Consider the following 54,014-nt stretch of genomic DNA (forward strand, 5'->3'; position numbering starts at 1 on the left):
GCGGCTGGCCCGCGTCGCTACGCGTACGGATATCGATGGTGAGCGGGATGCGGCCGAGGAAGGGATAACCCATCGACCGTGCCGCAGCCTCTGCCCCGCCGCTGCCGAAAGGATCGCTTTCCTCTCCGCAATGCGGACAGACATAGCCCGCCATGTTCTCCACCACGCCGACCACCGGCACGTCCGCCTTGTCGAACAGGCCGATGGCGCGTGTCGCGTCCATCAGGGCAAGATCCTGCGGGGTGGAGACGATGACCGCGCCTTCGGGCTTGAACCGCTGTATCATCGTAAGCTGAACATCGCCGGTGCCGGGCGGCAGGTCCACAATCAGTGTGTCGATGTCGCCCCACTCCGCATCGATTAGCTGCGCCAGTGCATTGCCCGCCATCGGGCCGCGCCATGCAATCGCCTGACCCGGCTCTGCCAGATGGCCCATTGAAAGCATCGGCACGCCATAGCGCGTGGCGACGGGAATCAGTTTCTTGTCGCGCGCCTGCGGCCGCTCCCCCTCACTTGCCATCAGGCGCGGCTGGGACGGACCATAGATATCGGCATCGACCAGCCCGACCTTGCGCCCGGCCCGTGCCAAGGCGATCGCGAGGTTCGCCGACACGGTCGATTTACCCACACCGCCCTTGCCCGAACCGACGGCGATGATATGCGGCCCGCGGCGCAGTTCCGGGGCCGCCGCGGACGCCGATTCTTCGGCCCGTTCGGCCATCTGCGCCACGCGCAGTGGCGGCATATCGCCAAGGCCCTTGCTCAATGCGGAATAGGCACCGCGCAGCGCGATTTCCAACCTGTCACGCCCCAGCGTATCGAGGCCGCCGACTTCCAGCACCACCGTCACCGCGTCGCGCCCGATGCGCAGGCTGGCCAGCCGGTCCCCGACTGCGGCAGCCAGCGCTTTGCGGATCGCGGCTTCGTCTTGCGTGCTGTCGGCGGTCATCGGATTGTCTTCGCGTTGCAGGGGGCGTTTCGTATTCGCATGAAGCGCCTCTCGCACCAATGAAGTGAGATTCCAATGGCGAACGCCCTGTTTTTGCCAAACCCCCTCTGTTTTTGCACGCGACGATACCTATAAGGAGGGCATGACGAAAAAGGGTGGGTCCATAAAGGACGGCATTTTGGCCATGGCAGGAAAGAATCCCTGGGGTTCGACGCCGGGCGGCAATGACGGGGATGATGCAGGTCGCAGCTCGGGTGATATCGGGGGCAGCGATGACGCCCCGGTTTCCGAAGGCGGCGACAAGCCGCGCAATCCCTGGCTTCCGGGCGGTTCGGACGATGGCCCGCGCAAGGCCGCGAATATCGAGGATCTTTTCCGGCACCGGCAGGCCCGCCGCGGCTCCGGCGGTGGTGGCGGGAATTTCCCGCGTATTCCGCAGGCACCTGGCGGCAAGAGCTGGGCACCGCTGATCGCGGTCGGCTTCGTCGCGCTATGGCTGTTGCTGACATCGATCCACCAGATCGGCCCGAAGGAAGAAGGCATTGTCACGACCGCCGGGCAATATTCCCGCACGATGAGCCCCGGCCTCAAGTTCACGCTGCCCTGGCCGATCCAGGAAGTGGAGATCGAGGATGTGACCTCGATCCGCACCGACACGATTCCTGAAGGCGAGGCCGAGAAGCTGATGCTGACCGGCGACCAGAACCTCGTCGACCTGTCCTATATCGTGCGCTGGAACATCAAGGACCTGCAACTCTACACCTTCCAGCTCGCCAATCCGGACGAGACGGTGGAGGAAGTGGCAGAGGCCGCAATGCGTGCCTCCATCGCCGAAGTCACGCTGGACGATGCCCTGTCCGGTTCGGGCCGCGCGCAGATCGAACAGGCCGTGCGCACCCGCATGCAGGCCCTGCTCGATGCCTATCGCGCCGGCGTTGCCGTGCAGGGTGTGGAGATCAAGAAGGCCGACCCGCCGTCGTCGGTGGTCGATGCCTTCCGCGAAGTGCTTGCCGCGCAGCAGGACGCGCAGTCCGACATCAACCGCGCCCGCGCATGGGCCGAACAGGTAACCGCCCGCGCAGAGGGTGAGGCAGAGGCCTTCGACAAGGTCTATGCCGAATACCGCCTTGCCCCCGAAGTCACCCGCAGGCGCATGTATTACGAGACAATGGAACGCGTGCTGAGCCAGACCGACAAGACCATCGTGGAAACCGATTCCGGCGTTGTGCCCTACCTGCCCCTTCCCGAAGTGAAGCGCAGGTCTTCGTCCTCCTCTTCCTCTACTGCGGAAGGAGGCGAGTGATGGAACAGATCTGGCAGAGCTATAAGGCGTGGATCATTGCAGGCATCGTCGCCGCGGTTGCCGTGCTGTCGTCGATCTTCGTTGTACCCGAAACCGAACAGGCCGTGATTCTGCGGAACGGCAAGCCCGTCACCGTGGTCAACAAGTTCCACGCGAACGAGGATTTCGGGCAGACCGGTGCCGGCATCTGGTATCGCGTGCCGGTGATCGATCGGGTCGTATGGGTTTCCAAGCAAGTGCTGGCCGTCGACATGCAGCGGCAGGAAGTGCTGAGCCGCGACCAGCGCCGTCTGGAAGTCGATGCCTATGCCCGCTTCCGCATCATCGATCCGGTGCTGATGGTCCAGACCGCCGGTTCCACGACACGTGTCGAGGAACAGCTGCGCCCGATCCTGAACTCGGTGCTGCGCCAGCGGCTCGGCACCCGCAGTTTTCAGGCACTGCTGACCGCCGAACGCGGCGCGGCGATGGACGAGATCCGCTCCGGCCTCGACAAGGAAGCGCGCGAATATGGCGCGCAGGTCATCGACGTGCGCATCAAGCGCGCCGACCTTCCCGCCGGACGCCCGCTCGAAACCGCGTTCACCCGCATGCAGACCGCTCGTAAGCAGGAATCGGACACGATCCGCGCGCAGGGTGCAAAGCAGGCGCAGATCATCCGGGCAGAGGCCGAAGCCGAAGCGGCGAAGACTTATGCCGACGCCTTCAACAAGGACCCGGCATTCTACGATTTCTATCGCGCGATGCAGAGCTACGACACGGTCTTCTCTGGCCAGTCGAAGAAGGAAAGCTCGATCATCATGTCGCCGGACAACGAATACCTGCGCCAGTTCAGGGGTTCGGGCCGCTGATCGTCGGGAGAGCATGAGGGACATTCGCCGGGTCATTCAATCCGCGTTCAGCCGCACAGGTCTGGAATGCGGCCCGGTACCTGCAGGGTCGTCGTCGGGACCGGCGAGCTTGCGCAAGACCGATTGAGACGAAGAGGAATACGAAACGTGCGTTACGCCTATACGCTCACGACTGCCCTGCTGCTCGGCGGAGCAGCCGTATCGCTGGCCACCGGCTATCCGCTCGTGGCACAGGTTGCCCAGAACGACGGCCCCACCATGGCCCGCGTGGTTCCGCGCGGCGGCGCTCCCGCCAGCTTTGCAGACCTGACCGAACAGCTGCAGCCGGCGGTCGTCAACATCTCGACCCGCCAGCGCGTGCAAGTACAGGGCGGCGGCAACCCGTTTGCGGGCACCCCGTTCGAAGGCCTGTTCGGCGGCCCCGGCGGACAGCCCACCACGCGTGAGGCGCAGTCGCTGGGTTCGGGCTTCATCATGAGCGCGGACGGCTATGTCGTCACGAACAACCACGTCGTTGCAGCACAAGGGCGCGGCGGTTCGATCGAGGCGATTACCGTCACCACGACAGACGGCACCGAATACGATGCCGAACTGATCGGCACCGACGCGCAGTCCGACCTTGCGGTGCTGAAGATCAAAAGCTCCAGGCCCTTCCCCTTCGTGAACTTCGGCGACAGCCGGCAGGCCCGCGTGGGTGACTGGATCATCGCTATCGGTAACCCCTTCGGCCTTGGCGGCACGGTAACGAGCGGGATCATTTCCGCCGTCTATCGCGCAACCGGCGGCGGCGGCGCGTACGACCGCTACCTGCAGACCGACGCGGCGATCAACCGTGGCAACTCCGGCGGTCCGATGTTCGACATGGCTGGCAATGTCATCGGCATCAACAACGCGATCTTCTCGCCCACGGGCGGCAGTGTCGGTATCGGCTTTGCCATTCCGGCAGAAACCGCCGAACCCATCGTCCGCAAGCTGATTTCGGGTGAGGCGATCGAGCGTGGCTATCTGGGCATCCAGATCCAGCCGGTTAGCGAGGATCTCGCCAATTCGCTGGGAATCCCGCACAACCGTGGCGAATTCGTCCAGTCCGTCGTGCCCGATGGCGCTGCGGCCAAGGCGGGCCTGCGCGCAGGCGACGTCGTCGTGAAGGTGGCCGGCAAGGACGTGACGCCCGAACAGACGCTCTCCTACATCGTCGCCAACACCAAGCCCGGCACCCGCATTCCGGTGGAGGTGATCCGCGAAGGCAAGCGCATGACGATCAACGCCACGGTCGCCACGCGGCCGAGCGAGGACGAGCTGGCCCAGAACTTCGCCCCGCAGGACGAGGATCAGGACGGCTTCGCCAACCCGCGCACCGATGGCGACCAGAGCTTCGTTGCCGAAACGCTGGGCCTGTCCGTGACGCCGCTGACCGCCAATATCGCGCGTCAGCTTGGCGTGCCGGACGATACCAAGGGCCTTGTGATCGCGGCTGTCGACGGATCGTCGGACGCGGCGGGCAAGGGCCTGCGGCGCGGCGATATCGTGCTTTCGGCTAATTACCGCGACGTTGCTTCGCTGGCGGAGCTGGAAAGCATCGTTCGCGACGCCAAGAACGATGATCGCAATGCCGTCCTGCTGCGCGTGCAACGTCGCGGGCAGCCCGCACTTTACGTCCCGCTGCGCATGCGCTGACACGGCACGAGATACGGACACAAGAAAGGGCCGCTCCGGATTTGCCGGGGCGGCCCTTTGCTTTTGGCTTTGGCCGCTAGCGGTTGTTCAGTGACTGCTGGATATCGACGACACGCATTCCGCTAGGGCCGGTACGGCGGGCAGGATCGGCTGACGCGCCCTGCTGACGGCCTTGGGGCTGGCGCTGGAGTGCAGGGTCTTCGCGGCCCGTCGCGCGGTCGAGGAAATCCTCGTCAACGGCAGAGGGCGGGGAGGACGGGACAAGGCCATCAGTGCCGACCGTGCCGCGATAATCCTCCACCCGCACGCCCGATCCATCGCGCGGAGGATCGCCGGGACGCCAGCCGTCATCGGGCGGCGGCAGGTATTCGCCGTCGGGGCCGCCGCCATAAGGCTCGATCCGGTTGCCGTTCTCGTCGACGAAGTAGTAGTCGCCGGGTTCGCCGAACCATGCCTCGTCATCCGGCTCAAGCTGCCATGCGGGCAATTTCACTTCCGTGTCGAATTCCTCGACAGGCCGCTTGGCGGTCGCGAACTTCATGTAATCGGCGAACGCGCGGGCGGGCGCGGTGCCGCCTTGCAGGCCCGGCACGCGCTTGGCATCGTCACGCCCCATCCACACGCCGGTCGTCACGCCGCTGGAAAAGCCGAGGAACCAGCCATCCTTGTTGGAAGACGTGGTGCCGGTCTTGCCCGCGACAGGGCGACCGATCTGTGCCGCACGGCCGGTGCCGGTGCTGACTGCGGTCTGCAACAGGTCGGTCATCTGCGCCGCAACATAAGGGGCGACCAGCAGCTGCTCGCGCTTGGCCCGCCGTTCGTACAGCAGTTCGCCGCTTGCCGTGGTGACGCGAGTGATGCCGTATGGCTCTACCGATGTGCCCTTGGCCTGCACGGCGGCAAACGCGCGCGTCAGGTCGATCACGCGCACTTCCGAAGCGCCCAGCACCATCGATGGATAGGTAGAGATCGGCGAAGTGATGCCGAAACGCTGCGCCATGCTGGCGACAGTGCCGAAGCCGACTTCGTCGCCAAGCTGCGCGGCGACGGTGTTCTTGGAATAGGCAAAGGCCGCGCGCACGTCGATCTCGCCCGCATAGCCACCGCCGGAATTGCGCGGGCTCCACCCCTCGATCTCCACCGGCTCGTCAACCACCTTGCTGTCGGGTGTGAACCCGGCTTCCAGCGCGGCGAGATAGACGAACAGCTTCCACGCCGAACCCGGCTGGCGCAGGGCATCGGTCGCGCGGTTGAAATTGCTTTCGACATAGTCCGTGCCGCCCACCATGGCGAGGATCGCGCCATCGCGGTCAAGACTGACGAGCGCGCCCTGCGCCCCCTTGGGCACGTTGTTCTGCACAGCAGTCGTCGCCGCGCGCTGCATGCCAAGGTCGAGCGTGGTCCAGACCTCGATCGGCTCGAACGTTTCGGGCAGGATGAAGTCGAGCTGCGGCAGGACCCAGTCGGTGAAATAACGCACCGAGTTCTGGCCATATTCCGGCTTCAGCTCGATCGTATCCAGATCGACCTTCGCCGCCTCTCCCGCCGAAATGAAGCCCTGCTGCTGCATCAGTGCCAGCACCGTATGCGCGCGGCTGACCGCGGCTTCGGCATCGGCCGTCGGGGAATAGCGCGAAGGCGCCTTCACCAGCCCCGCGATGATCGCCGCCTCGCCCGTCGAAAGCTCTGTCGCGGGGTGGGAGAAGAACAGGCGGCTAGCGGAATCGATGCCGTATGCACCGCCGCCGAAATAGACCTTGTTCAGATAGAGTTCGAGGATCTGCTGCTTCGTGAACTTGCGCTCCAGCGCCAAGGCCAGGATCGCCTCGCGCACCTTGCGGTCGAAGGTCTTGTTGTTGTTGAGGAAGATATTGCGCGCCAGCTGCTGCGTGATGGTGGACCCGCCCTGACGAAACGCGCCCGTTTCCACCCGCACCTTCACTGAACGCAGCACGCCGATCGGATCAACGCCGTAATGGTCGTAGAAGCGCCGGTCTTCCACCGCGACCATCGCGTTGCGCATCGATTCCGGGATCTGGTCGTATTTCAGCCAGCGGCCATAACTCGGCCCGATCGAAACGATCTCGCGCCCGTCGCGGGCATGGACGACGATCGTCTGGCCATGTTCGCTCGCCTTCAGAGAGGAGTAGCTGGGCAGCGAATTCTTCGTCGTCCACACGGCCATGGCCAGCCCGCCCACGGCGAGCAGGCCAAGGAATACGAAAAAGAGAATGATCCGCCTGAGCCAGCGAAAACGCCCCGGCTGCCTTTCGGCCCGCCGCGCGCTTCGCCCACTACCGTTCGACCGTCTGTTCCGGGTCATCGCTGCCTGTCGTTCAGCCCCGGGAGGACGGGGATCGGGTTAAACATGGCCAAAACATGGCCAAGCCAGCCGTAACGCTTGCTGAACGATGGCGATGCGGTCAATCCGCCTACCCGTCCTTTTCCGCTTCGAAATCCAGCGAAGCGCTGTTGATGCAGTAACGCATCCCGCCCGCGGCAGGCGGCCCGTCGGGAAAAACGTGCCCCAGATGGCCGTCGCAATTGGCGCAGCGCACTTCGGTGCGGATCATGCCGTGGGACATGTCGCGATACTCGGTAACGCTGTCGCCCTCGCTCGGCGCGGTGAACGCCGGCCAGCCGCAGCCCGAATTATATTTCGCATCGCTGTCGAACAGCTTCTGCCCGCATCCGGCGCAGTAGTATTCGCCCTCGTCGTAAAACTTGTCGTACTTGCCGGTGAAGGCCCGTTCGGTCCCGGCCTCCCGCAGGATATGGTACTGTTCCGGCGAAAGCTTTTCGCGCCATTCGGCATCGGTCAGCGTAGGCTTGTCAGACATGGTCAATCCTGTGTCAGCGTGTTCTGGTTGCCCGCGATATGGTTAGCGGGCGCCGGTCCGACAAGCAGGATGGACCCTTCGTGGCCGATGACGACAAGCCGCGTGCCGACCGGCGCATCCGCACCGCGTGCCAGCCATTCGCTGTCGCCCAGCCGGACGCGGCCTTCGCCACCCTCGAAAGCCTGCGTGACCACAACGCCCGTTCCCACCAGCCGCGCACCGCGATCGTTGAGAAGGGGGTCCGTCGTTTCGGAGCCGGCATAATCCAGCCATTCGCGCGCGGCGTAGACCGATGCGGCGGCAAAGGCGATGAACGTCACGAGCTGTATCGAGACCGAGATATCGGCAACCGCGGCGACAAGCCCCGTGACGAAAGCCGCCACTGCCAGCCAGATCAGGAAGTAGCCGGGCACGATCATCTCGATCCCGGCCATAACCACCCCGGCAATCAGCCAGAGCCACGATGAGTCGAGATCGGAAAGCCAGTCCATCGCGCGCCGCCCGCCCTCAATCGCCGTAAGTGCGCGGCACGCTGGGCGTGGCAGATCGTTTCGCCGTCACGTTCGCGCCGCCCGGCTGCGCCGCGCCCGCCGGCGGGGTCACCGCATCGCGCACCAGTTCGCCGATCCCGCCAAGCGAGCCGATAAGCTGCGTCGCTTCAACCGGGAAAAGGATGGTCTTGGCATTGGGCGAAGTCGCGAAACCTTCCACCGCCTCGACATATTTTTGCGCGACGAAATAGTTGAGCGCCTGCGTACCCGAAGAGGCGATGGCTTCGGAAACGACGCGGGTCGCCTCTGCTTCTGCCTGCGCTTCGCGTTCGCGCGCCTCGGCATCGCGGAAGGCCGATTCCTTCCGGCCCTCGGCCTCAAGGATGCGGGCCTGCTTCTGCCCTTCGGCACGCAGGATTTCGGATGCACGGCTGCCTTCGGCCTCAAGGATCTGGGCGCGCTTCTCGCGCTCCGCCTTCATCTGGCGGGCCATGGCGTCGGAAATGTCGCGCGGCGGGCGGATGTCCATGATTTCCACACGCGTGACTTTTACGCCCCACGGCGAAGTCGCATGGTCCACCACGGAAAGCAGGCGCGCGTTGATGTCGTCGCGCTTGGACAATGTCTCGTCGAGATCCATCGACCCCATCACCGTGCGCAGGTTCGTGGTCGTAAGCGCCTGGATCGCACCGCGCAGGCCCGACACCTCGTAAGCCGCCTTGCCCGCGTCCAGCACCTGGAAAAACACGACCGCGTCGACCCCGACCATCGCGTTGTCCTTGGTAATGATCTCCTGCCCCGGAATGTCGAGCAGCTGTTCCATCATGTTGATCTTGTGCCCCACCCGGTCGATCAGCGGTACGATGATGTGCAGCCCCGGATTGGCCGGCTTCACGAAACGGCCCATGCGTTCGATCGTGTAGACGTAGCCCTGCCGCACGACACGCACGCTGGAAAACAGGAAAATGCCCAGCAGGACAATCAAGGCATACAGAAAGATATCCATCACGACCCCCGATTACGCATTCAAACCGGGCACCCCCTGCGCCCGCTGCGGCCGTCTTTTGCCGCGACGCGGTTAATAATGCGTCTTTTCTTCCGGTTTGGCCAGTTCGAAGCAGGTGCCGATGTCATAACGCTGCACCCCGCCGAGCAGCGCGGCGACCTTGGCGACGCTGTCGGCCTCCATCGCCAGCACGGCATCGGCGTCGGCCTGCGTGCGGCCCTGTTCGGTTGCCTCGCGACGGGTGCGGGCCTCAAGCACTGTCGCCAAAGTCAGCAGGTCCTTGGCACGGTCGGTCAGTCCCTCCGCCCCGTGCACCTCTTCGTAGGACAGGCGCAGGATCGCGGCGCACTGCGGCAGGTTCGGCTGCTGTAGCGGCGGTACTTCGGCGTCGAGCAGCGCAAGACACGGCCCCATCACTGCGGCCAGAACGCCGTCGGCATCGCCGTCGGCCACAGCTTGCGTCTGCAACGTGGTGGCCGCATCCCGCATCGCCGTGGCGACATCCGCCTCGCTCCACCCAGCATCGATCAGGCTGCTGCCGGTCTGCACCATGTATTCCCGCCCGCGCCAGCCCAGTGGCGGATAGTCAACCGCCCTGCCGCGCTGCTGTTCGCCGGCGACGATGGCAAAGGCGGCAGAGCACCTGACGGCAGCGCGATCGGCGGCGGAAATCGCCCGATCTGCAGATGCAGGCGGCGTTTGCGCTGCCCCGGCAAGCAACGCGGCAGCAATGATGGTGTGCGGTAAGAGACTGAACATTGAAAGCTTTCTGCATCGTGAACACATGCAGGTCAAACCCGCCCACCTACTGACACATGTGTTATATCCCGATCGTAAATATGAGGCTATCAAGACCGCATCATGGCTTATGGAAACAGGGACAATCGCGGCGGCGTCGGGGATCCGGTCTTGCTGCACGACAAACGGCTCGAAGCGCTCGCCGAATACGAAGTCCTGGACAGCGAGGCGGAGCGCAGCTTCGACGATATCGCCTTCATCGCCAAAAGCGTGTGCCAGACACCGGTCGCCCTCGTCAGCCTGGTCGAGGAAGACCGGCAGTGGTTCAAGGCGCGCATCGGGTTCGAGGCATGCGAAACCCCGATCGAGCAGTCGGTCTGCCGCCACGGCCTTGTCAGCCGCGATTTACTGGTCATCCCCGACCTGACAGCCGATCCGCGCACCCGCGACAATCCGCTCGTGCTGACCGATCCCAATATCCGCTTCTATGCCGGCGCACCGTTGGTCACGCCGATAGGAACGGCGATCGGCATGCTTTGCGTGATCGATGTTGCGCCCCGCCCCGAAGGCCTGACACCGGAGCAGCAGAGAGCGCTTTCCGGGCTCGCCAACCAGGTCATTACGCAACTGGAACTGCGCAAAGCCTTGCGCGAAAAAGAAGCGCGCCTACGCGAAGAGCAGGAGGAAGCCACGATCCTGCGCCGCGCGATGGACCGGCTGCAGATGGCGGAAGAGGCAGGTGAAATCGGTGCCTACGAAGCGGATTTCGCAAGCCGGACGATAACGGTCAGCCGCGAATTCTGCCGCATTTACGGAATCGAGCCGCGTCAGGCCATCGCCATCGAGGAACTGAATTCCCGCGTACCCGGGACCGCCGAAATCGACGCGGTGATAACAGGAGCCACGGATTTCGGACGCGGCGAATTCAAAATCGAACGCGCCAACGACGGATGCGAACGCTGGATCGATATACGCGCACGGTACCTCCGCGACGATGCCGGCAATCGTACCGGCGTGACGGGCGTCGTCAGCGACGTGACCGACCAGCGCGCCATCAACGAGGAAATCTCGCACCGGCTGAAGAACACGATGGCGCTGGTGCAGGCGATCGCGGGACACACGCTGCGCCACATCGCCGATCCGGAACCGGTGCAGGAATTCAACCGGCGGGTTTCCGCGCTTGCCACCGCGCACGACATTCTGCTTTCCCGCACCAGCGCGGTCGCCTTTTTCCACGAAGTGGCCGATGGCGTGCTGGCGCGGCTGTCGGTGGACGACAGGGTCGAAATTGCCGGACGCAACGTGGAATTGTCGTCGCGTGCCGTGCTGGTCCTTTCCATGCTGCTGCACGAACTTGGCACCAATGCCATGAAGTACGGCTCGCTCTCAGCCGATGGCGGCAAGGTCACACTCGACACGACGATCGAAACGCGCGAGGATGGCGAGTGGCTGATGATCGAGTGGCGCGAAACCGGCGGGCCAGCGGCGCAACCGCCTGAAAAACTCGGCCTTGGCACCCGCCTCATCCAGCGCGGACTTGCGCCCGATGGCCAGACCGACCTCAGCTACGATGCCGCAGGGTTCTGTGCGGTGATTGCCTCGCCGGTCTCGCAAATCCGCGCCTGATCGCAACCGGTGCCCGGTCAGGCGCGGGGCGCTTGCCGGCGGTAACTGAGCGCTTCGGCAATGTGGATACGGCCCACGTTGTTCGCACCGGCCAGATCCGCAATCGTGCGCGCAACACGCAATATCCGCACATAGCCGCGCGCGGACAAGCGCATCGCATCTGCCGCCTGCATCAGCAGCTTGCGCCCCTCTTCATCCGGCTGCGCGTGGGTATCCAGCAGATCGCCGTCGAGATCGGCATTCGTTCGCGCCTGCGTCCCTTCCAGCCGCCGGGTCTGCAAGTCGCGGGCACGGGCGACACGAACGGCGACGGCTTCGCTCCCCTCGGCAGGGGGCGGTAGGGCAAGATCGCGTGCCGATACCGGATCGACTTCCACATGCAGGTCGATGCGGTCGGGTATTGGAGGGAAATCAAGCGATGATCTGCAGTTTCGCACTGATGGCGGGCGGTTCGTTTTGAGTGGCGTGAAGTGACTCGACGGGGCGTGGTAGCGGAGGTGCGAGTTCATCAAGCTCCCTGACGCGGCGATTGCCGTTCAGGATCGCTGCTATCGGGTGATCGTAGCCGAGGAGGGCTTCGCTCGATCCCCCCGACAGGTGCTCCCGTTATCAGGCTGTTCACCTTAAACGAAGTTTAAGCGATGAAAAATATGATGAAAATGTAAGGCAGGTCTTTTTTCTTGCTTCAAAGGCGGCCATGCTCTGAATCGCTGGTTCTCACACCGACAGAGTATGCGTATCACCGACACAGGGGGCAAGACGCGCGATGAGTTTCTTAAAGGCATTATTCTCAAGGAAGTTCCAAGACGAGTCTTACATCGAACACTGGATCGAAAAACTTGCTCACCGTGAGGACCCATGCGAATATCTGCGTGAGGTTAGCTTCGACTCCGTCGCCCAGTTTATGACCGATAGGCGCGCTCGTGTTCTGTCCACCGGTGAACCGTATCCGGATGAAAGCAACTTATACCGACTATCACTCCGTGGTCGATATTACGATGTGATGGCAACCCGTTCATTCGACCGGGCTGGCGTTTTGCTCACCTCGGAGTTTAGTGAGACCCTATAGGCTTTGCTCAATGGCGGTTGAGCGCGATGAATGATGGTGCAGCCTTCGAGCTTACGGCACACCGTCGGAAGCCGGAATCCAGTCGCCAGTCTGGTTGTCGAAATCAAGGGTCATCACAGGCCCGCCGCCGACGGGAAAAACTTCCACAAAGATTCGGCCCGTTTTATCAGAGGATGCGTCTGCTCGGGCCTTTGCATCCGCGAGGCTTGAGCATCGAATGACCTCTCGATTTCCGAGCGTTAATAAAACCAATTCCGACACGATGAGAGCCTCAATCACTCAACACTAATAAATCCAAATCGGCTATGCGGCGCAAGCAGGCAGCAGAGTGTCAATTATTGTGATGCCAGCGCTCGATAGACACTTGTCCTGCCAATGCCCAACAGCCCGGCGATCTCCGTGGGCCTCAAACCTTGCCCATGCAGTCGCCTGACCGTAGAGTAGTCGATGCTGGGCGAGCGCCCTTTATACCGCCCTTCTTGCTTGGCGCGGGCGATGCCTTCCGCCTGCCGTTCAGCCCGCAAATCGGTTTCAAAGGCGGCAACCGCACCGAGGATCGATAGCGTGAGCTTTCCGGTCGGCGTCGTGGTATCGACGCCACTCTGGGCAAGGCATCGAAAGCCGACGCCCTTCGCTTCCAAAGTAGCGAGCAGGTTGTGGAGGTCTTGTGTCGAACGCGCGAAGCGGTCGAGGCGCGATACAACGACGATGTCACCAGCGCGCGCGGCCTTGATGGCGTCGCGAAGAGCTTCGCGATCCGTCGCCTGCCGACCGGACTTCTTCTCGCTGTAGATTTGATCGCAACCAGCCGCACGGAGCGCTCCCTCCTGAACAGTGAGGTCCTGCCCCGTACTGCTAACCCTCGCATAGCCGATCAACATCAATCTGTTCCGTATAAGCTTAAGACTCTACTGGGATGTTCCGAAAGGATCGCTATGTCAAGCCATTCGGAACAAATTAGAATGCAGAAGCTCCTTCCATTTAGGTATACCCTTTCAAGTCATCCTCTTATTTGGGTATAAGAAGCCATTGCCCTGTGATGAGGGCTTCGGCGGCTGGTGGTGAACCGAGAGCATCCCTTCCCGCGTTGGCGCAACAACGGATCGGAATGCGCGGTGCGCCGCTCGATCAGGCGTCGAACGGCAGGAACATGATGCGGTCTGCGCTATCGATGTCCGTGAAATACTTGGTCGAGTAAGACAGCCATCCTTCGGCATCGGTGATCCTTTCGACGACGCTGGTGCCGCCAACGATCCGCGCCGCCCAAGGATTGAGCCGCTTCGGATTGATGGTGATGTCGGCGGTCAGGGGGCGAAACAGCCCCTCGAAGTCTGTCCAGCGGTTAGGCGCAACGCGGAATACTGCATGGATGTGCCCGACCAGCGGGAGCCCCTCCATGATGCCCGCTGCTTCTGTGCGCAAATGGCGCTTTGATGCGGTGTTATAACGCGGACCTAACAATGCCTGATCGACATCGCGATGGAAGCGGGTGAAGGCGCTGCGCAAGAACTCCGCCGTCGTCCGCTCGGTGCGATGATTGGGCTTGAGGGTTACGGCGTGCGTGTAACCCTGATCACCAAGAAACTCGACCCACGCCTGTCGAGTGTCAGCCGTAGATAGCGGCATCATGACGGCTTAATGTTAGCCAGCGCGTTGTTGGCGCTCTGAATCGCATTGTTGGCGCTGCGCACCGTGTCCTGATACTTGTAAGCGGCGCTCGTCTTGCGTTTCTGCGCAGCGTTGCGCTTTTCATGCGCAGCGCGCCGTTTTTCGGCGGCTCGGCGGTGACGCTCGGCGGGGGTGAGTTCTTCGATAAGTTCATAATATCGCATGTCTGTATTTATACTATTTGGGTAATATTATCAACATCCATTGATCATCTCACACCCTCGACTTCGTTCGCAATATTCATTTGCGCAATCCCAGAAATTCTTTTGGTTCTATATGGAGAAACGACCTTCTATTTTCGAGTGAAAAGAGATTTCTGTGTCGGCCATTTAGCCTGTTTGGGGCGTGGTCTATGCCGCCTTTTGATTTCGCCTGATGAAGCGGTCGATCACTTCCTGTTGTTCACTGGACGCCCCGACACTTTTCCGTTGCGGATGGACGAGATCAAGATAGCCCACGCGACCATTGCGCCAAATGTGAATGACTGCCATCTCGCCGAGCAGTCTCACTGTGACGATGCCGCGCCGGTCGTCGAAATCCGCCCGTTCAACAATATCCTGTAAAGCAGCCTTGGCCCGCGAACGGGCCTGATACCGTTCTTCCGGGTCGTCGTTTTCCATCATCCCGCGAATTTCGCTGACACGGCGCACATGCTCTGCGGGTGATACCTTGCCCCGTGCCGTCGCCAGATTTTCTTCTGCTTGCTCCAACGCGGCTTTTGCCGCGGTGCTTTCCTTTCCCCGCTCGCCGACTATCACCGCTTGCGCTTCGGCAGCTTCCTCATCATCGATGTTGTTCGCCACCATGAGCGCGCGCTTCAATCTTGCTGCCGCGTCTTTCGCATCGCGTCGAGCCGCGAACACCGCCATCTCAAGCTCTGCGCAACCGTCATCAACTGCAAAGTGCTGATCGTCCATCGCTCGCTCAAGCAAAGCATCGAGTAGCGGGGTTTCAATTCGTTGATAGGACCAGCCCAAGGAATGATCGCAAGTCTTCGTCCGCTTGTTGCCCGAGCAATAGAGAAAGTAGTGTTGGTGCTTCTCGCCCTTCTTGTTGATCCGAACCCGTGCGCTGCCCATCGCATCCATCTTCGCCCCGCACCGCCCGCACCGAGCTTTCGGACCAAACAAGTTGCTTACCGCACGCCCCTTGCCCTGCGCCCGCATCTGCGCATCGAGACGGCCATCGTTAGCTTTGTCGAAGGTCGCACGGTCGATGAGTTGCGGATAGATCATGACGGGTTCACCGATTGGCTTGCGCTCACCGCCGCGCGGATGCGTGTGCGGTTGCCAATAGCCCATGACAGCCGGGTTGTTCAGAATGCGTCCGACATAAGTGCCGGTCCAATATTTCGCCTTCCGTTTGCCCCGCCCCCAAGTATTGAAAGCGGGATCGGTCTTCATCAGTTCGTTAAACTGCCGAGCAGTGGTTTCCTTGCCGATACCTTTTAGCCGGTTCGCGAAAATCATTTTCACGAGCCGTTCGCGCTCTTTAAGCACGACGAACGCACCATTTTCGATTTCCAGCCAGTGGGGGCAATGGTGCTTCGCCGGAAGCACCTCACCCGCCGCGAGCTTGTCGCGCTTCTGTTGCCACGCCGCGCCGACCCGTTCGGCCTTTTTCTTTGATTCATGGTGTGACCCGAAGGCGGTGATGAGCACGGTCATCAATCCCGCTATGTTGTTGGTCATCATGTCATGGTCGATGATCTGTCCCGACTTCGCCACTTCGATGGTGAGGCCAAGGCCAAGAACAGGACCGAGCCAGCCCAACATCGTCACCGCGTCTTGGCGCGATAGGCGGTCCAGTTCCTCAACCGTCAAAATCGTTTCGGCGGGATCGATCTCACCCGTGCGAAGCTCGGCAACGAATTTCGCGAGATTTCCAGATTTGATGTTCGCGCCCGTGTAAGCGGACTTGCCGGAATCGACGATTGGCTTGGTTGAAATTACCCGTCCAAGTCGTTCATTGTAACTGACGCAATTGGTTATTTGTCGTTCGAGAGTGCTTCCAGTGGCCTGTTCGTGAGTTGACCATCGCGCATAGATGTAAACTAATTTCGTCTTCATGAGACCACTCTACCAACTGGGTTGAATGGTCCGCAATATTGTCGAGCAGCGGACCTGAAACACGGCTCTGATAATCGGCCGCGCACTTCGGCGCGCGGGAGCAAGCGAGCGCCGGATCGCCCAGATGCCCGCAGCGGCACGGATTCATTGCCGCCACCAGCTGCACATTGGCTGGGAATGTTACGTGCGCATTGGCCCGCGCCACACTGACCTCGCGCGTTTCGAGCGGCTGGCGCAGCGAATCGAGTACGGCACGCTGGAACTCCGGCAGTTCGTCGAGGAAGAGGACGCCGAGATGGGCAAGGCTGACCTCCCCCGGCTTCACCTTCAGCCCGCCCCCCGTCAGCGCCGCCATCGATGCGGAATGATGCGGGCTGCGGAAAGGGCGCGCGCGGCTGATGCGCCCGTCCTCCAGCAGTCCGGCCACGGATTGCACCATGCTCGCCTCCAGGGCCTCGGCACTGGTCAGGGGCGGCAGGATGCCCGGCAGGCAGGACGCGAGCAGCGACTTACCGGCACCGGGTGGCCCGATCATCAGCAGGTTATGCCCGCCCGCCGCCGCGATCTCCAGCGCGCGCTTTGCGGTTTCCTGTCCCTTCACCTGTTTCAGGTCGGCAGACGGCGGAGGAGTATCCACGCCCCCGGGGCCGGGCGCAGGCAATTGCTGCGTGCCTTTCAGGTGGTTGAGCAGACTGATCAGGTCAGGCGCAGCCACCACGGCATCGCCGCCCGCCCACGCCGCTTCCGCCCCTTGCGCCGCCGGACAGATCAGGCGCTTACCCTCGTTAGCGGCGTGCATCGCGGCCAGCAGGGCGCCCGGCGTCGCCGCGATCCGCCCGTCGAGCGCAAGTTCGCCCACGACGACGCATTCGCCCAGTTGCTCGGCATCGGTCACGCCCATTGCCGCCAGCAACGACAGCGCGACCGGCAGGTCGTAGTGGGAACCTTCCTTGGGCAGGTCGGCGGGGGAGAGGTTGACGGTAATCCGCTTGGGCGGCAGCGCCAGCCCCATAGCGGCCAGCGCGGCGCGCACGCGTTCGCGGCTTTCCCCGACCGCCTTGTCGGCAAGTCCGACGACGTTGAATGCGGGCAGTCCCGGTGCCAACTGGCACTGGACTTCCACGCTGCGCGCCTCCAGCCCGAGATAGGCCACGGTGCGGACCAATGCGACCATGTCTTTGATACGACCCCAGAATTTTCTGCAATGCCGTCATGCCCATCGGGGATCACCCTGTCGAGAGGGACTATGCGCACGATGCACAGCCGCTTGACTCGCGGCCTGCTTGCCCGTAACGGCACGCCCACACAGGCGGTCGCCCATGTTCGGCGGCCCTTTTTCGTTAGTTTCTTGAGGAATTCGCCATGAAGCGCACTTTCCAGCCGAGCAACCTCGTGCGCAAGCGTCGCCACGGTTTCCGCGCCCGCCTCGCCACCCCCGGTGGTCGCAAGGTCCTGCGCGCCCGTCGTGCACGCGGCCGCAAGAAGTTGAGCGCCTGATTGTTTGAGGGTCGAACGACGTTCGACCCGCTCAATCGCCGGTGCAATCCTTCGGATTGTCGGGCTCTCCACGCCAATAAGGCGCGACGGCCATTCGGCCTTGCGGGCTGCCCTCACGGGCAGCCCGAAGTCGTTTCCTGCCTGTATCGATAGTGGCGCGGGGCGCGTAGCGACTCCCGCAAGGCCGAACGGCCACCGCCGCTTATTGCGACGGAGCCAAGCGGTCCGGATGGACCGCGCCCGGCGTTTGAGGGACTCAAACAAAAACCCTAACATATCGCCATGACGCACCCGCTCGCCTCGAAACCTCAAGTCATCCGCAAGCGGGCGGACTTTCTTGCCGCGAACAAGGGCCTGCGGGTCGCGCGGCCCGGTTTCGTGCTGCTTGCCCGCCCCAACGGGCTGGAGGGCGATCCGATGCGTTACGGCATTACCGTCACCAAGCGAATCGGCAACGCAGTCGTGCGCAACCGGATGAAGCGGCGTTTTCGCGAACTGCTCTGGTCCGCACTGCCCGAACACGGTCTTCCCGGACACGATCATATCCTGATCGGACGCGAAGGCGGGATCGAGCGGGACTTTGCCAGGCTGGGCGAGGAACTGGCGATGGCGCTGACCCGCGCGCGGGAGGGCAAGGGCGATCCGCCGCGCGCCCGCCGGCCCCGCTCCGGCCAGCCCCGCGAAAGGAAACCGCGCGCATGAAGTGGATCCTGATCGCCATCGCGCGCCTGTGGCAGATCGGCCCGTCGGCAATCCTGCCCCCGTCATGCCGCTACAGCCCGTCATGTTCGCAATACGCGATAGAGGCGCTGAAGAAGTACGGCGCGATTAAGGGTGGCTGGCTTGCGACCAAGCGGCTATTGCGCTGCCACCCTTGGGGAGGGCATGGGCACGATCCGGTGCCCTGACCGGCATCGGCCGGCCGACTTGGACTTGAAATTACCAAAGGTTTCTAGGTGGAAAACAGTCAGCGCAACATGATTACGGCAGTGGTGCTGATCGCACTGCTGATGCTCGGCTGGGAGCTGGGCCTGAACTATTTCTACCCGCAGCCCGAACAGCCGGTCGCCGCCGCGACCGAAGCGGCCCCCGCAAGCGAGGAGCAGGCGAAGGTCAAGCATACCCGCGAAGGCGGCCTGACCGATCCGGCGGCCATCGCCGAGGAAGAGGCGGATCTGGACCAATCGCTGGGCAGCAAGGACCGCATCGCCATCGATTCGCCCGAAGTGCTCGGCTCGATCAATCCCGTCGGCGCGAAGATCGACGATCTGACACTGAAGACCCATCGCCAGACGGTCGAGAAGGATTCCGGCCCTGTCCGCCTGTTCTCGCCCGCCGGTACGCCCGCGCAGCAGTTCGCGCAGTTCGGCTTCGTCGGCGACAACGTCCGCCTCCCCGGCCTCGACACCGCATGGCAGACAGAAGGCGGCCCGCTCGCTCCCGGCAAGCCGGTTACGCTGAAGTGGAGCAACGGTGAGGGGCTGACTTTCTCGATCCTGTTCGAGATCGACGAACATTACATGATCACGGCGACCCAGACGGTCGCGAACACCGGCGACAGCTCTGTTGCGGTAAAGCCGTTCGCGCTGGTCAACCGCACCAGCAACACCGCCAGTGTCGATACGTGGACCGTGCATTCAGGGCCCATCGGCGCCTTCGACGGTTCGGTCAGCTTCGGCAACGACTATGACGACGTTGCAGAAAAGGGCACGATCGGCGGACTGGGCGCGGCAGAATGGATCGGGTTCACCGACATCTACTGGCTCTCCGCCCTCATCCCGCAGGAAGGTGCGAAGACGACCACCGACTTCCGCTCGCTGGGCGATGCCAGGTTCCGCGCCGACGTCATCTATGACGCGATGACCGTCCCTGCAGGCAAGCAGGTTTCGCGCACCACGCAACTTTTCGCCGGTGCGAAGGAAAGCCGTGTGCTCGACATGTACGAGGATGGCGGCATCACCCACTTCGGCCTCGCCATCGACTGGGGCTGGTTTCGCTGGTTCGAAAAGCCGATCTTCTGGCTGCTGACCCGCCTGTTCGAGATCGTCGGCAACTTCGGCGTCGCGATCATCCTGCTGACCGTCATCGTGCGCGGAGTCATGTTCCCCATCGCCCAGCGCCAGTTCGCGTCCATGGCCGCGATGAAGGCGGTGCAGCCCAAGATGAAGGCGCTGCAGGAGCGGTACAAGGACGACAAGCAGATGCTCCAATCCAAGATGATGGAGCTCTACCGCGAGGAAAAGGTGAACCCGCTGGCCGGCTGCCTGCCGATGTTCCTGCAGATTCCAGTGTTCTTTGCACTGTATAAGGTACTGATGCTGGCGATCGAAATGCGCCACCAGCCCTTCATCCTGTGGATCAGGGACCTTTCCGCCCCCGATCCGCTGCACATCCTGAACCTGTTCGGCCTGCTGGATTTCAACCCGCCCGGCTTCCTTGCCATCGGCGTGCTCGCGATTCTGCTGGGCATCACGATGTGGCTGCAGTTCAAGCTGAACCCGGCGCAGATGGATCCGGCCCAGCAGCAGATCTTCATGCTGATGCCGTGGTTCATGATGTTCATCATGGCGCCGTTCGCGGCCGGCCTGCTGATCTACTGGATCACGTCCAACCTGCTGACCATCGGCCAGCAAAAGCTGCTCTATTCGCGCCACCCGCAGTTGAAAGCATCTGCGGCGGAGGACATGAAGGAAAAGCTGAAGACCGACCTCGCCAGGGAAAAGGCCGAGAAGAACGGCAAGGCAAAGGGCTGACGTGGAAGAGACACTTCCCGAAGACCCCGGTCAGGCCCTCTACGAGGAACGTGCGCGCAAGCTCTTTTCCGGGCCGGTGACGTTCCTGCTATCGGCCCCGCAGCTGAAGTTCCTTCCCGATCCGATCGTGCCGGAAATCGCGTTCGCGGGCCGGTCAAACGTCGGCAAGTCATCGCTGCTGAATGCGTTGACGGGGCGCAAGGCGATTGCGCGCACCTCCGTCACGCCGGGGCGCACGCAAGAACTGAACTACTTCAACGTCGGCGGTTCGGAGGATGGCGAAACCCCGCCGGAATTCCGGCTGGTCGACATGCCCGGCTACGGCTTTGCCAAGGCACCGCCCGCCGTCGTGAAGAAGTGGCGCTTCCTCGTGAACGACTTCCTGCGCGGGCGTCAGGTGCTGAAGCGCTGCCTGCTGCTGATCGACGCGCGCCACGGGATCAAGCCGGTGGATGCCGAGATCATGGAAATGATGGACATGGCCGGCGTGTCATACCGCGTCGTCCTGACGAAAGCGGACAAGGTCAAGGCGAGCGAACTTGCCGCGACACTGGCGAAGACCGAGGCCGCCGCCCGCAAGCACGCGGGCGCCTATCCGGAGATTTCGGTCACAAGCTCCGAAAAGGGCATGGGCATAGACGAACTGCGCGGCTTCGTGCTGCAAAGCGCGGAAAGCTGAGCCGAGCGCCCACCGTTACCCCGCGATGATCAGCAGTTCCTCGTCGTACTCGACCAGTCCGGCATTCGGCGTGATGGCTGCAATCGTTCCGTCCCGGTCCGCCGTTACGTAAGTCGTTCGGTCGAGCACGGAAAGTTCGGCAATGCGATCACCGCAAGCGACCATGTCGCCAACGGCAGCGATCGCATGGAACAGGGCGAGATGCGGCGCACGCACCACGCTTTCGGCGGCCGGAACCGCCGCTTCCGCCACCTCGCCCACTCCGCGCATCGGGCTGGTGCTGCCGGCACGACGCGTCAGGAAATACTCGAACCCGTCGCCCGCAACGTGAACTTCGCTCAGTGGCGAGTTCCTGAATTCGCGCAGGAACGCCCTTATCGAATGGCTGACATCGTTCACGACACGCCCTCCTCTGAATAGATCGCAAGAGCCACGGGCAGGATCGTCGGCGCGTAGAACCGCTCTACTCCGGCCGAGAGCGCGGTCCTGACAACCTCCGGATTGGCCAGCGCATTGCCCCGGACAGAGGTGGCACCTTGCAACGATTGCTTAAGACCGTCGGCATCGGCCGCCAGCAGCGGATCGAGATCGAGCGCATCGTCGGCCCCGTCCGCACCCGGTGCGCTGACACGCGCGCGGACACCTTCGGGCAGCCAGTCGAGAACACAGCCAAGATAGCGATCATCGCGTTCCGACGGGATTTCGGTGGGCAGTTCGCCCGCGAAGACCAATCCGGCCTCTCCATCGATCGTCACCGTTTCTCCTGCGCGTGCGACAAGCCCGTCGCCCGTGCCGACGACACAGGGGCGGCCCAGCGCACGGCTGACGACAGCGGCGTGCGAGGTCGATCCGCCCTGTTCGGTCACGATGCCGCGTGCGGCGATCATGCCGTGAATATCGTCCGGGCTGGTCGTCTTGCGCACAAGGATGACCGCTTTGCCCTCTGCGGCAAGCCGTTCGGCTTCATCGGAATCGGCGACGAGCACGCCCGATGCCGCGCCGGGGCAAGCACCCTCGCCCTTGGCGATGACGGGCTGATCGTCGCCGCCCGATGTCAGTCGCGGCAGGAGCATCGCGCTCGCCTGTTCGGCAGTCACGCGCGAAAGTGCGGTGGCGATATCGATCGCGCCTTCTTCCACCATGTCGACCGCAAACCGCATCGCCGCCTGCGGCGCGCGTTTGGCAGACCGGCTCTGCAACAAGTAGAGTTCGCCGGTCTGGACCGTGAATTCGATGTCCTGAACGTCGCGGTTCTCGCTCTCCAGCCGGGCCGACGCCTCCAGCAGGCGGGCATGGGCGTCCGGTTCGCGTTCCCGCATCACATCAAGCGGCAGCGGGGTGAACTTGCCGGAAACGACATCCTCGCCCTGCGCACGCGGCAGGTATTCGCCATAGGGCGCCTTGTCGCCAGTCAGCGGATTGCGGCTGAAAAGCACGCCGGTCCCGCTTCGATCGTCGAGGTTGCCGAAGATCATCGACTGGACGGTAACCGCCGTACCCAGATCGTCGGGAATATTGTTGTGCTTGCGATAGCGCTTGGCCCGGCGCGTGTTCCAACTGTCGAACACGGCGCGGATAGCGCCGGTCAGCTGCTCGCGCGGGGTGGCGGGCATCGGCGTTCCGAAGCCGGCAAGCTGCTCGCGCCAGTCGGCAGGAGCGCCGCTGCCTTCAGCCTCGAAAGGTTGCTTGAGCACGATGCCGGCATAGAGTTCGACGAAGCGGCGATGCGTATCGCGGGCAAAGTCGGCCATGCCGGTCTCTGCCGCCAGTGCCGCCTCGCTATCGTCGTCGATGCCAAGGTTCAGCACCGTGTCCATCATGCCCGGCATGGAGATGGCCGCACCGGACCGGACGGAAACCAGCAGTCGCTTGTCGCCTCTGCCGAACGTGCGGCCCATCTGCTCTTCCAGCCATGCCATCGCACTGTCGACCTCGTCCTCCAGCCCCGGCGGCATCGCGCCCGCTTCCTGATACGCGAGGCACGCTTTCGTGGTGATCGCAAAGGCAGGCGGAACCGGCAGGCCAAGCGCCTTCATGTCCGCGATCGACTTCGCCTTGCCGCCCACGAGTTCGCGGGTGACCGCCCCCTCTCCGTCGAGAAGGACAATCCATTCGTAGCTCATCGGCTTACTCCTCCCGCTCGCGGCCCATGATGCGCAGCAGGTCCTCGTGCAGTTCGAACCACACGGTGTGATAGCTCTCGCGCCGGATATCGCTGACCCATTCGTGATCGCCGTCCTCGGCCTTCTCCAGCGCTTCCAGCAGCTTGTCGGAGTAAACCTTGAGGCGCGGCAGCCGCGCGGCCAGACGGGTAAGGATCGGCTCGACTTGTTCGTGCACAGCGCCCAGCCGGTCGATGACATCGGCGTCGTAGTCTTCGTCGGAATGGTCGTTGGCGACAGCCTTGCCGCCCACTGTCATCGTCTGCCAATCGGTGATGACCTGCTTGAGGGTGACGTTCACCCGCTCGAACGCTTCGTAAGGCTGAACGAAGGCGCTGTCCTCTCGCAATGCGCCGAACACCAGCGGATAGCGGGCGCGGAGCGTAACGTCGGTCAGCGGCGCGACCATGTAACGATCGCCATTTGCCATCACCCGCCCGCCGGCGACTGCGGCGGCAAGCTGTGCCTCCACTTCGGCAACCGGCATCGCGATGATTCCCGCGATTTCCGGCGCGGTCGAATTGCGTTTCAGCGCGGTGCCGTGCAGCACGGTTTCCCGCGTGTTCATGCCCGCGCTCATGCCGCGCCTCCTTCATGCCGCCAGACCTTGCCGGTCCGGTCGATCTTTTCCTGGTAATCCTCTGCCGTCTTGGCATCGGCGCTGGCCTCGATCGTCACCGTGTCGCCGTCGCGGATGCCGGTGACCTTGGCGTTCATCAGGCAGGGAATGTTGTATTCGCGCGAAAGTATGCCGAGGTGCGATCGCACCGTGCCGCCGGCACAGATGACCCCTGCAAACTGGTCGATGATCGGCGCGGTCAGCGTGCCGCCCGAATCGTCGATTACCGCGATGGTGCCCGGCGGCACACCGTCGGTCAGGTATTGCAGCACCCGCTCGTTCGACCGGATGTAGCGTGCCGTGCCGGTCACGTTGCGGGCATGGCGAACCACGTTGTCGCCCACGCCGCACAGGGCCATGCCATTCTCGTCCAGCTCTCCGACAGGGGCGTCGGGATGCTCGAACATGAAGCTGTCGCCCTTGCCGTCGGCATCGGGACCGGGTTTGTAGATCGCGGGATTTTCGCCAACCGAAACGGCGGCGGACCAGTCGAAGCGATAGCCGCTTGCCAGCACGCTCCGCTCCACATCCTGCATCATGCCCGCATCGACCAGCGCCGTGTTGCCGGACATTGCAAAAAGCGCCCAGTCCTGCCCCGAAGCGGCATAGGCATCGCGCACTTTCCCGCGCACCAGCGCCAGAATAGCCTCGGCCAGCGGAGTCGCCTCCGGCCCGGCGTGGCGCAATTCGTCTATCGGCAGGTTCTTCAAGCCATCGACTCCCGTGTTTCCTCTTGCTTCGCATCCTGCGCGGTGCTGACGCAACCACCATATCGGCGAAATCGTTTGACGATATTGATCGATAATGCGATCAGCATCAAGCTAGAAAATGCACGAATGTGAAAGAGAGAGGCGACATTTCCATGGGCAAGCGCATCCTGATCGTGAATGACGACGGAATCGACGGAGAGGGGATCATTCTCCTCGAAAAGATCGCGCGCACGTTTTCCGACGACGTCTGGGTCGTCGCGCCGGACGAGGAGCGTTCGGGCGCGGGGCATTCGATGTCGATTTCCCACCCGATCCGCATCCGCCAGCGCGACGAACGGCACTTTGCCGTACGCGGCACGCCGACCGATTGTGCGCTGCTGGGCATTCACGAGCTGATCCCCGACAGGAAGCCGGACGTAATCCTTTCCGGCATCAACCGCGGCCCGAACCTGGGCGAGGACATGACTTATTCCGGCACCTGTTCGGCGGCGATGGAAGGGGCCGTGCTGGGCATTCCCGGCATCGCGCTCAGCCAGATCATCCGGTACAAGAGCACGATCCACTGGCCGACGGCGGAAAAGTACGCGCCCGTCGTGCTCGAAAGGCTGCTGGCGATGGACTGGACGCCCGGCCAGTTCATGAACGTCAACTTCCCCAACTGCGCCCCCGAAGACGTGAAGGGCATCCGCGTGACGAAAATGGGCCAGCGGCCCGACGGCGCGTTCCGCCCGGTTGGCCGCGTCGACGAACGGCATGTCCCCTACTGGTGGATCAAGATCAACTTCCCCAACGGCGGGAACGAGCCGGGCAACGACCTGCAGGCCGCGCTCGACAACGAGGTATCGATCACCCCGCTGCAACTCGACATGACCGATCATGCCGCCCATGCGCGAATGCAGGCCATGTTCTGATCAGAGCAGCATGATCGCCATACCCGCGTCCATCACGACATGTGGAAGCGCCGAACGCCTGAGTTCGGCCTTCTGCGCGGCATAATCCGCAGCCGAACTCTCGAGAAGCCGAGCGGGCATGGCGAATGCGAGGACGAGCGTGGCAATGGCGTCCACGGTGAAGACCAGCCCGATGACAGTGGCGGCCAGTGGCGTTGCGGCCACGTCGGCGTGGTGCATTCCGGCGTGGTGAGACGGAGCGTTTCCGGCAGGCATCAGGACGATGGCATAGATCATCGCGACCGTGGCCAGCGCGTGATAGGCAGAGCCGCCGGCCTCCCCCCCCTTCCCGCCGCGCACGGCGAATGCGAACCGGCAGACGAGCACAACCGCTGCCACCGCAAGGATCCAGAACGCGACCCGTTCGGCCAGCGTGCCCCAGAGCGGCGCGAACATCGCGGCCATCACGCCATTCATCACGACATGCGCGGCATGGGCTTCGGCATTGGACAGCCATGACCGCCCGTTCGCGCCGGGGCCGACAAGTTCGTAAAGGCTGAACGCCGCAGCGACGGCAAAGAGAAGCAGGAACGGCAACGAGCCGGTCACGCCTTCTCCAGAATGGTGACCGCGGACATGCCGTCCTCCACCCCGTAGAAACCGCCGGAATTCTCGGCCACGGCGATGCGCGCGCCGTCCACCTGCCGAACGCCAGCTTCGCCGCGCAGCTGGGTCACCAGTTCGTGGATCTGGCCGGTGCCTGTAGCGCCAAGCGGATGTCCCTTGGAAACGAGGCCGCCCGACACATTGACCGGAATGCGCCCGCCCAGCGACAGTTCGCCGCGTTCGGCGGCCGGCCCCGCCTCGCCCGGCAAGCAAAGGCCCAGCCCCTCCACCTGAAGAATCTCGCCGATGGAACTGGCGTCGTGCACTTCGGCAAGGTCGCAGTCGGCGGGCGACAATCCGGCCCGCTCGAAGGTCTCTGCAGCCGCCAGCCGCGTCACGTGGTTGGCATAATCGTCAGGCGCGCGATCCTGCCCCGTGCGCGAATTCCATGCCCGCACCTGCACGGCCCGACCGGTACCGACGCGCCGCGCGAACGCCTCGGATACGACGATGGCCGCGCTCGCCCCGTCACTGATCGGCGCGCACATCGGCACCGTCAGCGGCCACGAAACATTCGGCGCGGCCAGCACGTCTTCAATCGTCATCGGATCGCGATATTGCGAAAGGGGGTTGTCCACCGAATGAACGTGGTTCTTGGCCGCGACCGCCGCGATCTGGCGCTGCGTCGTGCCGTAAGTCTTCATGTGCAGCCGTGCCTGCGCGGCATAGGCATCCATCATCGCGTTCGGCCCCGGCCCGTCGAACCCCTCCGGCGGAGGGGCGAGCAATGGCCGCGTATCCTCGACATATTGCTTCGCCAGCGCGATATCGAGCGGCTGCTGGAACACGGCGAATTTTTTCTCGCGGTCGCGGCTGTAGAGCTTCTCCACACCGACAACCAATGCGACCTCGCTGATCCCGGCCTCTACCTGCATGATCGCCTGGTGCAGGCCGATCGTCGAACTGGCGCAGGCTGCCTCGACCGTCAGCGTGCGCACGCCGGAAATGCCCAGCGGTCTCAGTGCGAACTGGCTGGGGATCGACATCTCGCCGGCAAAGAATCCCTGTACCACGGTGGCATAGACGGTGCTGTCGATCTGCGCCGCCTTGATACCGGCATCGCCCAGCGCCAGCGTCACCGCTTCCTGCACAAGATCGGTATGCGTGCGATCGAGATGCCGCCCGAACTGCGTCATCCCCACGCCGAGGATCAGGGCTTTTCCGCTCATTTCCGGCCGCTCATATCGTCTTGCCCTGCCCTTCCCAGAATGGCTTGCGCAGTTCCGCGCGGCTGATCTTGCCGGCATTGGTGCGCGGCAGGGCATCGACCCTGCTGATGGACTTCGGCGTCTTTACCGGCCCCAGCCGGTCGCGCACGAATGTGCCCACCGCCTCCGCATCCAGATCGCGCCCGCTGTGCATTTCGACGAAGGCGGCGACTTCCTCGCCCCACTTGTCATGCGGCACACCGATCACGGCGCATTGCGCGATGTCGGGATGGGCCAGCAGGGCGTCTTCCACTTCGGCGGGATAGACGTTGAATCCGCCGGAAATGATCATGTCCTTCTTGCGGTCGACGACATAGAACCAGCCGTCCTCGTCCCGCACGCCGACATCGCCCGTGTGGTGCCAGCCGAATGCGGAGACCTCCGCCGTCGCTTCGGGGTTGTTGTAATAGCCCTGCATCACCAGCGGACCGCGCACGACGATCTCTCCCCGCTCTCCGGGTCCGAGGATATTGCCAGCGTCGTCCATGATCTCGACGATGGAAAGCAGGTTAGGCCGTCCGCAGCTGCCCGGATGAGCCAGTTCGCCGTCTGCGTTCAGGTGCTCGTGCGGCGGCATGGCGGTGACGCACATCGGCGCCTCGGTCTGGCCGAAGCTGGCGTTCATCACCGGGCCGAACACGCGGATCGCCTGCTTCAACCGCTCCAGCGCCATCGGCGCACCGGCGTAGGATATGTATTCGAGGCTGGAGAGATCGAAACTCTCAACCCCGGGATGGTCCAACATCATGTAGATCGCCGTGGGCGGCAGGAACATGTATGTCACGCGGTGCGTCTCGATCGCGCGCAGCACCGCCTCGGGCTCGAATTTCGGCAGGACCACCACGGTCCCGCCCAGTGCCATGCTGGCCAGCGCCAGCGGTCCTGCGGCATGGGTCATGGGAGCCGCCACGCAGTTCACCGGCGGCACCTTCATCGGCATCGACGCAACGAGGCTGGAGACGAGCGCCTGCCAGTTGCCGTTCGAAAGCATCACGCCCTTCGATCGGCCGGTCGTTCCACCAGTATTCGCAAGGAAGGCCAGTTCGTCATCAAGCCCGTCGCGACGCTGCGGCACGGGCGATGCATCGTTCGCCTTGTCCTCAAGGAAGAAGTCGCAGCCATCGATTGGTCCGTCCAGCGCGATGATGCGCCGGATGCGCGGGCATTGTTCGCGAAGGGCCGGAACCCGATCGCCCACTTCCTGCGCGATGAACACGGTATCGATGTCGAGCAGGTCGAACAGGTAGGCATTTTCGGCCACGCCCGCGCGGTGGTTGGCCATCGCCCAGACGCCATCGGCACGCAGAATGCCAAGGATCGCCTCGAACGCGACCGGCGCATTGCCGCTCAGCACCGCGGCATGAGCACCAGGCGCGAAGCCGTCGGCGACCAGCATGTTGGCGATGGCGCGCGAACGCTCGGCCACTTCGGCGTAAGTCCGCGTACCCGCGTCGGTCACGAGGCACGGGCGGCTTGCCGCGATCCGTGCACCGCGATCGAAGAAGTCGATCATCCGCATGATCGTACCCCTTCCGTTCAGAGCCGCATCGTCAGGTCGAGCTGTTCGGAGCGCAGCTGGACGTAGGGCGTCCGTGCCACCTTCATCAGGCGCGCGACCTGCTCCAGTTCGGGCGAGGACAGCGTGGGATAATCACGCGCCGGCGGGCCGGACTTGCGCATCAGCTCGATGTCGGCTGCCGGAACCAGCGCGCGCAGGATCAGTTCGTCGTCATCCTCGCCCGTACCGTGACGGCGGCGCAGTTCCGCCACGTCCGGCTGTTCCGGCGGATTGGCGACCAGTTCCTTTGCGCGCGGCATGGACATGATCTGGTCCATCACGTTCTCGTCGATGGGTGCCACGGGTTCGCCGTAGAAACCGGCGGCGTACTGGATCACCTCGTCGGGAATGACCGAATAACGCTTGCCGGTCACGATGTTCAACACGGCCAGCGTGCCGACCAGCTGAGCGAACGGTGTCGCCATGCCGGGATAGCCCAGTTCGCGGCGCACCTTGGCAACTTCGGCCAGAACCTCGGGGAGCTTCTCCTCCATGGCCTGTTCCTTCAGCTGCGTGCGCAGCGTGCCCATCATGCCGCCCGGAATCTGGTGGCGCAGCGCGGTCACATCGTATTCGAAGTGCTGGTTCACCAGAAAGCCGGCGGCCTTGCCGACACGCTCGAAATGATCGGCCACCGACTTCAGCTTGCTGACGTCGATATTGTGGGTGTGGCCCATCATCTCGACGTTCTTGGTCATGATCTCGATAGAGGGGATCGACGGGCCGTTCGCCATCGGGCGCACAGCGGTGTGCAGTACCGTTACGCCGAATTCGATCGCGTCCATGTAGGTCTTGGCCGACTGGCCCAGCATGTTGTTGGCATGCATCTCGATCGGCTTGCCGCGCGCCTTTTCGACGATGGCGGGGACGAGCGTGGAAATACGCTCACGATCAAGCACGCCGCCGGTATCGTAAAGCAGCAGGCTGTCCACTTCCGGCAGGGCGGAAAGCTTGTCCGCCTTGTCGGCGTAATATTCGTCGGTGTGAACGGGAGAGAGGGTGAAGAGCATCGTGCCCGCCACCTTGCAGCCGTGGCCTTTCGCGATTCTGGCCAGCCGGTGCATCTTCTCGATATTGAAAAGCACGTCATAGAGCCAGAAGCTGCGGATACCGTGGACGCACAGCCGTTCAACCCACAGGTCCATCAGCGCATCGGGCGTGAAGCCGAAAGTCACCGAACCGTTGGAGCGACAACCGGCACGCAGCGGCGTTTCGGGCATGGATTCGACCAGCATGTCGAGGCCCGCCCACGGGTCCTCGCGGCATTTGCGGATCAGGACTTCGTGAATTGACGAGCCGGCAAGGCTGATCGTCTCGTACCCGGTCTTGTCGATGATCGGGGTGACGGGCAGTGCCATGCCGGCCTGCATCTTCATGCCCCACAGGCTCTGCTGGCCATCGCGCATGGTCTCGTCGAGGAACTTGATATGGGCCATGTGTCTACTCCGCCAGAACGGTCTGTTCGAGCCACCGCGTGTGGATGCGGTTGGCGATGAAATCGGGATGGCCGACGATCTTGGCGTGGAGCGGCAGGGTCGTCGGCACGCCCTCCACCGCGAAATCGTCGATTGCGGACTGAAGCCGCGATACGGCCTCTGCGCGGTCCTGGCCGTGGACGATCAGCTTGCCGACCATATTGTCGTAATAGGGCGGGATCGTCGCGCCTTCGAAGATATGACTATCCAGCCTGACGCCTTCGCCTGTCGGCACTTTCCACCGTGTGACCGTGCCCGGCACCGGCATGAAGTCGCGGGTCCAGTCCTCGGCATTGATGCGGCATTCGATGGCGTGACCGGAAAGGTCGATCTCGTCCTGCTTGACGCTGGGCGCGGCGCCACCCGCGATGCGCAACTGTTCCTGCACGAGATCAGCGCCGGAAATCATTTCGCTGACCGGGTGTTCGACCTGGATGCGGGCATTGACCTCGATGAAGTAGAACTCTTCCCGCGCCACGTCGAACAGGAATTCGGCGGTGCCGGCGTTGCGGTAGTTGACGCTGGCGGCAAGGTCGCAGGCCGCCTTGTGCAATTGCTTGCGCAAGTGATCGGGCATTGCCGCGCAGGGCGCTTCCTCGACCAGCTTCTGGTAACGGCGCTGGACCGAGCAATCGCGCTCTCCGAAATGGAGCACGCCGCCCTTCCCATCGCCCAGAAGCTGCACTTCGACATGCCGCGCCTCGGGCACGAAGCGTTCCATGAACAGGGTGCCGTCGCCGAATGCGGCCAAAGCTTCGGCGCTCGCCTTGGCGAAGCCCGCTTCCACTTCTGCCGGATTGCGGGCGATCACCATGCCGCGCCCGCCGCCGCCGGCCGATGCCTTCAGAAGTACCGGATAACCGACCTGTTCCGCCGCCTTCACCGCGTCTGATGCACTGGCAATCTCGTCAGTGCCGGGGACCAGCGGAACGCCCGCCTTGCGCGCCATTTCGCGGGCGCGCAGCTTGTCGCCCAGTCCGTCGATCACGTCCGCCTCCGGACCGACGAAGGCGATGCCGTACTGCGCGCAAAGCCGCGCAAGCTCGGCACGTTCGGACAGAAAGCCGTAGCCCGGATGCAAACCGTCGCACCCTGTTGCCAGTGCAGCCTGCACCACCAGCTTGGCATCGAGGTAGCTTTTTGCTGCCGGTCCGGGGCCAAGCACGACGGCACGGTCGGCCTCGCATGCGCCAAGCCCGTCCCTGTCGGCTTCGGACACGCCGATGACCGCTTCGATATCGAGTGCATGGGCGGCGCGGACGATCCGCAGGCCGATTTCGCCCCGGTTGGCGACGAAGACGCGTTTCAGTCCCATGGTCAGCCCGGCATCACAGCGAAAAGCGGCTGATCCGCAGCGACCATCGCACCGTCTTCGGCCAATATCGCGGCCACGGTGCCGCTGCACCCTGCGCGAACGGCGGTGAATAGCTTCATGACCTCGACAAGGCACATTTCGGTTTCGTCACTGACGGGCTGGCCGATTTCGACATAGTGCGGCGCGCCCGGCTTCGGCGCGCGGTAGAACGTGCCGAGGTAGGGCGCGCGCACGACGACAGCGCCTTCGGGAATGTCGGCTGCCGGTGCCGCGGCGGTCGGGGCGGAAGCAGGTGGCGATGCCGTCTTGCCGGTCTTCACCGGCGCCTTTGCCGTCGCGACCTGCACGGCGCCGCCACCCAGGCCGACGGCATTCTCGTCCTTCGACAGGAATATCTCCAGCTCCCCGTGCCGGACATGCAGTTCGGTCAGGTCCGACGCCTCGAATTCGGCAAGAAGCTGTTCGAGATCGGTGAAATTGTCCTTCGCCACGCCTAGCCCCTCCGCCGTTCGATTTCGTCGCGTGTGATCGTGCTCGGCGCGTCCTTCAGCGCCGGGCTGTTCTTCCATTCATCGCGCACCATGCGTTCCACTGCCGGGTCGCCGTCGGGTGCCCACTTCACCGTCGTGTCGCAAGTAAAGCGCAGGTCCGGCTCCATCTGGACGGGCCGCATATCGCCTGCGCGGCGATTGTATTCGTCGATGTCCAACATCCCCTGCGTAGTGCGATAGGCACCCTGTTTTTCGGCAAAGTGCAGCACGCCTTCGCCGATCGGTTCCAGCCGCTGCTCCGAGGGCGGACGGTCGAGCACCGAATAGGGAATGTGCGAAATGTAGCGCTTGGGTTCGTTGGTATGCCGCATCATCGCATATTCGTGCAGCTGCTGGCTGGGCAGGCTGACCAGCCCGACCATTTCGCCCAGGAAATCGCGCCCGAACTGGTCGTTGAACAATGCCCGGAAACGGTCCGCGCGCGGGTCGATCTTCATCCAGTCGTCAGCGTCGTAGACACCGGCAAGGTGGGCGAAATCCTTGATCAGAGAGAAGTAGACGAGCGCGCCCGCGTCCATCATCTGGTCGCGCGTCCAGCCGGCCATTTCCTTCCACAGCTCCACCGTCGCGGCGCGGATCTTCTCGGTCAGCGCCTCGAACGTGTCGGCCAGTTCTTCCGGTGATCCCATGCCCACCGGCTCGAAACCGTCGGAAAGGGCGTCGGAGGTATAGAGGCCGACGCCCGAAACCGCCTCAGCGGTAAATTCGGGCTTCGATTCAAAGCTGCCCCAATCGTCCATCAGGTAGAAGTGACAACCCGTCGCTTCCATCGTCACGGTCAGGTTGTTGTACGGGATATCGTCGGCAATACCGTCCAGCCACGGATAGTCGCCGCGTGCGAGATCGGTGAATTCGCGCACGATCATCTCGCGGTCATCGCCCAGCTTGTAGGGGCCGGAGTTGTTGAGCGTACAGCGGCTTTCGCACGAAACGAGGAAGCCGTACTGCGACACCGCCGCAAGGAACGCGTGCGCCACTTCGTGCAGGCGGTCACCGGGCTTGCAGCGGTGCATGTCGGCATGGAAACGCTTGATGCGGTGTTCGGGCAGCATCTGCACGCGCTGGCCGAATTCGCGGGCGTTGAGGTGCCCGTCCTCGCGCTGTTGTGACAGCTTGTACCTGCGCCAGAAGTCCATGACATAGGCCACGTCCTCGGCATTGTCCGCCGGGGTCAACAGGCCGAAATTGATCAGGATCTCGCGGCCCAGCAGGTAGAACGTCGGCAGGCCCCAGCCCGGCAGACTGCCCAGCTTCCCGCCCATCGCGCGGCTGCGGTCGCCCAGTTCCTCTGCCCTTACCTTGGCCTCCACCTTCCGCAGCAATTCCGGATAGCGGTAGTAACAGCACAGGTACGAAAGCAGCATGTAGGACGGCACCGGAAACAGTTTCGATTCCTGCACCGTGCGCGTCACGCAGAGCCAGTACGTATCGTCGCCGATCGACTGGATCGCGTTGTTCGCTTCCAACAAGCGGACATAATCAAGCATGCGGCAACCTGCCCTTCTCTCCATCCCGATGCCGGCACTTTCGAGGGCGCCGGTCGTCTTGCCTGTTCATACCAGATACGGACCAATCCGCAATAGTTGGTAGATCAAAATCGTTCGACGAAAATGTGCATCGAGTCAAGTCATGATGGCCCATAGGCGAATTGCGCGCATGTGCCTGATTCCCGTCAATGGACGGGTTATGTCACTTGGGTTCAGGCCTTCATCGCCCGGCGCTCGAGCAGGTCGACATAGGCGGGAAGCACTTTGGCGAAGCCTTCGAATCGCGGGTCCTGGATGCGTCCGCTCTTGAACAGGTAGGCACCGACCGAAATGATAGCCGCGACCTTCGCCTGCCCCAGAACGGCATAGCGCATCACATCCACCGCCGTGCGGCCGGTGCGCGCTTCCCACTCCTCCACCATGCGATCCCACGACCACCAGCCGGGCAGTTCGAAACCGGCATTCGCCAGCGACGCTTCGCCCTGGTCATGGAACATGAGAATGTAGCCCAGATCGAGCATGGGTTCGCCGACTTGCGTCATCTCCCAGTCGAGCAGCACCGTCAGCTTGCCGTCCTGCCACAGGCAATTGCCATGCTTGGGGTCGCCGTGCACCGGCGTGACCGCACCGGTTGTGCGGGGCGGCTGGCGGTCGAGATCTTCCAGCACCGACAATAGCGCCGGCATCGCATCGCTGCCACGCGCGACATCCAGCCAGTACGCGACTTCTTCGGGCACGCTGCGTCCGCCCGGCGGCATCAGCGCGGGGTCCATCTTGTGCAGCGCCGCCAGCGCATCGAACCACTGGCGGCAGACCGCTTCGGCACCATCGACCGGATCGGCCGCAAGCCAGTCCGGCACCGCATATTCGAACGCCTCCCCCGGCACCGCGCCCATCAGGAAGAATTCGTCGCCCAGCACCGAGGCATCGGTGCAAAGCTCCAGCATCGGCGGCATGGGAACTGCCGAGTTGTCGGCCACTGCCGACATCACGGCATGCTGGCGCGCCATGTCATAGGGCGGCAACAGCCCTTCCTTCGACGGCGGCATGCGCAGGATCTCGTTCAGCCCCTCGACGAGATAGGTCTCGTTCGAGTGACCGGCGGAAAGCACCTTCACCCCGGTTACGCGGTCGCCCCTGTCGAGCCAACCGCGCAGACCCTTGGCAAGCGCTTCGGTATCGCGAGCCATGGCGCCCTCACACCAGCGAGTTCGCTGCGGTGAGACCGAGTTCCGGATGCTCGCCGTGGATGATGGTTTCCATGATCCCGTAGCCGACGGCATCGCCCTCCGTCACGCGGATCGGGCAATCGCGAAGCTGCCGGATGCGTTCCAGCGTCTTGCGGTCCATCGTGTCGGGAAACTTTTCGCCTTCGATGGTGAGCGGTCCGTGCCACGAACCGTGCTTGCGTCCGTCGAAGCCCAAGTAGAGGCCTGGGCCAAGGTGAACGCCCGAAGTGCCCATCACCTCGACATCGATGGTGTTGGTGCCGCCCTGCATCATGTCAAAATGGACCTTGCCGCCCAGCAGGCGCCGGGTGCTGTCGTCGTAGCGCAGTTCGGGACGGACGCGGACGACCCTCTCCTGCTTGCCGTCGGGGTGGTTCATGTAGCCCGACGAATAGAAGATCCGCCCTTTGCTGGACATGTAATAGAAGTGGTAGGCGTACTTCTCGCCGTTCGGCTTCACGAGCATGAACGGGCTCCACACTAGCACGAACTCGTCCTCTCCGAACTTCGCGTCGCCGAATGCGGAGCTGGGCTTCACGTCGGCGTTGTGCGCGCCGACATCGAGGCGGGTGCCCCAGCTGTGGTCGCGGTATTCGGTCCATTCCTCGGGCCTGATCTCGATACGCTCACCCTCGATCTCCACCCAGCCTTCGGGCGTGCCGATCTGGTGATAGCGCACAACGTCGGATCCGACGCGGAAGCCGTCGCGTTCCCGCTGCTTGTGCCGGTCTTCGAAGAACGGCGGCATCTCTGCCGTGAAGGTCACATCGTAGGCGATGGGCTGGGCATCGTTGCGTTCGCACACGTAACGGACCTTACGCAGCGGTTCGATCACTTCGTAGCGCAAGGGGCCGACTTCGGTGATCGTGGGATCGTCGCGCAATTCGCGGTTGGCACGCACGGTCCACTGCTCCGACCCGCGGGACACCGCCGCCCAGCCATCAAGCACGCCGCGATTGTGATAACGGCCAAGGCCGAAATCGATGCCGAGCGTGCCGTCCTTGCGCACAATCGCGCTCCAGATCTTCTCGGTCCAGCTCTGTTCGGAGGTAGCGACGGTGGCATGCGTGTCGACGATCTGGTGGTTCAACAGTTCATCGACAGCGGTCAGCATACCGATGTCTTCCATCTCGTTGCGGATGAACCTGATCGGCTGATTGCCGTTGAAGCCGTCGTAAACAGTCATCTTTTCTCTCTCCCGAAGTGCGGCGGTCCGCATTGCTGCGTCCGGCTCTTTCTCCTCACCCATAAATGTGTCCAACGATTTCGTCTAGCCATATCGAGCGATAGAATTCAACTCGAGGGATGGAACAAGCCGAGAGCGAGAGGAATTGCCGCCACGATCAACCCCCAGATCGCAGCAGTAACTGGCCCGTTGGGCGGCATTGACGCAGGCGGGGTCGATCGGTTTCTGTAGGAGGGCGCATATCGGCTGGCTGTCGATATGCGCCGTTCATCTCCAACAGCGAGCTTCGATTCGCCGAGCATCGACATGACGCAAGGACGCAGCCTGGCAAATCGCCGGCACCTGCTGCGACGGACCTTGCAGGATCGACATTCGCGCCATAAACGCGGGAATTCGGGACTATCGTGGGCTGGTGGAGACCGGCGACGCCGCGCGGGTTCGCGCCGCCGGGAGCAACCCCGGCATGATTTTCCGGCTATGCCGCGCAGGATCAGGCTGCGGGAAAGACCTCGTCAGCAAGTTGGTCCATCGTTTCGCGGGTGCCCGCGAAATGCTCGCCCATCAGCTGGTCCGCCTTTTTCGCGTCACCATCCATCACCGCTGCGGCGATCAGGCGGTAGCCGTGGGCATGGCGGCGGCGCTGCGCCTCGCTCTGGCGGGTTTCGACTTGGGCGCGGAACAGGTCCGCGCGCGAAAGCGGGATCACGCGGGCCAGTTCGCCGTTGCCTCCCATCTCGATCAGCAGGTCGTAGAAATAGCGCCGCTCGGTCAGGTAGTCGCCCCGCTTGCCCGAACCCTGCAATTCCTCCAGCCGCAAGGCCGATGCCTGCAGCTCCTTTGCCTTTTGCTTGCTGGTGTTCATTTCGGCGGCCCTGCGCGCGGCAAGCCTTGCCAGCGGTTCGAGCGTGTCGAGAAGGTCGTAGACCGCCTTGCGATCCAGCGCCGAGATATAGGCGCCGCGAAACCGGCTGAGCGTGACGATCCCGTCTGCGGCAAGGTGCTTCAACGCCTCTCGCAAGGATCCGCGGCTGATGCCGAGCCGTGAAGTCAGTTCGGGTTCGAGCAAGTGCTGGCCGGGGACAAGCCGTCCCATCCGGATTTCCTTGACGATCGCGGCGGCGACCCGGTCGCTCGCGCTGCGCGGCTGATCGCCGCTATCGGCATCGCCTTCGCCTTTGACTTTCACGCCCTGATTCACGGCCTCTCCAGTTTCACTCGCTCATTCATTTGTCCGGCCCGTTGTAATTCGACCTTGTAGAATCGGTCAATGTACAAACTCATCTGTTGAAATCGTCTAACGTTGCAGGCCCGCGGGATCCCCCGACCTCCTTCCGTCTACCCGCCTGCAGCGAACTCTCGTTCCAATGTATCAGATAAAATCGTCAAACATTATTGACCCACGATCTAAGTCGGCATATCAACCTAGACGGAGGACCCGCCCAACATTGTCGGGCCTCTGGGAGAGAGGATGCGGGGTAACACCCCAGAATCCCGTCAGATCGATCAAGACGTGGCGTGCGCACGCAAAGTAGCGCTGTGCATGGCCTCTACGAAGGGGAGGATCGGCAATGCAGACATATCGCCTACTCGGATGCGCAGCAGTTCCGGCAATCATGCTGGCTGGCGCAACGCCCGCACTGGCACAGAACGAGGAGACGGCGGCCGCGCCGTCAACCGCGACCCTGAACGAGATCATCGTCACCGCCAACAAGCGCGAACAGGCCATCAACGACGTCGGCTTGTCCATCACCGTGCAGAGCGGCGAGGACATGACCATCAAGGGTATCGATTCGCCGACCGACCTCGGCAAGATTGTCCCGGGCCTCACCGTTCAGCCTTCGCCGTTCAACACTCCAGTCTACACGCTGCGTGGCATCGGCTTCTACGAAACAACACTTTCGGCCGCGCCGACCGTCGCCGTTTACACCGATGAAATAGCGCTTCCGTTCAGCGCCACGACTCGCGGCGTCGCGTTCGACGTTCAGCGCGTCGAAGTGCTGAAGGGGCCGCAGGGAACGCTGTTCGGGCAGAACACGACGGGCGGCGCGATCAACTACATCGTCAACAAGCCGACCGATACGTTCGATGCCGGCGTCGATCTCAGCTACGGACGGTTCAACACCATCGATGTGCAGGGCTTCGTCAGCGGCCCGATCACGAACGGCGTCAATGCCCGGCTGTCCGCGCGCACGATCCAGTCTGACGACTGGCAATACAGCTATACGCGCGACGATACGCTTGGCGCACAGGACAAGATACAGGGCCGCTTCCAGCTGGAGATCGACCCGGGCAATGGCTTTCGCGTGATGCTGAATGCCAACGGCTGGCAGGACAAGAGCGATACGCAGGCCGCGCAGCTGATCGAAGACTCTTGCGGTACCAACACCGCATCGACTTGCGGCAGCCCCGATGCCGACAACTTCCGCGCCTATCCGCCCGCGCCGAACAATGCCCGCGCCGCGGACTGGAGTTACGGCATCTTCAGCGACTACAGCCTTTACGACGAGACGGAGGATTTCAGCACGCGCGATTACAGCACGCGCGGCGAAAACAACCGCCCGCTGCAGCGCGACGACCGCTTCTACCAGCTGAGCGCCCGCGTCGATCTTGACCTCACGGCCGCGCTGACGCTCACGTCGATCACCGCCTATTCCGACTACAAGACCAATTCGGTGCAGGATTTCGACGGCTCGATCTATGCCACGGTGGACACGAACACGAGCGGTTACATCAAGAACTTCTCGCAAGAGCTGCGGGTGTCGGGCAACTATGCCTGGGGCAACTTCATCATCGGCGCGAACTACGACAGTTCGAAAACCTATGACCGCCTGTTCTACAACTTCAGCCAGGGCCCGTCGTCCGATCCGCTCTATGCCGTTCCGGATTCGCCGCGGGGCCAGCTGACGTTCAACTACTCCGACCAGGACGTGAAGAACTACGCCGTGTTCGGCAATATCGAGTATGCCCTGACCGACAGCCTCGATCTGGTGGCCGGTGCCCGTTACACTGAAAGCAAGCGCGACTTCGAAGGTTGCACGAACGACTTCGGCGGCGGCACGGCGATCTGGTGGAATTCTATCTTCGGCACCGATGTGCAGCCGGGCGAGTGCCTGACCTTCACGGCGGACTTCCCCGAACAGTTCCGCCCCGCCCTGTTCGACGAACTGAACGAAGACAATATCTCGTGGAACGTGGGCCTGAATTACAAGACGGCCAGCAACGCCCTGCTCTACGCCCGCGTATCGCGCGGCTACAAGTCAGGCAGTTTCCCGACCGCATCGGTGGCCAGCTTCAGCGGCTATACCCCGGTCAAACAGGAATCGGTCACGGCCTACGAACTGGGCTTCAAGGCCCCGTTCGCCAACGGCCTTGTCAACATCTCGGCCGCTGCGTTCTACTACGACTACAAGAACAAGCAGCTGCGCGGTCGCAAGCCCGATCCGGTCTTCGTCACGCTGGACGCGCTGGTCCAGATTCCCAAGAGCAGCGTCACCGGTGTCGAGGCCCAGATCGACCTGCGCCCGGCAGACGGCCTGACGATGAGCTTCGGCGGGACCTATATCGACACGAAGATCAAGGAATACACCGGCTTCGATGCCCTTGGCGTAGAGCGCAACTTCACCGGGCAGGACTTCCCCTATGCCCCGGCGCTTACCGCCATCGGCGACATCAACTACGACTTCGCGCTTGGCAGCAATGCCGAAGGGTACATGGGCGCGTCGGTCACCTACAACAGCGACACGACGTCGGCCCTGTCCAACACCACGACCGAGTTCGTGGACGAGGACAAGCGTTATGCGATGAAGGCCTATGCCCTGCTCGACCTGCGGGCCGGCGTGCGCCTCAACGACGACAAGATCAGGATCGGCGGCTACGTCCGGAACGTGACCAACACGTTCTACTGGACGAACGTGCAGGACAACCTTGCGTCCATCTCGCGCTTTACAGGGATGCCGCGCACTTACGGTGTCCAGCTAAGCTGGCGCTACTGATCGGCAGACACCGGTTCTCCCGGAGGGCGGCGGGCCATGTTCCGCCGCCCTTTGCTTTTGCCAATCGGACTTGAAACTGTTATCGTTCGACGAAATCATCAGAATAAAATCATAGCGGGAGAACGGTCTTGGCTACCCAGATGACCACTGCATCCGATGGATCCCGGAACACGGGCGCGCGCATCGTCGATGCCATCCCGCCGGTACCGGACATTTCCGCGATGCACGGGCCGATCACGCGGTCCATCCTCTCCCGCTTCTACCTGATGCAGGCGGCGTGGTTCATCGTCGGCATGTTGCCGGTAGTGCTGGGCATGAATGCGCAGTGGAAGGCTTTCGGCCTTGGTATCGTGCTTCCCGGCGGGGGCTTCTTCTTTGCCGGCGGCATTGCCGGGATCGTATTCGGCCTACTGTCGATCGCCGTCTTTGCCGTAATCATGTTCATCTGGTGGGCACGCGGCGTCGTGCTCGGCCCGCCGGCGGTGCTGATCGGAACGGCCATGCTTTCCGCTGCATGGGTCGACGGTTCGCCCGGCCTTGCCCTGATGGAATATGCCGTGCCGCTCGCGTTTCTCGCCCTTCACGGCGGGTTCGCGCTTCACCGCCGCCGCAAGTTTTCCGCCGCAAGGGAGCGCGGCAAAGAGCACAACGCGGCGCTCGCAAAAATCGAACCGATCCTGCGCGAAGCACCGATCGAGGCATCGCCGGAAATGCCCGCAGGCCAGATCGGCGAATACCGCCGCATGCTCGACCTTGCGTTGCAGCCGGTGGACGAATGGAAGGGCTTCGTCTTCAACGACACGTGGCAGGACGGCGCGCTGCGATACCAGATCTGTACGATGAGCTGGAACCTCGCCTTCGGGCAGTTCACCCAGCTTCCCGCGTTCCACGGCTATCTCAATACCGCGCAGGAAAACCTGATCAGGAAGCACATCGACCGCAAGACGTGGAACTATTGGTACTGGGAAAGCCTGTGGGGCAACCTCAAGGTTTCGAAGAACCCGGTCGATATCGACAACATCATGCTGTCGGGCTTTCTCGGCGTGTCACTGGGCCTGTTCGAAACGTCCAGCGGCACTTCCCCGTTCAGCGAGCCGGGCTCGCTCACTTTCCGTTGGGACGAGGATACTGCCGCCGAATACAACCACGAAACGATGCTGCGCGAGGTGGTGAAGAACTACAAGCGCTACGACTACGGCTGGTTTCCGTGCGAGCCGCGCTGGATCTACTCGATGTGCAACCTCGTCGGCCGCACCTCGCTGGCGCTGCACGATGCGCGCCACGGCACGCACATGATCGACGAGATCGGCGCCCGTTTCGACAAGACGATGCGCGACGAGATGCTGCTGCCCGATGGCCGCATCCGGGTCTGCACCTCGTCCACCTTCGGGTTTACCGTGCCCAGCCTGTCCGGCCTGTTCGGCGAGACCTGGGGCATCCGTTTCATGACACCCTACGCCCCGGAAGAGGCGGAGCGGCTCTGGGCGATCCTGAAGCGCGACTTCATCAAGGTGAACGACAAGGGCGAGCTCGATTTCGAGCTGCTGCCGCTGGGCTGGGACACGCGCAAGCCGGCGAACTTCTCGTACGACCAGTGGCCCGAGCTGAACCCGCTGACGATGACGCTGTGGGCGGCGCAGGAAATGGGCGACGAACCGGTGATCGACGCAACCCGCCGCACCATCAACCGCATGTACGGCGACGGGGTGGCCGATGCGGTCAGCTGGACCCGCGCCAACACCGTGCGCGACATGGTCCGCACCGGCCTGCCGGAGAAGTGGCGCACCGGCCCGCTGCTGACCGAGGCGATCTATCCCGACGTCGTGGTCACCCGCGCGGTATCGGACGGGGACAGGCTCGACCTCGTGCTGGTGCCGGGCGAAGGACCGGTGGAGGCGCGACTGGGGCTCGGCCGCCTGCGCCCGGGCCGCAGCTATCGCGTGGTGCAAACCGGCGAAACGCTGGCGGCGGACATGGACGGCACGGCCCGCTTCACCTTCCACTTGCCGGAACGACGCGAAGTGTCGATCATTCCGGCGGACTGACAGGAAAAGGCAACACGGGAAGACATACCATGGTCTGCTGCATCATCGCTGCCTATCTCTACGCGAGCATGGTCGCGGTGCTGCGGCGCTGGGGAATCTACTGGGGCCTCGTCCGGCGCGGGACATACGATGCAGCGGTGCCGACACTCTGGGACAATCTGCGCGGTCGTGGTCCGGCACCGGCATTCTCGACCGTCGTGGTAACGCTGCTGATCCTCAGCATCGCAGGCGCATGGAGCAGCGGTGCTTTGCACAAACCTGACAGCGGCAGCATCTCTACCCAGGAAAGCCGGATACCGCGGCTGGCCGAACTCGTGGGGTTCTGACCCTCAGGCCATCAGCGCGCCGCCATTCACCTGCAGCGACTGTCCCGTCATGAACGCCGCCCCCTTGCCCGTGGCGAGGTAGAGCGCGGCATCCGCGATTTCAGCAGCTTCGCCATATCGCCCCATGGGGATCATCCCCACGACCTGTTCCACCGCGCCGGTCGTATCGCTCGCCGCCAGTTGCTCGACCGTTTCGGTCCACGTCGGGCCGGGAGCAAGGCAATTGATCCGTACGTTGCGTGCATATTCCACGGCGATCGAGCGGGAGAACGCCTCCACCGCCGCCTTGCTGGCCGCATAGACCGACATGCCCGGCACCGGAGCGCGCGCGGCAAGCGACGTGACGTTGACGACGCAGCCCCCGCCCCGCCGCGCCATGTCCGGCACGAATGTACGGCAGAAATTCAGAACGCCGTGAAAGTTCGTGTCCATCACGGATGCTGCATGAGCGTCATCAATTTCGGCCAGCGTTGCGGTTGGGAAAACCCCTGCCGCATTGATCAGGATGTCGCAGCCACCCAACGCGTCGGTAGCGGCGAGGCAGCGTTGCGCTGTTTCGGGATCTGATACGCTGCCGGCAATGGCTATCACGGGGCCACCCGGCTCCGCTTGCACCCCCACCGATCGGGCCACCGTCACCAGCCTGGCCCCGTTTTCCACGAACAGCGTTGCGATCGCTTTCCCGATTCCACGGGATGCGCCGGTTAGAACGACGCATCTGCCATCCAGAATACCGTCCATCTCGTCCCTCTCGCTTTCCATTATCGTCAAACGATATTGCACAATCATAAACCCGTGACAATCTGTGCAGGGGACGCGAACCCGTATCGGCTTATGCTTGCAAGCGGTCGCGAAGAGTGCTTAAATCGTCGAACGATTTCGCCAAAAAAGGCGGAGCAGGGGATTTTCCGCCACGAAGCGGAACGAGAGAGGAAATACGATGCAGGTATCTCGCGAAATCGCGGAGAGAAGTCGCAACCTGGTTGCAGACTGCGGGCTGGATACCCTTTCGATCTTCATCCGCAACAGGCGCTCCGCCGATGGCGACGACCTACGCTACCTCTACCATCACGGCGTCAGCGCCGAAGCGCAGGAAGCCTATCAGGCGGGCCGCGTCTTCGAAGACGATCCCTTCACCCGCGACATGGCCGCATCGGACCGCTGCGGCAGCCTCGTGCAGTGGGGCGACAACCGCCTTTCGCGCCTTGCGGGCGATGCGCACCGCTATCGCAGCTTCATATTCAGCCACGACGTCCAGGTCGTCGGCGCATGGGTTCAGCAGGTGATGCCGGGCTTCTTCCTCGTCATCGGTGCCCACTGCAAGTCCGGCGGGCATCACGCCGCGCGCGTCAGCATGGAACGGCTTTCCCACGATTCCGGCACGATCGCGCAGCTGGTTGTGGGCGAACTGTTCGAAAGCGTACTCTACGCCGCCGGCGGCATCGATGCGCTGCACCACGTTCTCCATCCGTGTCAGGACAGCGCACAGGACGCCATGGCGCGCCTTTCCCCGCGAGAGCAGGAGATTGCCCGCCTTGTCGGTGACGGCAAGCAGAACAAGCAGATCGCGCACATGATCGGTATCTCCGAATTCACGGTCGAGAACCACTTGCGCCGCATCTACGGCAAGCTCGAAGTTCATAATCGCACCGCCATGACCGCCCGCCTGAAAGGGCGTCCGACATGGCAATGAGCAGGCATTCGGCAGGGCAGTAGCGGAAACCCGTCACTGGCGAGCGACCACTCGCCCCACCATCCTGCCTGCACGAAACGCCGCCACAGATGCGGCCAAGCAGAGCAGGATGCCCGATGAAGGCGATGGTGATGACAGAGGGCAAGCTGGCCCTCTCCGAAATCGAGGAACCGGTTCCCGGCAAGGGACTGGTGCTGACCCGCCCGCTGGCCTGCGGCGTGTGCGGCAGCGATCTTCACGCCAAGGATCATTCCGGCCACTTGTGCGACTTGCTACACCGTGCCGGATTCCGCGGCTTCATGAACCCCGAAAAGCCGGTCGTCATGGGCCACGAATTCTGCTGCGAGGTGCTGGAGGCATCCGGCGGCTTCGCGCGCGGCCAGCGGCTGGTCGCCCTGCCCTTCATTACCGGGCCGGACGGCGTAGAGCTGGTCGGCTACTCCAACCGCTACAACGGCGCATTCGCCGAACGCATGGTGGTGCAGGCCGATGCCGCAATGGCCGTGCCCGATCACGTGCCGACCCATATCGCCGCGCTGACCGAACCCTTGTCGGTCGCTGTCCACGCCGTGGCCGAAAGCGGCGCGGACAAGGATTGCGCCATTGCCGTTTATGGCTGCGGGCCGGTCGGCCTGTTCGTCATCACCCGCCTGAAGGCACTGGGCCTCGGCCCGGTCCTTGCGGTCGAACCCAATGCCGCGCGCCGCGCCATGGCCGAACGCATGGGCGCCGACATGGTCATCGCGCCGGACGAGGCGGCGGCAGGCCAGTGGTTCGACCGGCAGGGCCTGCCCATCGGCCTGTCCGACACGATGGCCCGCGCTGCCGAAGCCAAGGAGCGCACCCGCGCGGTCCTGTTCGATTGCGTCGGCAAGCCCGGCATGACGATGGCTATCGCCCGTTCAGCCCCCGTCGGCGCGACGATCGTGACTGTCGGCACCTGCATGGAAACCGACCCGATAGAGCCTGCCTTCCTCCTCCAGAAGTCGCTCGGCGTGCGCTTCGTCTTTGCCTACAGCCCCGCCGATTTCGCCGATGCTTTCGCGATGGTCTGCGACCGTCCGGACGCGCTCGCCCCGATGGTGACGGGCGAGGTCGGCCTTGCCGATGTCGACCGCGCCTTCGCCGCGCTTTCCGGCGGTGGCGAGGACGTGAAGCTGCTCGTCACTCCGACCTGACCAACGGACTGCCTTATGAAGACGATCACCGAAGACCTGCTCTCCAGCTACCTTGCCGCGCGGTTCCCCGACTGGCGCGAGGTCAGCGCAAGCAACCTCGAACGCCTGCCATTGGGTGCCTCGCGCGAGACGTTCCGGTTCGACCTTGCCTATGCCGACAGCGCAGGCGAGCATCGCGACCGGCTGATCCTGCGCCGCGATCCGCCTGCCAGCAATGTCGACAGCGACCGGCGGCACGAATACGAATCCTACCGCGCCATCCACGGCCACGGCATCCCGGTGCCGCGCATGATCCTGCTGGAGGAAGACGCGGAACATTTCGGTGGCGCAATCTCTCTGGCCGAAGACCTGCGCGGCTATCACAATAGCGAATACCAGTTGCAGGAACCGGCCTGGGCCGATCGCCTGCCCCGCATCGCGGACGAGTTGTGGTCCACCATGGGCAGCCTTGCCGCTGTGCCGTGCGAGAACCTCGACCTGTCGTTCATGAAGCCCGCCACGCCGGAAACGACGGCAATGCAGGAACTGGACTATTGGGAAGGGCAGATGGACGCGAACGATGTCGGCCCGGAACCGGTGATCCGCGCCGTAATCCGCTGGCTGCGCCGAAATCCCCCGCCGCCCGCGCAAAAGCTGGCGATGGTCCACGGCGACTTTCGCGCGGGCAATTTCCTTTACGACGACGATGCGAAACTGATCGCGGTTCTGGACTGGGAAATGGCCCACATGGGCGATCCGCTGGAGGATCTGGCGTGGAGCATGGCGCGCGTGTTTTCATTCGGAAAGGACGAGCGGCGCGGCGGCGTTGCCCCGCGTGAAGAGGCGATCCGCATCTGGGAACAGGCCAGCGGCCTCACCGCCGATCCCGACGCGTTGCGCTGGTGGGAACTGGCGATGTGCGTGAAGGGTCAGGCGATCTGGAACAGCTGCGCCCACGCCTGGTCCACCGTCGACGATCCCACCGTCATCCACGCCTATGCCGCATGGTGGCTGCGCAATGCGCAGGACCGTGCCGCACTTGAACTGATGGGGAAGCTATGAAACCCGCCGTTCCCGCCGCCACGCGCTTTCTTGCCGGCAAGCTTCGCGACGATATCGTCCCCCACCTCACCGGTTTCCGGCAAGGTAATGCGGCGATGACCGCGGCGATGCTCGACATGCTCGCCGACGAGTGGGACGTGGCCGCCTCGCGCCTCCATGGAGAGAACGCCGCGCTATACGCGCTCGTCGGCAAGTGCGCAGCGTTCCTTGGCGAAAATGCGCCAGCGCCGCTTGACCAGTCCGACCTGCGCATCTCTGCCCTCACCGCCACGAACGAGGCGCTGCGCGCGCAGCTGATCGATCTGCACGCCGCCATCGAAGAGAACGAGGCAACCGATCTCGATGCCGAGATCTGGGCCTTCCTGCGCGGCACGGTGGAAAGCCGCCGCGTCGCTTCCGCCAATTTCTGACCCGAATTTCCGACACGGAGACTTTCATGCTCACCAAGGCCGACGATTTTCCCATCCACCAGACGCCCGAGCCGATCGCCTATTCCGGCACGGACCGGAATTTCTACGATCGCTACTGGTTCAACGGCTACGAGCCGGATGGTTCGCTGTTCTTCCTGGCCGGCATGGGCGTCTATCCGCACCTCAACATCATCGACTGCGGCATCTCGATCCAGGTCGACGGGGTGCAGCACTGCCTGCGCGGCAGCAAGATCCTCGAAGACCGCATGGACACCTCGGTCGGTCCGATCCGTATCGAGATCGTCGAACCGCTGCAGAAGCTGCGCATCGTGGTGGAAGAACACGATGGCATCGCCGCCGACATCACGATCACCGGCCGCGCCTTCCCGATCGAGGAACCTCGCTTCATGCGCCGCGTGGGGACCAAGGGCTTTCTCGACTACACGCGCCTGACGCAGAACGGCCACTGGACAGGCTGGGTCTCCATCGACGGCCGCCGTATCGAGCTTTCCGACAAGTGCACCGGCACGCGCGACCGTTCGTGGGGAACGCGCCCCATCGGCATGTCCGATCCGCAGCCCAATCCGCTGGCCGGAGAGCAAGGCTATTTCTGGCAGTGGACGCCCCTGAACTTCAAGGACAAGAGCTTCTTCTACCACATCGCCGCCGAACCCAGCGGCCACATCTGGAACACCCGCTCCGTCCTCTGCCCCGATGGCACCAGCCCCGAGAGCTTTCTGGAAACCGAGAACGCGGTGATGGAAACCGAACTGGTGCCCGGCACGCTATGGCCGGAATCGGGCAAGCTGACCGTCGACTACGGCGACGGCCCGTACGTGCTGGAATTCGAACCGTTCCACCGGATGCAGATGAAGGGCATCGGCTATTTCCACTCGGAGTGGTTCCACGGCAACTACCACGGCCCCTATCGCGTCGAGCGCGAGGATTTCAATGTCGCCGATCTCGATCCGATGAAGCTGGAAAACCTCCACGTCCAGCGCCTGTCGCGCGTGAAGATGACTTCGCCCGACGGGACTGTCGAAGAAACGGTCGGCACGTTCGAACAGGCAATTCTGGGCGCATACGAACCGCTTGGCATAACGAGCGGGATGGACATCACCCGCTGGGACAAGGACTAAGGGCATGGGACGTCTGGACGGCAAAGCCGCGATCGTAACCGGCGGCACCGACGGGATCGGCTATGCCATCGTGAAGCGACTGCTGGACGAAGGCACATCGGTCCTGTTCTGCGGGCGCTCGCAGGATCGCGGCGATGCCGCACTCGCCCGCCTTGGCAGCGACCGCGCCCGGTTCATGGTGACCGACGTTGCCGAGGAAGCCGAAGTCGAGGCGTTGATCGCAGGCGCGGTCGAACACTTCGGCAAGCTCGACATCATCGTCAACAATGCCGCCGTCGCGGCCGTTGCGCTGATCGAGGAGCACAGCACCGAGGCATGGCGGCGCAGCAATGCGGTGAATTACGATTCCGTCTTCTTCGCCTCGCGGGCGGCGATCCCGCATCTGCGCAAGACCAAGGGCACGATCATCAACATCGCGTCCATCTCCGGACTTGGCGGCGAAGGGGCCTATCCGTCCTATTCTGCGCAGAAAGGCGCAGTGATCCAGCTGACCCGCGCCATGGCCGTCTATCACGCACGCGAAGGCATTCGCATCAACGCGATCTGCCCCGGCTTCATCGAAACGCCCGCGACCGATGCATTCAAGGCGCTGCCCGATCTGCTGGAATCCTGGATCGAGGGCATTCCCGCCCAGCGCCCGGGACAGCCAGAGGAAATCGCCTCGGTCGTCGCTTTCCTTGCGTCAGACGACGCCAGCTTCATGCACGGTTCGATCGTCGTGGCAGATGGCGGGGTCAGCGCATCGAGCGGTCAGCCAACGCAGGTTCCGCTGGGCTGACGCCACGGCGGGCCGAAATCAGCGCGGTTCGGCCTGCCATTTCATCACCAGTGCCGCCCCGTCCGTCGCGGCCCCGCGCGCCTTGCCGGGCGTGCGGGAAAAGCGCGGGGCTGGCGCGGCCTGAAGCTTGCCATCCACTTCGACATACGCGTTACGCCCCCCGATCTGCGGGTGCGCGATGGCTTCGTCCAGATTGAGGACGGGGAAGACGCATGCGTCCGATCCCTCGAACAGCGCGGTCCAGTGATTGCGGCTTTGCGACGCAAACTTAGCGGTCAGGGCATCGCCGAGCGCGTCCCAGCGTTCGCGCTTCTGCCCGTCGGCAAATTCGGGCATTTCTAGCAGGCGGATCAGTTCGGCGAAGAATTGCGGTTCCAGCGGGCCGACGCTCACTTCCCCGCCGCAGGAACACAAATAGGAACGATAGAACGGCGCGGCACCGCCCAGCAGGTTCTCGTCACGCTCGATCGACAGGGTATTGGTGCTGCGCAGCCCGTCGAAGAACGACATCAGTGTGCCGACCCCGTCGACGATGGCGGCATCGACTACCTGCCCCTTGCCCGACCGTTCCCGCTCGAACATGGCGGATACGATGCCGAAGGCCAGCATCATCGACCCGCCGCCGAAATCGCCGACCAGATTGAGCGGAAGGGTGGCCGGTTCGCCCGGCTTGCCGATCGCGGCAAGTGCGCCAGACAGCGCGATATAGTTGATGTCGTGCCCGACTTGCCGCGCCATCGGGCCATCCTGACCCCAGCCCGTCATCCGGCCATAAACAAGCCGCGGATTGCGTCCCAGCACATCGTCCGGCCCCAGCCCCAACCGTTCCATCACGCCGGGCCGGAAGCCCTCGACCAGCACATCGGCATGGTCGAGAGCGGCAAGGCACGCCTCGCGTCCTTCCTCGCTCCTAATGTCGATTTCCAGCACCGCGCGGCCACGGTCGTTCACGGGGTTGGGCCAGCCATTGCCGCCCTTGCGGTCGATGCGCAGCACCTCCGCGCCCATGTCGGCCAGCATCATCACCGCATGCGGCCCCGGCCCGATGCCGGTGAATTCCACCACGCGAATGCCGGCAAGCGGCCCGGTTGCCGCCGCCGTCACGCCGCGAGCATTCCGGCGAGGCGTGCCTGAATGATGGCCTCTGCATCGGTGACGATGCGGGTGAGGAGTTCGGCGCAAGTCGGGATGTCGTGGATCAGGCCCTGTATCTGGCCGGCCCAGACAAGCCCTGCGTCGATGTCGCCGGTTTCCAGCGCGATGCGGCCCTTCGCGCCTGCCACCAGCGGCTGGATGTCGGTGAACACGGCATCGGGGGCGGCGGAGATGTCCACCACCTTGTCCGACACGCTGTTCTTCGCCACGCGCCCCGTGTTGTGGAACTTGCGGAAGATGAGGTTGGTCGACCTTTCGTCGTTGGCGACAAGGAACTGCTTCACGTTGTCGTGGATCGGCGCTTCGACGGTGGCGCAGAATCGGGTGCCCATGTTGATCCCCTCGGCCCCCAGCGCCAGCGCGGCGGCAAGGCCGCGTCCGTCACCGATGCCGCCGCTTGCCAGCATCGGCACCGTCACCTGGTCCGCCGCAGCCGGGATCAGGATCAGGCCCGGCACGTCATCCTCCCCCGGATGGCCAGCACATTCGAACCCGTCGATCGAGATGACGTCGGCACCCATCCGTTCCGCCGACAAGGCATGGCGGACCGACGTGCACTTGTGCAGCAGGGTGATGCCGTGGCTCTTGAAGTCGTCGACATGTTCCTGCGGCTTGCCGCCGGCGGTTTCCACGATGGTGATGCCGCTTTCGATGATCGCCTTGCGATATTCGGCATAGGGCGGAGGGCTGACGCTGGGCAGGATCGTCAGGTTCACCCCGAACGGCTTGTCGGTCATCGCGCGGCAGCGGTCGATCTCTCGGCGCAGGTCATCGGGCGTCGGCTGGGTCAGCGCAGTCAGAATGCCAAGCCCGCCCGCGTTCGAGACGGCAGCGGCAAGCTCGGCCCGGCCCACCCACATCATCCCGCCCTGTACGATCGGGTGTTCGATGCCCAGCAGGTCGGTAATCCGGGTCTTCAGCGCCATTACAGCACCTCCACAATAGTGACGTTCGCGATGCCGCCGCCTTCGCACATCGTCTGCAGGCCATAGCGGCCGCCGCGTGCCTTCAGCGCGTGTATCATCGTCGTCATCAGCTTCGTGCCGCTGGCACCCAGCGGGTGGCCCAGTGCGATCGCGCCGCCGTTGACGTTCAGCTTCGCCGGATCGGCCTCCAGCGCCTTCAGCCATGCCATCGGCACAGAGGCGAAGGCCTCGTTCACTTCGTACAGGTCGATGTCGGACAGCGTCATACCCGCCTTGGCCAGGGCCTTTTGCGTGGCCGGCACCGGCTCCTCCAGCATGATGACCGGATCGCCCGCACTGACCGAGACATGGTGGATGCGCGCGACCGGCGTCAGGCCATATTCCTTCAGCGCCTTTTCGTTCACGACCAGCACGCCGGACGAACCGTCTGTCATCTGGCTGGCGTTGGCGGCGGTGATCGATCCGCCCTCCACGATGGGATCGAGCGAGCCGATCTTCTCCAGCGAGGCATCGAAGCGCACGCCCTCATCCTGCGCGAACAGGCCCTCGGCGGTTTCCACCGGCACGATCTCCGCCCTGAACGCCCCCGCCTCGATCGCGGCGGCGGCCTTGCGGTGGCTGGCAAGTGCGAAGGCGTCCATGTCGTCGCGGGTAAAGCCGTACTTGTCCGCGATCATCTGCGCGCCGGTAAACTGGCTGAAGGTTTCCACGCCGTAGCGCTTCTGGATGGAGGCGGGGAACGGCCCCTCGCCAATACCCGCCTTCATGTGCAGCGAGGTGTTCGAGAACATCGGCACGCGGGTCATGCTCTCTGTCCCGGCGGCGATGACGACATCCTGCGTGCCGGACATCACGGCCTGGGCCGCGAACTGGATCGCCTGCTGCGAGGAACCGCACTGACGGTCGATGGTGACGCCGGGGATGCTGTCGGGCAGCGAAGACGCCAGCACGCAGTTGCGGGCGAAGGCGAAGGACTGTTCGCCCGCCTGCGTCACACAGCCCATGATCACATCGTCGACGATCGCGGGATCGATGCCCGATCTCGCCACCAGCGCATCCAGCACCGTCGCGCCCAGATCGGCCGGATGCACGCCCGCAAGCGCGCCCTTGCGCCGGCCACCGGCTGTTCTCACTGCTTCGACGATATAGGCCGTGCTCATTGCATCATGCTCCCTTGAAGTCGGGTTTGCGCTTTTCCAGGAAGGCGGCAACGCCCTCCCGGCTCTCGGCATCGAGGCCGGACTGCGTCACCATCCGCACCTCGCGCTCCAGCTGTCCTTCCAGGCTTTCGCCCAGCGTCGAAAGCAAAAGGTCCTTGATCCGGCCCGCAGCGTTCACCGCACCCGCCGCAAGAACCTGCGCAGTGCGCGCGGTTTCCTCCGCCAATGCCTCGTCATCGACGACGCGGGTGACGAGGCCGATTTCCAGCGCTTCGGCTGAGTCCACGCGGCGGCTCGTCAGCAGCAGATCCTGCGTGCGGCGCATCCCGATCAGGCGAGGCAGCAGCCACGACATGCCGCCATCCGCAGTCAGTCCGATCGCGCCATAGGCAGTGCTGAAGCTGGCCGAACGCCCCGCGATCACGACATCGCCTGCCAGCGCAATGCTCATCCCCGCGCCCGCCGCCGGCCCGTTCACCGCCACCAGCAGCGGCTTTGGCATCCGCATCAGGCGGATGACGGCCATGTGCAGCACGCCGGCCAACTTGCTGAGATAGGCGCCGATGTCGTCTCCGGCCGCGCTGAAGCCGCCGACATCGCCGCCGCCGCAGAACAGCTTGCCCTCACCCTTCAGCACTACGCAGCGGATCGCGGGATCGAGATCGCAGCGGATGGCATGATCGAAGAGCGCTTCGGCAGAAGCCGCATCAAGGGCATTGCCCGCCTTGGGGCGGTTAAGCGTTATCGTGGCGATATCGCCGTCGACTTCGAACAGGACCGGGATATCGCTCACAAACAGTTCTCCATTGCCTCTGCGGCCAGTCTGGCGAGGCGGGGGAAGGCTTCGGCGCGTTCCTTCGCCTGTGCGTTGGCAGCGGTGCCACGGATGACGCGGCCCTTGATGCCGTGGAAGATCGCGGCAAGCCGGAAAAACTGGAAAGCGATATAGAAATCCCAGTTCGGAATGCTCTCGCGCCCCATGCGCTTGCAATATGCGGCGACGTATTCGGCCTCGCTGGGGATGTTCAGAGCGGCAAGGTCCACGCCTTCCAGCCCCGCCACGATGTCGGGCGGCATGCGGTACATCATCGCGTGATAGGCAAAGTCGGCCAGCGGATGACCCAGCGTCGACAGTTCCCAGTCCAGCACCGCAACCACGCGCGGTTCGGTGGGGTGGAAGATCATGTTGTCGCAGCGGAAGTCGCCGTGCACGACGCTGGTCTCGTCCCCCGTGGGGATGTTTTCCGGCAGCCACGCGACAAGCCGGTCCATGTCCTCGTTCCGGCCCGCTTCCTCGTCGGCAAGGTACTGCTTGGACCAGCGGCCGATCTGCCGCGCGAAATAGTTGCCCGGCTTGCCGTAGTCGCCAAGACCAACGGCCTCGTAATCCACCTGGTGCAGCGCGGCCATCGTGGCGTTCATCGCGTCGAAGTAGGCGGGGCGATCCTCGCGCGATACCTCGGGGAAGGTCGCGTTCCAGAAGATTCGGCCTTCCACCATGTCCATCACGAAAAACCACGTGCCGATGACATCGTCGTCGGTGCAGATGCCGTGCACGCGCGGCACGGGAAAGCCGGTCTTGCCCAGCCCCGCCATGACTTTCGCCTCGCGCTCCACCGCGTGCGCACCTTTAAGCAGCTGGCCCGGCGGCTTGCGGCGCAGCACGTATTTCGCGGTCGGCGTCACCAGCTTGTAGGTCGGGTTCGACTGGCCGCCCTTGAACTGCTCGATCGTCAGCGGACCGGCAAAGTCATCGACATTGGCGGCCATCCATTCGGTCAGGCGCGCAGCGTCGATCTCGTAACCGGCGCGGACCGGCGTCGTGCCGGTATTGGCCTCGGCGATCCCTTCACTCATTGCTGGCTCTCCCGCCATTCGCGCTTGATCTTCTTGGCCAGC

General features: G+C 63.5%; 49 protein-coding genes and 2 pseudogenes (1 of these 51 cut by a window edge). 19 read left to right on the plus strand and 32 right to left on the minus strand.

The window, feature by feature from the left end; genetic code table 11:
- On the minus strand, window positions 1–949 hold the 5' portion of the coding sequence (locus A7A77_RS10625; RefSeq protein ID WP_082836070.1) for an Mrp/NBP35 family ATP-binding protein. Its footprint begins 104 nt before the window's first position; the window shows 949 of its 1,053 coding nt (coding positions 1–949); the start codon lies at window positions 947–949; the stop codon falls past the left edge of the window.
- A 184-nt stretch (window positions 950–1,133) separates the two neighbouring features.
- Between A7A77_RS10625 and hflK the strand changes: the two genes are divergently transcribed.
- The 3 genes from hflK (at window position 1,134) to A7A77_RS10640 (ending at window position 4,780) form a co-directional block, all read left to right on the plus strand.
- Window positions 1,134–2,252: a protease modulator HflK gene (gene hflK, locus A7A77_RS10630; RefSeq protein ID WP_066557667.1), complete on the plus strand. Its 1,119-nt coding sequence runs from the start codon at window positions 1,134–1,136 to the stop codon at window positions 2,250–2,252.
- Window positions 2,252–3,103 (plus strand): protease modulator HflC, encoded by an 852-nt coding sequence (gene hflC / locus A7A77_RS10635; RefSeq protein WP_066557470.1) that lies wholly within the window; start codon window positions 2,252–2,254, stop codon window positions 3,101–3,103. Before hflK ends, hflC begins: the two co-directional genes overlap by 1 nt.
- Window positions 3,104–3,250: 147 nt before the next feature.
- Window positions 3,251–4,780, plus strand: coding sequence for a Do family serine endopeptidase (locus A7A77_RS10640; RefSeq protein WP_245638449.1), 1,530 nt, complete (start codon window positions 3,251–3,253; stop codon window positions 4,778–4,780).
- Window positions 4,781–4,856: 76 nt separating this feature from the next.
- On the opposite strand, the gene A7A77_RS10645 is transcribed toward A7A77_RS10640, so the two are convergent.
- The 5 genes from A7A77_RS10645 to A7A77_RS10665 form a co-directional block, all read right to left on the minus strand.
- On the minus strand, window positions 4,857–7,103 hold the full coding sequence (locus A7A77_RS10645) for a transglycosylase domain-containing protein (protein WP_066557472.1): 2,247 nt from the start codon (window positions 7,101–7,103) through the stop codon (window positions 4,857–4,859).
- A gap of 109 nt (window positions 7,104–7,212) precedes the next feature.
- The gene (msrB, locus tag A7A77_RS10650; protein WP_066557475.1) at window positions 7,213–7,620 is read right to left on the minus strand and encodes a peptide-methionine (R)-S-oxide reductase MsrB; all 408 of its coding nucleotides are present in this window, start codon (window positions 7,618–7,620) and stop codon (window positions 7,213–7,215) included.
- A 2-nt stretch (window positions 7,621–7,622) separates the two neighbouring features.
- Window positions 7,623–8,111: an NfeD family protein gene (locus A7A77_RS10655; protein ID WP_066557477.1), complete on the minus strand. Its 489-nt coding sequence runs from the start codon at window positions 8,109–8,111 to the stop codon at window positions 7,623–7,625.
- Window positions 8,112–8,127: 16 nt separating this feature from the next.
- A complete protein-coding gene (locus A7A77_RS10660) occupies window positions 8,128–9,117 on the minus strand; it encodes an SPFH domain-containing protein (RefSeq protein ID WP_066557485.1) in 990 nt (329 codons plus the stop codon).
- Between the two features lie 72 nt (window positions 9,118–9,189).
- Window positions 9,190–9,876 (minus strand): hypothetical protein, encoded by a 687-nt coding sequence (locus A7A77_RS10665; protein WP_066557487.1) that lies wholly within the window; start codon window positions 9,874–9,876, stop codon window positions 9,190–9,192.
- Between the two features lie 102 nt (window positions 9,877–9,978).
- Here A7A77_RS10665 and A7A77_RS10670 point away from each other — a divergent pair, with 102 nt between their 5' ends.
- Complete coding sequence (locus A7A77_RS10670; protein WP_066557490.1) at window positions 9,979–11,481, plus strand: sensor histidine kinase; 1,503 nt, start codon at window positions 9,979–9,981, stop codon at window positions 11,479–11,481.
- 17 nt (window positions 11,482–11,498) lie between these two features.
- Here the strand turns inward: A7A77_RS10670 and A7A77_RS10675 are convergent.
- The 6 genes and pseudogenes from A7A77_RS10675 to A7A77_RS10705 all read right to left on the minus strand — a co-directional run.
- Window positions 11,499–11,885: pseudogene (locus tag A7A77_RS10675) on the minus strand (magnesium chelatase subunit ChlI family protein); the annotation flags it as partial.
- Window positions 11,886–12,885: 1,000 nt separating this feature from the next.
- Window positions 12,886–13,431, minus strand: coding sequence for a recombinase family protein (locus A7A77_RS10685; RefSeq protein ID WP_066557498.1), 546 nt, complete (start codon window positions 13,429–13,431; stop codon window positions 12,886–12,888).
- A gap of 247 nt (window positions 13,432–13,678) precedes the next feature.
- Window positions 13,679–14,179, minus strand: a complete 501-nt coding sequence (locus A7A77_RS10690; protein ID WP_066557500.1) for a hypothetical protein — start codon at window positions 14,177–14,179, stop codon at window positions 13,679–13,681.
- Window positions 14,176–14,382: a hypothetical protein gene (locus A7A77_RS10695; protein WP_066557503.1), complete on the minus strand. Its 207-nt coding sequence runs from the start codon at window positions 14,380–14,382 to the stop codon at window positions 14,176–14,178. Before A7A77_RS10695 ends, A7A77_RS10690 begins: the two co-directional genes overlap by 4 nt.
- Before the next feature lie 186 nt (window positions 14,383–14,568).
- Window positions 14,569–16,287: a recombinase family protein gene (locus A7A77_RS10700; protein ID WP_082836058.1), complete on the minus strand. Its 1,719-nt coding sequence runs from the start codon at window positions 16,285–16,287 to the stop codon at window positions 14,569–14,571.
- 25 nt (window positions 16,288–16,312) lie between these two features.
- A pseudogene (locus A7A77_RS10705) lies at window positions 16,313–17,461 on the minus strand (YifB family Mg chelatase-like AAA ATPase); the annotation flags it as partial.
- Between the two features lie 188 nt (window positions 17,462–17,649).
- Between A7A77_RS10705 and rpmH the strand changes: the two are divergent.
- From rpmH to yihA, 5 genes are all read left to right on the plus strand, one after another.
- The gene (rpmH, locus tag A7A77_RS10710; protein WP_066557510.1) at window positions 17,650–17,784 is read left to right on the plus strand and encodes a 50S ribosomal protein L34; all 135 of its coding nucleotides are present in this window, start codon (window positions 17,650–17,652) and stop codon (window positions 17,782–17,784) included.
- A gap of 282 nt (window positions 17,785–18,066) precedes the next feature.
- Window positions 18,067–18,486: a ribonuclease P protein component gene (gene rnpA / locus A7A77_RS10715; RefSeq protein ID WP_066557514.1), complete on the plus strand. Its 420-nt coding sequence runs from the start codon at window positions 18,067–18,069 to the stop codon at window positions 18,484–18,486.
- Window positions 18,483–18,692, plus strand: a complete 210-nt coding sequence (gene yidD / locus A7A77_RS17475) for a membrane protein insertion efficiency factor YidD (RefSeq protein WP_082836059.1) — start codon at window positions 18,483–18,485, stop codon at window positions 18,690–18,692. The genes rnpA and yidD overlap by 4 nt, the downstream gene beginning before the upstream one ends.
- A 48-nt stretch (window positions 18,693–18,740) precedes the next feature.
- Complete coding sequence (yidC, locus tag A7A77_RS10720; protein ID WP_066557517.1) at window positions 18,741–20,537, plus strand: membrane protein insertase YidC; 1,797 nt, start codon at window positions 18,741–18,743, stop codon at window positions 20,535–20,537.
- Window position 20,538: 1 nt separating this feature from the next.
- Window positions 20,539–21,216: a ribosome biogenesis GTP-binding protein YihA/YsxC gene (yihA, locus tag A7A77_RS10725; RefSeq protein ID WP_066557519.1), complete on the plus strand. Its 678-nt coding sequence runs from the start codon at window positions 20,539–20,541 to the stop codon at window positions 21,214–21,216.
- A 15-nt stretch (window positions 21,217–21,231) separates the two neighbouring features.
- Here yihA and A7A77_RS10730 read toward each other — a convergent pair whose 3' ends face one another.
- Genes A7A77_RS10730 through A7A77_RS10745 form a run of 4 tightly spaced genes read right to left on the minus strand, consistent with a single transcriptional unit; the run spans window position 21,232 to window position 24,707 of the window.
- A complete protein-coding gene (locus A7A77_RS10730; RefSeq protein WP_066557522.1) occupies window positions 21,232–21,615 on the minus strand; it encodes a biotin/lipoyl attachment domain-containing protein in 384 nt (127 codons plus the stop codon).
- Window positions 21,612–23,339: a pyruvate, phosphate dikinase gene (locus A7A77_RS10735; RefSeq protein ID WP_066557525.1), complete on the minus strand. Its 1,728-nt coding sequence runs from the start codon at window positions 23,337–23,339 to the stop codon at window positions 21,612–21,614. The genes A7A77_RS10730 and A7A77_RS10735 overlap by 4 nt, the downstream gene beginning before the upstream one ends.
- A 4-nt stretch (window positions 23,340–23,343) precedes the next feature.
- Window positions 23,344–23,958 (minus strand): hypothetical protein, encoded by a 615-nt coding sequence (locus tag A7A77_RS10740; RefSeq protein ID WP_066557527.1) that lies wholly within the window; start codon window positions 23,956–23,958, stop codon window positions 23,344–23,346.
- Window positions 23,955–24,707, minus strand: coding sequence for a PEP-utilizing enzyme (locus A7A77_RS10745; protein ID WP_245638450.1), 753 nt, complete (start codon window positions 24,705–24,707; stop codon window positions 23,955–23,957). Before A7A77_RS10745 ends, A7A77_RS10740 begins: the two co-directional genes overlap by 4 nt.
- Window positions 24,708–24,859: 152 nt before the next feature.
- Here A7A77_RS10745 and surE point away from each other — a divergent pair, with 152 nt between their 5' ends.
- Complete coding sequence (gene surE / locus A7A77_RS10750) at window positions 24,860–25,618, plus strand: 5'/3'-nucleotidase SurE (protein ID WP_066557530.1); 759 nt, start codon at window positions 24,860–24,862, stop codon at window positions 25,616–25,618.
- Here the strand turns inward: surE and A7A77_RS10755 are convergent, their stop codons facing one another.
- From A7A77_RS10755 to A7A77_RS10800, 10 genes are all read right to left on the minus strand, one after another.
- The gene (locus A7A77_RS10755) at window positions 25,619–26,206 is read right to left on the minus strand and encodes a DUF5134 domain-containing protein (RefSeq protein ID WP_066557532.1); all 588 of its coding nucleotides are present in this window, start codon (window positions 26,204–26,206) and stop codon (window positions 25,619–25,621) included.
- The gene (locus A7A77_RS10760; RefSeq protein WP_066557534.1) at window positions 26,203–27,432 is read right to left on the minus strand and encodes a thiolase family protein; all 1,230 of its coding nucleotides are present in this window, start codon (window positions 27,430–27,432) and stop codon (window positions 26,203–26,205) included. Before A7A77_RS10760 ends, A7A77_RS10755 begins: the two co-directional genes overlap by 4 nt.
- Window positions 27,433–27,442: 10 nt before the next feature.
- Window positions 27,443–28,990, minus strand: a complete 1,548-nt coding sequence (locus A7A77_RS10765) for a class I adenylate-forming enzyme family protein (RefSeq protein WP_066557536.1) — start codon at window positions 28,988–28,990, stop codon at window positions 27,443–27,445.
- 17 nt (window positions 28,991–29,007) lie between these two features.
- A complete protein-coding gene (locus A7A77_RS10770) occupies window positions 29,008–30,465 on the minus strand; it encodes a pyruvate carboxylase (protein WP_066557537.1) in 1,458 nt (485 codons plus the stop codon).
- 4 nt (window positions 30,466–30,469) lie between these two features.
- On the minus strand, window positions 30,470–31,819 hold the full coding sequence (locus A7A77_RS10775) for an acetyl-CoA carboxylase biotin carboxylase subunit (RefSeq protein ID WP_066557540.1): 1,350 nt from the start codon (window positions 31,817–31,819) through the stop codon (window positions 30,470–30,472).
- A gap of 2 nt (window positions 31,820–31,821) precedes the next feature.
- On the minus strand, window positions 31,822–32,310 hold the full coding sequence (gene accB / locus A7A77_RS10780) for an acetyl-CoA carboxylase biotin carboxyl carrier protein (protein WP_066557544.1): 489 nt from the start codon (window positions 32,308–32,310) through the stop codon (window positions 31,822–31,824).
- A gap of 2 nt (window positions 32,311–32,312) precedes the next feature.
- Window positions 32,313–33,857, minus strand: a complete 1,545-nt coding sequence (locus A7A77_RS10785; protein ID WP_066557545.1) for a hypothetical protein — start codon at window positions 33,855–33,857, stop codon at window positions 32,313–32,315.
- Between the two features lie 212 nt (window positions 33,858–34,069).
- Entirely contained in the window at window positions 34,070–35,047 is a 978-nt protein-coding gene (locus A7A77_RS10790) for a phosphotransferase family protein (RefSeq protein WP_066557551.1), read from the minus strand.
- 7 nt (window positions 35,048–35,054) lie between these two features.
- Window positions 35,055–36,272, minus strand: a complete 1,218-nt coding sequence (locus A7A77_RS10795) for an Rv3169 family protein (RefSeq protein WP_216635577.1) — start codon at window positions 36,270–36,272, stop codon at window positions 35,055–35,057.
- Between the two features lie 490 nt (window positions 36,273–36,762).
- Window positions 36,763–37,458, minus strand: a complete 696-nt coding sequence (locus tag A7A77_RS10800) for a GntR family transcriptional regulator (RefSeq protein ID WP_156500525.1) — start codon at window positions 37,456–37,458, stop codon at window positions 36,763–36,765.
- A gap of 382 nt (window positions 37,459–37,840) precedes the next feature.
- Between A7A77_RS10800 and A7A77_RS10805 the strand changes: the two genes are divergently transcribed.
- The 3 genes from A7A77_RS10805 to A7A77_RS10815 all read left to right on the plus strand — a co-directional run bounded on the left by A7A77_RS10805 (window position 37,841) and on the right by A7A77_RS10815 (window position 42,635).
- Window positions 37,841–40,264, plus strand: coding sequence for a TonB-dependent receptor (locus tag A7A77_RS10805; RefSeq protein WP_066557557.1), 2,424 nt, complete (start codon window positions 37,841–37,843; stop codon window positions 40,262–40,264).
- A 140-nt stretch (window positions 40,265–40,404) separates the two neighbouring features.
- Window positions 40,405–42,309 (plus strand): linalool dehydratase/isomerase domain-containing protein, encoded by a 1,905-nt coding sequence (locus A7A77_RS10810; protein WP_066557565.1) that lies wholly within the window; start codon window positions 40,405–40,407, stop codon window positions 42,307–42,309.
- A gap of 29 nt (window positions 42,310–42,338) precedes the next feature.
- On the plus strand, window positions 42,339–42,635 hold the full coding sequence (locus tag A7A77_RS10815; RefSeq protein WP_066557569.1) for a hypothetical protein: 297 nt from the start codon (window positions 42,339–42,341) through the stop codon (window positions 42,633–42,635).
- A 3-nt stretch (window positions 42,636–42,638) separates the two neighbouring features.
- On the opposite strand, the gene A7A77_RS10820 is transcribed toward A7A77_RS10815, so the two are convergent.
- A complete protein-coding gene (locus A7A77_RS10820; protein ID WP_066557571.1) occupies window positions 42,639–43,397 on the minus strand; it encodes an SDR family NAD(P)-dependent oxidoreductase in 759 nt (252 codons plus the stop codon).
- A gap of 178 nt (window positions 43,398–43,575) precedes the next feature.
- Between A7A77_RS10820 and A7A77_RS17480 the strand changes: the two genes are divergently transcribed.
- From A7A77_RS17480 to budC, 6 genes are all read left to right on the plus strand, one after another.
- A complete protein-coding gene (locus tag A7A77_RS17480; protein WP_082836063.1) occupies window positions 43,576–44,328 on the plus strand; it encodes a response regulator transcription factor in 753 nt (250 codons plus the stop codon).
- 116 nt (window positions 44,329–44,444) lie between these two features.
- On the plus strand, window positions 44,445–45,506 hold the full coding sequence (locus A7A77_RS10830) for a zinc-binding dehydrogenase (protein ID WP_066557572.1): 1,062 nt from the start codon (window positions 44,445–44,447) through the stop codon (window positions 45,504–45,506).
- Between the two features lie 15 nt (window positions 45,507–45,521).
- Window positions 45,522–46,547 (plus strand): phosphotransferase family protein, encoded by a 1,026-nt coding sequence (locus A7A77_RS10835; RefSeq protein ID WP_066557575.1) that lies wholly within the window; start codon window positions 45,522–45,524, stop codon window positions 46,545–46,547.
- Window positions 46,544–46,957 (plus strand): hypothetical protein, encoded by a 414-nt coding sequence (locus A7A77_RS10840; RefSeq protein WP_066557576.1) that lies wholly within the window; start codon window positions 46,544–46,546, stop codon window positions 46,955–46,957. Before A7A77_RS10835 ends, A7A77_RS10840 begins: the two co-directional genes overlap by 4 nt.
- Before the next feature lie 26 nt (window positions 46,958–46,983).
- On the plus strand, window positions 46,984–48,096 hold the full coding sequence (locus tag A7A77_RS10845) for an Rv3169 family protein (protein ID WP_066557578.1): 1,113 nt from the start codon (window positions 46,984–46,986) through the stop codon (window positions 48,094–48,096).
- A gap of 4 nt (window positions 48,097–48,100) precedes the next feature.
- A complete protein-coding gene (budC, locus tag A7A77_RS10850; protein ID WP_066557580.1) occupies window positions 48,101–48,874 on the plus strand; it encodes a meso-2,3-butanediol dehydrogenase in 774 nt (257 codons plus the stop codon).
- 18 nt (window positions 48,875–48,892) lie between these two features.
- On the opposite strand, the gene A7A77_RS10855 is transcribed toward budC, so the two are convergent.
- The 5 genes from A7A77_RS10855 to A7A77_RS10875 are packed head-to-tail and all read right to left on the minus strand — an operon-like array spanning window position 48,893 to window position 53,972.
- Window positions 48,893–49,978 (minus strand): CaiB/BaiF CoA transferase family protein, encoded by a 1,086-nt coding sequence (locus A7A77_RS10855; RefSeq protein WP_066557581.1) that lies wholly within the window; start codon window positions 49,976–49,978, stop codon window positions 48,893–48,895.
- Window positions 49,975–50,955: an NAD(P)H-dependent flavin oxidoreductase gene (locus A7A77_RS10860; protein WP_066557583.1), complete on the minus strand. Its 981-nt coding sequence runs from the start codon at window positions 50,953–50,955 to the stop codon at window positions 49,975–49,977. Before A7A77_RS10860 ends, A7A77_RS10855 begins: the two co-directional genes overlap by 4 nt.
- Window positions 50,955–52,115, minus strand: coding sequence for an acetyl-CoA C-acetyltransferase (locus tag A7A77_RS10865; protein ID WP_066557592.1), 1,161 nt, complete (start codon window positions 52,113–52,115; stop codon window positions 50,955–50,957). Before A7A77_RS10865 ends, A7A77_RS10860 begins: the two co-directional genes overlap by 1 nt.
- A 4-nt stretch (window positions 52,116–52,119) precedes the next feature.
- Window positions 52,120–52,908, minus strand: coding sequence for an enoyl-CoA hydratase/isomerase family protein (locus tag A7A77_RS10870; protein WP_066557598.1), 789 nt, complete (start codon window positions 52,906–52,908; stop codon window positions 52,120–52,122).
- A complete protein-coding gene (locus tag A7A77_RS10875; RefSeq protein WP_066557601.1) occupies window positions 52,905–53,972 on the minus strand; it encodes a phosphotransferase in 1,068 nt (355 codons plus the stop codon). The genes A7A77_RS10870 and A7A77_RS10875 overlap by 4 nt, the downstream gene beginning before the upstream one ends.
- Window positions 53,973–54,014: the final 42 nt, after the last annotated feature.

The organism is Croceicoccus bisphenolivorans (assembly GCF_001634625.1).
GTDB lineage: Bacteria > Pseudomonadota > Alphaproteobacteria > Sphingomonadales > Sphingomonadaceae > Croceicoccus > Croceicoccus bisphenolivorans.

Coding starts and splice junctions, on each gene's coding strand:
- A7A77_RS10830 (WP_066557572.1), top strand. CDS start 44,445: ATGAAGGCGATGGTGATGACAGAGGGCAAGCTGGCCCTCTCCGAAATC.
- A7A77_RS10670 (WP_066557490.1), top strand. CDS start 9,979: ATGGCTTATGGAAACAGGGACAATCGCGGCGGCGTCGGGGATCCGGTC.
- A7A77_RS17480 (WP_082836063.1), top strand. CDS start 43,576: ATGCAGGTATCTCGCGAAATCGCGGAGAGAAGTCGCAACCTGGTTGCA.
- A7A77_RS10760 (WP_066557534.1), bottom strand. CDS start 27,432: ATGAGCGGAAAAGCCCTGATCCTCGGCGTGGGGATGACGCAGTTCGGG.
- A7A77_RS10685 (WP_066557498.1), bottom strand. CDS start 13,431: ATGTTGATCGGCTATGCGAGGGTTAGCAGTACGGGGCAGGACCTCACT.
- A7A77_RS10740 (WP_066557527.1), bottom strand. CDS start 23,958: ATGAGCGCGGGCATGAACACGCGGGAAACCGTGCTGCACGGCACCGCG.
- A7A77_RS10815 (WP_066557569.1), top strand. CDS start 42,339: ATGGTCTGCTGCATCATCGCTGCCTATCTCTACGCGAGCATGGTCGCG.
- A7A77_RS10790 (WP_066557551.1), bottom strand. CDS start 35,047: ATGGCTCGCGATACCGAAGCGCTTGCCAAGGGTCTGCGCGGTTGGCTC.
- A7A77_RS10695 (WP_066557503.1), bottom strand. CDS start 14,382: ATGCGATATTATGAACTTATCGAAGAACTCACCCCCGCCGAGCGTCAC.
- A7A77_RS10770 (WP_066557537.1), bottom strand. CDS start 30,465: ATGGCCCATATCAAGTTCCTCGACGAGACCATGCGCGATGGCCAGCAG.
- A7A77_RS10655 (WP_066557477.1), bottom strand. CDS start 8,111: ATGGACTGGCTTTCCGATCTCGACTCATCGTGGCTCTGGCTGATTGCC.
- A7A77_RS10860 (WP_066557583.1), bottom strand. CDS start 50,955: ATGGCGCTGAAGACCCGGATTACCGACCTGCTGGGCATCGAACACCCG.
- A7A77_RS10700 (WP_082836058.1), bottom strand. CDS start 16,287: ATGAAGACGAAATTAGTTTACATCTATGCGCGATGGTCAACTCACGAA.
- A7A77_RS10665 (WP_066557487.1), bottom strand. CDS start 9,876: ATGTTCAGTCTCTTACCGCACACCATCATTGCTGCCGCGTTGCTTGCC.
- A7A77_RS10765 (WP_066557536.1), bottom strand. CDS start 28,990: ATGCGGATGATCGACTTCTTCGATCGCGGTGCACGGATCGCGGCAAGC.
- A7A77_RS10875 (WP_066557601.1), bottom strand. CDS start 53,972: ATGAGTGAAGGGATCGCCGAGGCCAATACCGGCACGACGCCGGTCCGC.
- budC (WP_066557580.1), top strand. CDS start 48,101: ATGGGACGTCTGGACGGCAAAGCCGCGATCGTAACCGGCGGCACCGAC.
- A7A77_RS10660 (WP_066557485.1), bottom strand. CDS start 9,117: ATGGATATCTTTCTGTATGCCTTGATTGTCCTGCTGGGCATTTTCCTG.
- A7A77_RS10840 (WP_066557576.1), top strand. CDS start 46,544: ATGAAACCCGCCGTTCCCGCCGCCACGCGCTTTCTTGCCGGCAAGCTT.
- surE (WP_066557530.1), top strand. CDS start 24,860: ATGGGCAAGCGCATCCTGATCGTGAATGACGACGGAATCGACGGAGAG.
- A7A77_RS10735 (WP_066557525.1), bottom strand. CDS start 23,339: ATGAGCTACGAATGGATTGTCCTTCTCGACGGAGAGGGGGCGGTCACC.
- A7A77_RS10810 (WP_066557565.1), top strand. CDS start 40,405: ATGACCACTGCATCCGATGGATCCCGGAACACGGGCGCGCGCATCGTC.
- A7A77_RS10865 (WP_066557592.1), bottom strand. CDS start 52,115: ATGAGCACGGCCTATATCGTCGAAGCAGTGAGAACAGCCGGTGGCCGG.
- yidD (WP_082836059.1), top strand. CDS start 18,483: ATGAAGTGGATCCTGATCGCCATCGCGCGCCTGTGGCAGATCGGCCCG.
- A7A77_RS10785 (WP_066557545.1), bottom strand. CDS start 33,857: ATGCTTGATTATGTCCGCTTGTTGGAAGCGAACAACGCGATCCAGTCG.
- A7A77_RS10845 (WP_066557578.1), top strand. CDS start 46,984: ATGCTCACCAAGGCCGACGATTTTCCCATCCACCAGACGCCCGAGCCG.
- A7A77_RS10690 (WP_066557500.1), bottom strand. CDS start 14,179: ATGATGCCGCTATCTACGGCTGACACTCGACAGGCGTGGGTCGAGTTT.
- hflC (WP_066557470.1), top strand. CDS start 2,252: ATGGAACAGATCTGGCAGAGCTATAAGGCGTGGATCATTGCAGGCATC.
- rnpA (WP_066557514.1), top strand. CDS start 18,067: ATGACGCACCCGCTCGCCTCGAAACCTCAAGTCATCCGCAAGCGGGCG.
- msrB (WP_066557475.1), bottom strand. CDS start 7,620: ATGTCTGACAAGCCTACGCTGACCGATGCCGAATGGCGCGAAAAGCTT.
- hflK (WP_066557667.1), top strand. CDS start 1,134: ATGGCAGGAAAGAATCCCTGGGGTTCGACGCCGGGCGGCAATGACGGG.
- A7A77_RS10795 (WP_216635577.1), bottom strand. CDS start 36,272: ATGACTGTTTACGACGGCTTCAACGGCAATCAGCCGATCAGGTTCATC.
- A7A77_RS10775 (WP_066557540.1), bottom strand. CDS start 31,819: ATGGGACTGAAACGCGTCTTCGTCGCCAACCGGGGCGAAATCGGCCTG.
- A7A77_RS10805 (WP_066557557.1), top strand. CDS start 37,841: ATGCAGACATATCGCCTACTCGGATGCGCAGCAGTTCCGGCAATCATG.
- A7A77_RS10645 (WP_066557472.1), bottom strand. CDS start 7,103: ATGACCCGGAACAGACGGTCGAACGGTAGTGGGCGAAGCGCGCGGCGG.
- A7A77_RS10835 (WP_066557575.1), top strand. CDS start 45,522: ATGAAGACGATCACCGAAGACCTGCTCTCCAGCTACCTTGCCGCGCGG.
- A7A77_RS10820 (WP_066557571.1), bottom strand. CDS start 43,397: ATGGAAAGCGAGAGGGACGAGATGGACGGTATTCTGGATGGCAGATGC.
- rpmH (WP_066557510.1), top strand. CDS start 17,650: ATGAAGCGCACTTTCCAGCCGAGCAACCTCGTGCGCAAGCGTCGCCAC.